Here is a 57,671-nt window from a genome sequence, read left to right as displayed (position 1 = left end):
CGCGGCGGCCGTGGAAGCCTGCTTCTACCGCATTAGCGGCTACGACGTGGCCGAGGAAAGGGTGCCCGGCTCTGGTGTGACGAGAACGACGCTACGCTACTCCAGGTTCTGGAGTTCCTGGGGCCTTGGCGGCGGCAACGCCATGGACGACCCGCGCCAGCTTGGCTACGACAACCCACCGGAGAACACCGTTATCACCTGGAACGGCTACTTCCGCGACTATTCCGGGGGCGACGTCTCTCACACCAAGAAAGACATCGTGCTGTTCCTGAGCGGCGCGGCGCGCACTTATGACTCGAAGGACGCGTTCGAGCGATCCTGGAGAGTCCTGCCCTGACGCCTTTCCGCCCTACCGACACCAGAGAAGTTGAAATGAACCAGATCAAGCGCGGCCGATCCTTTAGAGCCCGAGGCACTTCACTCCTTGAAGTGCTGGTGGTGATGGTCGTGCTGCTGATCGGCATCCTTGGCGTGATCCAGATCTTCCCGGGCGGCTTTGGGGTCCTTCGCACGACGAAAGCGAACACCCAGCAGTACCGGCTCGGCGAGGAAGAGTGGGCGCGCATCGCGAGCCGCGCCGAGCAGATCCCTGAGGAGATCCGAACCACCGTCTACTCGTTCATTGGCGGCACCCTGGTCAGCATCGTTTCGGACCCGCGAGTGACCATGACGGCCCTGCTTCCCGTCGACGGCGACGGCATGGACAACCAGGGCAACGTGCTGGTTGCGGGCGCCACCGCCGCACTCGGTTATTGGCCCTACGTGAGCGGCGCGAACATGACCCGACGCATCATCGGCGAGGGCGGTCGGGTGCCGGCGCCGAGCCAGACCGGCGGAGCCTTTGGGGGCCTGCTGGTTCTCCAGTTTTCTCCGATCGTCTACGATCCGGGCTATCCGCTTTTGCTCCAGGTCTATGGAAACGACCTCGTCAAGCGCTGGGGCGAGCCTTTCTTCGGGCGCTCGCGAAGCTATGTCTATTACGTGAGCGATCCGGATGAGTCGAACGCCGCGCTTCACATCCCCCGCGACCGGTTCAAGACGTTTTCCTATCGCCTTGAATTCGCGGCTTGGTTCAACAACGGCGGCCCGGAATACCGCGACGTCGAGACGACAATTTCCGTTTCTCCGAACGCGTCTGGCGGCTACTATGACGTTGACTTTTCCGCGCTCCCGGCGGTGAGCGGCTTCGGCACGCTGCTGTCGGTGGACTGGGACTCCGTTCGGCTTGCGCGGTCGTTCGACCAGCTTGCCGACCCCACGCTCTTCACCGGCGATCCTTACGAGTACGTGCTCCTCGACGGGCGGCTCGGAGTCCTGCTGTTCAACCCCAGGGGCTACGACTACAAGGAGCTTCGCGGCAACAACCGCCGCGTGCCGCTCATGGCCCGCGTGAACTACGACGTGCTCGACTGGAGGATTATCCGGGACGAGTTCCGCGTACCGGACGAGGAGAACCCCTCCGTCAAGCTGAAGCTCGACGGCATCAAGGTCAAGGGTGACGACGGGCCCGACCAGCTTCCTAACCGAGGCATGGACGTCGCGGTTCCTACCGGCAACGGGACGCCTCTGGGCGACCCTGGTTCGACCCAGGAACTCGATGTGATCGTGGTGGACCTTCAGACCGGTTCCGTGTTGCTTCACGATCCCACCAACCCCGCGGACCCAAACCCGGACCCGAACGTGCACAACGACTACCTGCGGGTCGATCCGGCCAGGTCATCGTATGTGGTCGACAAGTCGGCAGGGTTCGTCCGGTTCCTCGACTACGATAGAGTGGCGCCTGGGCTCCAGCTTCGGATGATCTACCCGGGGACCAACACCCAGGTGACCGTGAACGCCGAAGGGCGGCTGCTCCGGGCGCTTTACCAGGCTCGCGGCGAGTTCGCCGTCCAGGCGATGAAGGCCGCGTCGCGCTATCGCCAGTCCTACGGCACTCCGCAGATCGCCGAGTTCTATGTCGGCCAGACCGGCAACACGCCCGTCGGCCAGCCCACTCGAATCTACTTCCCAACAACAGACGGCGGCAAGAACGTGACCGTCGGCGAAATCTGGTACACGGACGGAGCTTCCGTCAAGGTGCTCCGTTCTCAGAACTTCCAGATTCAGACGGCGCCCGCAGACCCGATCGGTCCTTATGTCGACATTCGGTCGATCGATCCCGCGGCAACGGCGTTCGACTACAGCAACGGCTATGCCGTGCGGTTCGTGCGTGGCGCTTCCCTGCGCGTCCGAGTTCTTTGGAACCCGGAGAGCTTCAATGTCAAGTCCACCAGCGAGCAGAACTGGCTGAGGTTCAACCAGTGGTCGCGAGGTTGGCGTCAAGTCTATGTCGAGAGCTTCCTACAGAAGGGGGAGAACCCGTAACGTGGCACTCAAACGGCTTCCCTTGAAACAAGCGTTTACCCTCGTGGAGATGCTGGTGGTCATTGCGATCACCGCGATCATCCTCACGCTGGTCATTGTTCCCATCGTTCAGGGCTTCAACATGACGCGGCAGGCCCAGGCCCTCGCGGACGCCCAGGACAAGGCGCGAACGGTCGTCGAGCGTGTTGGCCGGGAGATATCGAACGCTGCGTCGATATTGGACAATGCGGACCGCGCCGGCGAGGTGGCGGTTCTGGTTCCGGGCCGGAACGGCGCGGTTGTTGCCCCGGTGCTCCTCGAGTACTGCAAACTTGACCTGGCCAAGCCCGCAACAGGCGAGCCGCTTCGCGGCCCCAGTGGCGCCTACATCGACCCAGACACCGGCAAAGAGGACCCCACGCTAAAGGCGCCGAAAGGCCAGGTTGTGCTGCCCGTGACCCCTGGGGACACGGTTGTCCGGTTCTCCATCGGCCTGAGGGACCCTTTGCACCCGCGTGGCTACGTAAACCCCTACGATGGGCTCCTCATGGCCAAAGAGGGCGAGCGCGACAACCTGTACGTGCTTTACCGGTTCGAGGTTCAGCCTTACCTTTGGGACAACACGAACCAGCGGTTCGTGGTCAACACCGCCTTCTTTGAAGTCGACCCCTCCACCATCGTTCCTGGCGATCCGCTGAGCGGCAAGCCGGTCATGGACGATCCCTATTTCCTTCTGCCGGGGTTTGACCGGTTCGGAGGCACTCTGGGCGGCGCGGCGCTTGCCGCCAAGCAGGGCCGTGTGCGCAACTGGATGAAGGCGGGGCGCGTGATGACCGAGGTCAGCCGCTTCGACATGATCCAGCCGGTCTACGATAAGCAGAGCCGAAAGGTGGTCTACGACGGCGATACGCCTCGGATTCTCCCGCTGATACAGTTCCGCCCGACCGGGATCGGCAACGAGCCGCTCGAGGCGATGGCGGCCGTTCGGCTGAGCGGTGAAGGCGACAGCGCTACAGCCTTTGCTCCCGACGTCTTCCGGTCGAGCAAGGGCGGATGGAGCGCGACCGTGATCCGTTTCTGGCCCGTCGGCTGGGACCGCACAAACGCCTCGGCCAACGAATACCTGGTGGCAAGGCGCTATCCGGGCGGCTCTGGGGAATGGAGGCACGGGATCTTCACTTTCGACCCCGATCTGGACGCAAGTGAGCTGTACGACGGCCTGCTCCTTTTCGACGGCACGGCCTACGAATGGGCCGTACGAAACCGCCTGCCCTACGCGTTCAGCCGCGCCCTGAATCCGGCGGCGATGGCGAACAGCACCTATCGAAACCGCTTAGCGGCGTTCTCGATGAACGAGAAGCTGGGCCGCGTGACGGCGAGCTTCCCGATCGAGGAACTTGGCGACGTTAACCAGTTGCCGGAACCTCCGGGAGGCAACAAGCCCGACGTCTTGACCGGCCCGACCCTCTCGCCCGTGCAAGACCCCAACCCGCCCGGAACACTGACGGACGCCATCTACTCGCCCAGCGAGCCGAAGTATGAGATCAACTCCTCGTTTAACAAGGTGTGGTCGGTGCGGCCCGAGCTCAGGGGGAACATCCATAGGTTCATCGACCTAAGGGTCGTGGCGCAGCCTGACGATACGCCCAGCCCCCTCGATCCCAACCCGCTTCGCGGCTTTGCCCGAGCTCGGATCGTGCCGGGAAGCGAAAGCGTGATCGGTCCGGATCAGAACGCCGGACCGAACTACGGGCAGCTGATCCGGTACTCCCGCACCACACGAAACCCTGGGCCCAACCAGTACAAGCTGAACTATGTGGACCTTCCCGAACCCACCGATTACCGGCTCCTCGGGTTCTCGAACTCGGAAGTGACGGCTTTTGAGGGACTCGGCGGGTCGTATAGTGCCGCCAACTTCCTCTCAGCCTTCATCCAGCCGAGGTTCAAGGCGGGCTATCTGCAGTTGTATTCCGACCCGAACCTGCCCCTGCCCAATGGGAACATTCGGGTGTCCTACCGCTTCCAATTCACCAGGGATGGCGACAGTTTGTCGGCGGATTACGATTCGCGCCAGGCGATGTCGATCAAGCTGACGATTCGGAACTACCCGCAGTCGTCGCTTCCGAACCCGCAAGGCATCACCGTTGCCGCCAGCGCCGCGGTAAGGAACGTCCTGAGGTAGCGCCATGGGTGGAGAAAGGGTTGAGAACCGAATGAAAAACGCGATGAGCTATCAAAGAGTGTCGAGCAAGCGATCGCGCGGCCAAACGCTGATTGCCGCGATGATCGTGCTCGGCGTGATGATGATCATCGGCTTTGTGTTTCTCGGAATCATCAACCGGAACATCTTCCAGACCAGCGAGTCGCGCAAGCGCTCACAGTCCTATGCTCTGGCCGAGGCCGGCATCCGCTACGTGCACAAGCAGCTTCTTGACAGCGACGAAGGGGCGGACTTCAGGCCTGTGCCGACGCTCCCGATTTCAAGCCGTGACCCCGACCTCGACTATCTGAGGCCGGACCCGGATTCCGACCCGAGCAACGGGGACCAGGGCGGCCCCGATGGGCTGGGCGGCTACACGCGCGTCAACTACGGCAATGGCCGCTTCGTGGTTCGAGTTAGGTACGGCCCTAGCGACGCCGTGCTCTTCTCGACGGCTCAGAACGGTCCGCTTCGCCAGCCCGGGCGCGCGCGGAACTACATCATTATCGAGTCTGTCGGGCGGATCGGGCGCGTGAACGCGAACGACCCAACCACAACCCTCGGCCGCGACAACACCGAGACCACGAAACTCGTGGCGTTTGCCTCGATTGGCCTGATTGAGTCCACGATGTACATCACGGGCTCGGACCGCACGAGCAACGTGGCGGAGATCGGGTCGCCCAGGCCGTTTGGGGTCTCTTATCTAGGAGCTCCGGTCGACGTTCCGGTGATCTTCGGCGGAACCATGGACCTGCCGAATTACGGTGGTGTGGGTTCTGGCACAGCGGGCCTCGGCGGCAGTCTGTATTCGAACATGGACCTCGTGATCCATGGCCCGATCATCACGGAATTGAATCAGCCCCTCGGCGATAACTGGCTCGTGGCGGGCTTGACGGTCGGCGCCAATGACGAGGCGCACGTCCAGATCAACCGCAGCTTCTTCAGCGGCACTTGGCAGACCGACTCCGCGACGCTCACGAACGCGGGCGCGCCCTCGCTGGACAGCCGCAGCAACGCCTTTTCTACCCTGATGGGCCTCTTCCGCGACGGCTACGACGGTAACGATCCCAGCGGCTATTGGCGCAACGTCGGCCCGAAGGCCGGGCCCTCCATCGTTCGCCAGGACCCTGAAACAAACCTGACCCGCTACTTCCAGCTCACCCGCAACAGCGGGCGCGTGACGGCGTTCGGCCAGGAAGGCAGCCGAGGGCACGGCAGCGGTATCTACGTCAACAACACGCAGGACCTTCAGATGCGGACCGACGAGGACGGCCGGGCCGATGCCGGAAGCTCTGAGTCGCTTCTCTACGACTGGTTCCACCCGAACAACGGCCAGGCGAATTCCGGCTGGATCGGCCCCTACTACATCCCTCGCGGCGCCTATGTGCTGATGGATGCCGACGGATTCAACATCATCCGCGACGGGCGGGCCACGGGTCCCGAGCGGACCTGGCGAACCCCCGACGGCGCGGACACCGGAACCTCGTCCATTCGCTTTAGGGTCGGAACGGTCAACGGCGTTCCCTACATCATCAACAGCTTTACGCCTGGCGCGAACATCGGTTCAGCCACTCCCAACTTCGCCGCGGGACGGCCGTTCAACGGGGTGCTGTACTTCGAGGGCAACGTCCGCATTCGCGGGATCATCCCGACCGACGTTCAGATGACCGTTGTGTCGAACGCGACCATCTACGTCGAAGGCAGCATCACCAAGGGCGTTCTGCGCAACCTGGTCACCGATCCGAGCGGCCCTCCGGCGGCCACAAGGCTCAACCGGCCCAGCCGCTCGATGCTGATGCTGATGGCCAAGGATTACGTGGCCATCAACCCCACGATGTTCTTTGGGCCGATCTTCGGCCAGTCGCTGGAGGAGGTCTCCGAAGAGGCCAATCCGGTGGCTTGGAACCCCCTTCGCATTCGCCACGGCGGCTCGTTCGACTGGCGCTTCGAACTGCTCTGGAACACGGCGAGCGGAAGCGGGCCGTCGCTGCCCAACAGCTGGGAGAGCATGGCCGAAGGCTATCGCGACGCCAACGCGACGAACAGCTTCCGGAAGTCGATGGTCGTTTTGAGCCATGCGACCGATGACGGCGCCGCTCCCTGGTCCTTCATGTCGATGCAGGTCAATTACGGCCTGGCGAACCCGGACTACTTCTTCGAGATGGTCGCCCCGAACGCGGCGGCGCCCTACTTCCAGCCGCAGCCCTATGGCGCGATCTACGGCCTGGGCAGCGAAACCTGGCAGCGGTATCCCAAGTTCGAAACGACCGGGTTCACGCTCTTTGACCCGGCCACGCTCAGCACCCAGGCCAACGGGACGGTGCTCCGCGCGAACGCCGCCGGCAGCTACGGAGATTACATGGGTTTGGTCGGCGACATGAGCGATATCCTCATGCGCCACAACCAGCTCGGGGCCGGAGCGACGAACGACTATCTCTTGGCGCGCGCGGTGGTTCTGCCGTTCGATGTGCGGATCGAAGCCTCGATGTTCGCTGAACAGGGTTCGTTCGTGGTGATTCCAGGCAACTGGTTCAACCCGAACCCAAACGACACGCGCGAGGCCTTCGAACTTCGGGTTACGGCGTTCCAGGGCCTTGGGATGACCCACGCGCAAGCGGTTGCCCGGGCCATCCAGGAGCGGCGCGAGAACTATGGGTCGGGACCGGAAATGCCGTTCCACCAGGAGCCGCTCGACGTGAAGATCGGCATCTTCGGTTCCATCAGCCAGAACATCCCGCTTCCAATGAGCTATCAGGGCGAGTGGCTGCGCAAGTGGGGCTGGATACCCAAGCAGACGGGCTATATGTACGATATCGCGAGCGATAAGCCGATCTACATCCCGACCCTGCACAACCACCCGCTGTTCGACGTGAGTTCGGGCGCGAACTACGTGCCGAATCTGATCGTCTCGTACGATCCGGCGTTGGGTACCGCGTCCGCGTTCGGCTTCGGCGGCGATTACATTCGGCGGGACTCTTACGGGCGTCCGCTGGCGCCCATGCCGGCCCTGCCGGTGAGCCCGGTCCTTTCGTATTTCGGGGAGGTTCTTCGATGATTCGGCGATGCGCTGCGATGCTTGTGGGATTGGCCGGTCTGCTGGCTCCCGCCGCCATGGGCCAGGTCAACTATGCCCAAAAGGCCATCGACATCCGAGCCGGAGTTCTCTTGCTCGACAGCCAGCAGGTTGCCGGTACCCAGGCGAACTACGACCCCTACGTTTGGCACAACCTGGACCGAAACAAGGCCGTGAAGCCCTCCGGTTGGAACTTCACGAACCCCCTTGCGCCAGGCTCGGTGACCGCAACGATCGCCTCGCGATGGTCTCTTCTCGACACGTTTTATGGCGGCAGCGCTTTTGGGCCCGCGATTGGTGAGCGAATCACCAAGAGCAACGGCGCCTATTGGGAGCTTCGGCTTGCCACAGCCACCAACGAGCAGCTTTCCCAGTTCGACGTCTTGCTGGTCAGCGTCCAGGGCTTCGTGAACATCAACCCCGACGAGCGGGGCCGACTTCGAAAGTTTGTGGAGTCCGGAGGTGTGCTCTGGATCGACATCGCCTATTCCGGCGCGCCCCAGCTTGATTTGGTCAACGGCTTCCCGCTGCCTTTCACGGTGGCGAGCACCTCGATCGGCGCCGGATTGGACGCCGACTGGCTCCATCCGTTGATGACCTACCCGTCGACCATTACGTCCAACAACCTTTTGGCCATGCAGAGCCAGTCGACCATCGGCGTACGCGCTGTGGACCTGGCCGCCGTTGCCCATGCGGACATTCAGGAGATCCAGCAGCCGACCGACACGGCGGCGGGCGAGTATGGCCGCTTCTATCCGGTCGCCGCGGACCAGCTTGGCCCCTTCGTTTCGGTGGGCAGGATTGGCGACGGCTTTATGGTGGTCACGACGCGTGGCTTGGCCGACACGCTGAACCGGACCCGCAGACTGGTGAACGGGCAGGACGTGGGCAACGACTATGAGCCCAACCGGATTTCCACTGCTGAACCCTATGTCCCCGATGCGCGCGCCGATGCGGCCGCCAAGCTCATCGTGAACATGGTGAGCCTGACCTCGGGCCACCCGCAGTTCGGCGGCGGCACGCGCAAGACCAATGGCAGCGCGATCGACGTCGGCGCGCCGCTCCTCAGCCGGTTTTCAGCGGTCTACCCCTCGCAGTTTGATCCGGGCGACGCCTACGTTCCGCCCGCCATCTTCAAGGGCCTGGTGGCGATCACCGTGGGGAACCACATCGAGGTCTATGATGTGAACCCCGAGCGGGACCTCGACTACGATGGCAACCCCGACGACGGCATTTTGGACTACGCCTTCGGCAAGAGCTACGACCTGGTATGGCGTAGCGCGTCGCTCACCACGCCGATTTCGCCTCCGACTTGCGCGGAGGTGCCCAACAGTTCGGTGCCGAACCAGATCGCGGTCGTGGACGGCAGCGGAAACCTCGTCGTGTTCAACGTCTATGCGACCCCTTCGGCGGCGGTCAGCCCCGTATGGACGACACCGGTTCCAACGGGTTACTCCTCGCCCAGCGGGCCCGGCCGAGGACCCTACGCGCCGACCTATTCCGAGGGACTCTATTTCGTCGCCGATGACGCCACGGCGGGCTTCGCTTCGGCGGTTGGCCGCGTATGGGTCGCCGATGCTTCCGACGGAAGCATTCTCGAAACGTCCGGCACGCCTTGGGCGGTAGGCGGCAACGGTGTCAACCAGATTCGCCAGCCCTCTTCGAGCCCGACGGTGGGCGACGTTCCGATCCAAGATGGCTCGGGGGGCACCGATCGCGTCGTGTATATCCCCACCCGAGCCTCGACGAGCGGCGGGCCGCAGTCCACGCCGGGCATCACGAGCATTTGGTTCGGCGCACGGGGCGAAAAGCCCACCACCTGGAGCCAGGCCGGCGACCAGCTCACCGTGATCACCCGCGCGAGCCTCCAAGGCCTGCGCATCCACAAGACCACGGCCGGCCCCGATCCGCTGGGCATCAAGCTTTCGGTCATCGACGCGAATGGCGCGGCGTGGAACGTGGCGCAGCTCGACACCTATTTCAAAAGCGGCGTCAGCGAATCCAATGGTGTCCTGACCTTCACCATGGAGTCGGGGCAGACGCTCCCGCCTTCGGTCTCGCTTCGGCTGGACTACACCATTGATTGGGGCACGGGCCAGAACAACATCCAGAACCAGATCGTGCGTGGGAACCTCTATTTGCCCGGCGACGGTACGTCGGAACGGATGGTTCTTCAGCACCTGGCGATGTCGCCGACGGGAACCTTGTACCTGACAACCGCCCCGCCGAACGACGGCTTCGATCCGCTCCTCGGGCCGGACGGCGGGACGTATTTCGCGTTCAGGGAAACGGGCCGCGGCAACTTCGTGATGCTGGACCGGTACGACCTCTACCCTGCCCACACGATCTCGCCGAACCAGTCCACCCCCGTCAACATCGCCGAGACCCTATTGGACACGGACGAGGTGCAGACCTTTGCACCGCCATTCCTGGGTGGGGCGTTCACGCGGCTCCGGTTCAGAAGCGCGCCCGTCGTGGTGGGCAACAACGTCTATGTGACCGCTTGGGGCCTGAAGGCGAACCTCGTCGACTGCATGGTCGTGATGTGCTTCCAAGCCGATCCCCCGGCGCCCGAACTCATCGTTCCTGAGATCGCGGGTTCCTTCACCGTGGTCCAGCAGGACATGGCGCGCAGCCCGGACCGCTACAAGCCGAAGGTCTTCAGCGTGTTGCAGCCGGGGCAGTACAGCTACGAGGCGAACCAGGCAAACGGCAAGGGCCGCATCCGCATCGCGAACCTCTCGCCCAATCAGCGTGGGCTCATTCAGAACTCGATGAGCCGCAGTCTGCCGGTGCTCATCCGGCGCGGGGGGCAGCCGGACCTCTATGTGGAGCCCGACCGCACCGCTTCCAAGTGGAACACCCTGCAGTGGTATAGCGTGTTCTACGGCTACAACGGGCGCGCCCCGCTGACGGTCACTGGCAACACCCTGTTCTTCAGCGGCACCAGCCTCTTGCCCGACATCCTTGCCGGAAAGCCGTTTGCCTCCTGGCAGCCGAGCGGCCTGCTGGTGGGCATGGATGCGGTGATCAGCCCCAGCGACTCGTTCCTTCATTCAAACCCCATCCGGCCGTGGCTCAAGCAGCTTTGGTTGGTGGACGTGGACAACCCGGGGCCGGGATCGATCGCCCCGAATCCGGACATCCGCTGGCCCCAGTCGCGCGGAGTGACCAAGTTTGAGGAGTGGTATCAGAGGCTGCTTCAGACCAAGCTGCCCGGCTCGACCACGAACTATGGGGTCGTCGCCGGAGACGGGGTGCTGGCTTCGTGGAGCAAGACCGGCCTTTTCGGCTTCGCGCGGTCCGATTTCATGGTCGCCGACGAGAATCGCTTGGCTCGGTTCGACGCTTCGGGCAACCCGATCTGGAGCTCCGACAGCTCGTCGAGCACAGGAACGATCGGCGACAGCGGCTCCGCCGGGAGCCACAAGCCGTTGGTTCGGCCCACACGCGCGTACTCTCTGAACTCGCGCGAGATGCTGGTGGTGGATACCGGCGGCGACAAGGTGGTCCAGATGGACCTGAACGGCCGCGAGCTCCGCTCGATCTATGGGTTCCAGCTTGATCCCGACGTGCCCGCCGCTTCCCACACGGGATTCCGGCCCGAGGGGTATGTCGCCAACGAGAGCTTGCTGCTCCATTTGCCGCGGGACGTCGTCGCGTACACCACTTACGTCGCGAATCCGACGCAGTTCAGCAACCCGCAGCCGCTGGAATATTGGGTTCACTTCCTGATCGCCGACGGCGGCAACCGCAGGCTGATCGAGATCGTGGACCGGTATGCGGCCGATCCGATCACCAAGCGCGTTGGCAACATCGTCACCGATGGCGCGGGCAATCCGGCGGTGGGCGTGCTCAACTGGCACTCGCCGGCGAACTTCAGCAGCAAAAACTTTGAATACACGGGCGTCTCGACGCTGTACTACTCCGCCGGCCCCGGCACGCCCAGCAGGCACTACGCGGCGTCCATCGGCGGGTCTCTGCCCTCGAGGACGGCGCTGGGTCTGGACAGCCCCTCCACGATCTCGACCTCGAACTCGCGCGAAGGCGGCGGCATCGTGGTCTTTAACGATAGCGCCGGCATCGAGGCGGTTGTGGACCAGGTCTACGTGCCGGACGTGCCGGCAAACGTTTACTGGAACTCCGGTGCGGGCTCCTGGTCCGGCGCAGCCGTGCCCGGACACTACAAGAAGCTGAACAGCGTCAGGTCGGTGTCCATGCGCCTGATCACGGACGGCGGCGTGCGGGTCGCGATCATGTTCACCGATAACGACGGCGTCTATGAAGTGGTCGAAGGGCCCCTGGGGTGGACCGTCCGGTGGATGCTGCCCAAGGGCGCTTACGTGGTCATGCGGCGAGGTATCGGAACCGGTCTGCCGCTTGCCTCGAACGCGCCAGGGTTCATGCCGACCTATGCCCGTCGCCTGGATTCCGGCACCGTGCTGGTCGTGAATGGCTACAGCTCGAAGACTTTGACGGGCGCCGACTTCTTTGGCGAGGTGCTCGAAGTGGACGGAAGCGTGGACACGACGAACGACAACACGATTTCCGGATTCAGCTTCTCGAAGATTAACCTTGGCTTCAACTGGTTCAGCGTTCTCTTCCAGTTGCCGCCAGTGACGGGCGCGAGAGGAATCGTCGTGCCGGTCTTTGCCGACAGGCGTTGATGGAGAAAGTGGTGAATTACATGCGGAACGGCAACAAGATTTGGATCAGCCTGGCGTTGGCCATCAGCGCGGCTCTCGCTTCTGCGCCGTGCATGGGCCAGGACTTTCCCACGTTGAAAGGCGACAACGCGCGAACCGGCAAGAACGCCACGGCGAACGCCAGCGGGCCCGGCTTGGCGAATCTCAGGTGGTGGCGCCCGAACTTGGCGGACAATATCGGCGGGACCAGGGTCCTCGACAATCCGGACGCCGGCGTCACGTTTTCGGGAGCCTGGAGCCAGCCGCTCACCGTCGCGGATGAGGCTTTCAACGCCTACATTTCAGACCCCAACGCCGACCCATCGGTCGTTTTTCCTTACCGCTACGCAAAGACGGTCTTGAGCTCGGATCAGGACGACCCCACCCAGGGATCGACGTCCTATGTCGAGTGGTCGATTTCGCCGCCGGGCGCCGTTCAGCGCAACGTGGCCCTTTATGCGTGGCTCCCGATCGGCCCCACGCTGGAGCTTGGGAATCCACTCTATCCTCAGCGCTTCTTCGTGTATGAGATTCTGTACGGCACGGGCGGAAGCAAACGGTGGATCGACGTCGTCGACACCTTCCAAGCCGGCACGAGTTGGGTGCGTTTGGGCGGCGGCGGCAGGCCCACGCGGCAGCTTTTCGATTACGATGGCTCGACCCCCATCAGGATCCGGCTCCACAACACCGTTCCGATGGACAGCAGCGGCCGCTATACGGATAGCCCCGGCACGCTCGTTTACGGCGACGCGGTGATGGCGGTTCCGGAATACGGAACCTACGTCGCCTCGCCGATCGTGAACCTGATCTCCTCGCTGCCCACGATCATCAACACGGTGGACGCCATTACGAGGCACGAATTGGCCTACGTGGACGGCAAGCCGAAGGTCGTCGAGGTTGGAGAGGTCCATTCGAGGTTCCACGATTCGAACAACGGCTTGCTTGACGTTGCAAACAACGACCGATGGGTGTTCCGGCCGAACCAGGTCTCGCCCGAACTCACGGTGAACGTCGACAACCTGTCGGCGGTCCCTGGGCCAGGATGGACGCCTCAAACCACTCCGAGTGGGTTCATCGGAACCAACTACCTTTCCCAGCCCACCACCAACAGCACGGTGCTCATGTCGAACGTCTCGTTTGAGCCGACGCTGGAAGACGGTAGCTACGAAGTCTGGGTCCACCTTCAGGGAAGCTCCGGCCCCACGGTCTTTGCACAGCAGCAGCGGGTGGACGTCGAGGAGGGGGCTTCGGTTACCAACCTGACCCTGGATGCCAATGCGGGAGGCGGTTGGGTGCGCCTTGGGTCGCGCCGGTTCGATCACACCAAGGCCGATCCGCTTCGCGTCAAGATGACGAATTTCAGCGCGCTTCCTGCCGATGCGGGCCTGCTGGCGTATGCCGATGCGGTCCGGTTCGTCGGCGCAGGAAGCACCGCGATCCACTCGACTCCTGTCCAGGCCAAGGCGTTTGTCAAGCTCACACCCGCAGGCGCGCCGGTGGAAAGAGAAGTGACCATCGTCTGCGCCGAGGACGGCAGGATCTACTGCCTGGACTCGCTGGGCAATGCTGACGGCACGACCAAGGTTTATTGGACCTATCCCAGCACTCCCCGGCCGAACGAATCCGGCTGGACGGACCCGAACCATGTCAGCGGGGTCGATGGCGTCGGTCCGATCGCGGAAATGCCAATCGGCTTCGACATGACCTCCGCGATGATCCAGCGGATCAGCGGCGTGGACTACCTCTATGTGGGCTCCACGAACGGCCGCGTTTACTGCATCGAGATGGCTGGGCGCGGGGATATGGACGACGCCAAGAGCTATCCCGGCACCGCCGTTCGCAGGTGGACCTACCCGAACGACTATCCCTCTTCCCGGCGAACCAGCACCCTGGGACCGATCAAGGGCTCTCTGGCGTTTGCCACCATCGCCTCCGGCCCCACGGTGTTCGTTCCGACCTCGGAGGGTCGGCTCTATGCGTTGAACGCGCTCGGCACACCGGCGACGAAGACCACGAGCGTCCGTTGGAACTACCCCAGCTTGACCACCCAGCCGCTCGGCGCCATCCAGTCCACTCCGGCCGTTGAGTTTGGGAGGGTGTACTTTGGCAGCAACGTCGGCTCGGACAATCTTGGCCACTTCGTGTGCCTGAATCAGGATACGGGCGCACTGGTCTGGCAGTACTCCGGCGGCGCGGCACAATGGAACCGCGCGAATGCCGAGAACTTCGCCAGCGGTCCGGTGACCATCGCTTCGACCCTGATGACGGGCATGCCGAACACCGTCGTGGCGGCGAACGATAACGGCTACATCACGGCCTTTGATGCGGCGTCCGGCTTGATTCTCTGGGCAACCAACGAGCTTGGCTCTGCGGTCGCCGGCAACTTGACCTATTCGCCATTGACGGTCTACAACAATTCAGGCGCCCTCTACTCCTCCCCGCAGCCGTGCGTGATCGTGCCCACCAACGACGGGCGCATCTCGGCCCTGTTTGCCGAATGGTCGAAGACGAACAGCCTGGGCGGCACCCGCCGCCGCGCCTGGGGCTTCGATACGCGGGCAACAGACCTCAAGACTTCGGTGGCCGTTGGCCGAAATTGGATGTACATCACCGACCCCAACGGCTACATGTACGGCCTCAACAACAGCACCTCCGGGCACATTTCGCCTGGAGACCCGCCAGGAACGTTCGAGATTGTCGAGAACGACCCGCTGGGCATCCCGTTCCGCGAAGCCAAGCTGGTGTTCATCAAGCCGGACACCTATCAGAAGCTCCGCTTGCCGACGGGCGCTTCGGGGCACATGACCCACGCCCAAGCGAACAACACTTCGGCCCAGGTGACGACGGTCAACCCCGCCTATGAATGGGGCGAGACCATCTACCTGATGGTGTACAACTTCCCATACAACCCGTCGGGCTTGCCCGAGCCGCCCTACACGGCCCCTCAGGCGGAGTTTCGATTCAACGTCGAAGGCGCGTCCGTGCGCAACATCACGTCGACCGCGAAGCGGTTTTCGGGAACGTCTCCCGTCTCCGGGATCACCGGCGCTACCCTGGACGGCTACGCGATCATCTCGTTCACGGTTCAGGGCTCCGGCAGCACGGCGATTGCGCCGGGCAACGCCAACACGAACGCGATCCTTTCGGCTCAGTTCGGCGCGGGCGATCCGCTGCAGAACGTGGTGCTGAACCCGGCCCTCGTCAACAAGGTCTTCCAGGTAGCCAACCCGATCGCCGTTGCCACGCAGTTCGATGCTAGTGGTAACCCGCTGCCGAACCATTCTCTGGGCTACACGATCCAGCCGAACCACTCGGAAGCGGTGATGAACGGCTCGCGCGACATCCTTTCGAGCACCAAGCGCGAGGACCGCATCACGGCCTCCGCCGGCGTCGTGCACCATAATCAGAAGGCCACGCGCCAAATGGCGGTTTTCGACCGCAGCATGATGCGCCAGATTCGCGGGCCCGAGCGGGGCGTGGACAACGTGCGCATAGGCAGGGCTGACCTGACCTGGCGCGGTGGCGCAGGGTCCATCTGGAAGCCGCTCGATCCGCTGGCTTATCCCAACTTCGAGGACCGCCCGACACGGTTCCCCAACACCAGCTTGGATTTCCCCGATCTCAAGCAGGAGCGGGTGGACTTCATCAAGGACCGGTTTGGCAACGCGGAGGACCCCGCGAACTACGGGGTGGCGCTCATCCCGCCCACCTCGGTCGGCGCTTTCTCGGTGACCAACCGGACGCTGGTCCGAACACCGCTGGACATCGACATCAACGTTCCCAGGTACCAGCCGGCCAACCTCTCGACGATTCTGGACTCCGATCCGGCCAATCTCGCCGGCGTTCCGGGAGGCTATGCCGGAACGATCACGGTCTATGTCGACTCGAACGGCGACGGCCGATTCGGCAATGTGGGCAACCGACGCGAGGCGTTCCGCACGTTTGTGGCCGCCGCGAGCGTGGCCGTGGATGAGAAGTTCTACGTGGGGACCCCAACCTTGGACCTCGGCTCGCTGGGCTCGGGTACCGGCTTTAGGGCGGATTCGACCAACCCCTGGCCATGGCTGTCCACCAATACGGGCTATGGACCCAACGTTGCCCCGTACACCGACATTTTCCAGACGTTCCGCGTGTTCAACGACGGAAACGTGAACCTCCTGAACCTCAGGCTCGCCAAGGGCTTCTTCGACCCCACGTCTGGCACCGTCCGGCCCTGGGGCCTCTTTGCCCCCGCAGGGCACGAGCGAAGCTGGCTGGACACGCAGCTCAACCTCTGGTCGGACATCGACAAGCGGTTCGCTCCGGTGCATTCGGGCAGCAACAGCGTGATCCTGCAGAAGCCTAGGGTCGGCGACTCTTCGGCGAACGAGCTCCTCGTGAACCCCAGGCGCAGGGTCAACGAGAACCTGAACCAGTTCGCGGAGTCGTACCTGATGCCGACAAGCGGCCCGGCAGGCGTTCTGCCGAACCCGCCGCGCGTCTCGGTCTCCGTACCGATCGGTATGCCCGTCGGGTCCTACCTCTCACAGATGCGCGTGATCGAGGACGTGGACGACAACGAGACGCTCGCATATTCGTTGCTCGCGAACGGTACGTGGAACCCCACCGAGGCGCAGTCCGATCCTGGATTCACCCTCAGGTTCAGCGCGCGCGAGTCCCGAATCACGAACGCCTACACGAAGTACACGGCGCCCATGATGCAGAATCTCTCGAACGGCACCGAGAAGTTCCTGCACCAGAACATGCAGCCTGCCGCCATGCGAGACCGCTTCGGCAACCTCCTGGTAGCGTACATGTCGAACTCGTCGGCGTTCAACGCGCCGGAGCCCCTCACCGAGAGCCTGAACGACGGGTGGCGGCTCTACATCGGCTCCATGACGGGAACGCGGCCTGAAACCGGCCTCGGGTCAAGCTTCTTGCCGGACCTGAATGCCTGGCTTCCCGGCGCCGGCGGCACCTTCTTCCGGCAGGAAGTGGGACCGTTCCCGACCGTTCCCTCGACAGCGCTCTTCGGTCTCTCCGGCGGCGAGACGATTATTGCCGGCACCGACAAATTCGGTGCTCCCGCCTTGCCGCTGCTCGGGGCGTTCAACCCCTATACCGGTGCTGAGTTTGGCACCCAGCACATCGCGTTCCTCGGCGAGGCCCAGATACAAAGCGGCAGCGGCCGACGCAGCATGTCGCTTCCGTTTGTGGCGTCGTTCACGACGGCGGCCGATGGGGCCATCAGCATGGGCAACATCAGCCCGCTGCCCAGCGTGGAGGGCGGCGTCAAGGGTCGTCCCGCGATCGTCAAGACGAGCGATGCCGACGGCACGCTGTTCTTCGCGGCGGGCGGCGGCGGACAGACCCAGATCTATGCCCAGGCATTCCACGACAACGGCACGACCGCCTACAACACGGGCCAGCTACTGAAGCTGGCGGTCGGCACGGGCTTCGAGTATGTTTCCGGGCCCAGCGCCTACGCCAGGACCTATGCGGGCGCCTCGGTTCCCGGGCTTCCGAACGGGGCGCCGATGTTCGAACTCGGTTTCACCGGCAAGCTTCGCGGCAGGCCGAATCCAGAGGTTTTTCATGGCAGGGTGCGCGCGGGTGGAACCTACGGCGGACCGCAGGGCCAGGGCGGCCAGGCGCAGTTCATCTATCTGCCTGAAATGGTGGACGACCGGATGGTCGCCGATGGCGAGGCTGGGAACTACCGTTCGACCGGCCTGCAATGGAACCTGAACGCCACGATCCAGCTCGACATGATCCTGAACGGCGTGAGGACCAACCTCGAAGTGGCCAACACTCGGGTCATCGACCGCACGACCGGGCTTGTCACGTTCGACACCAAGCTTGGCGGAAAGGCCTACCTGGACCCGAACATGGGCACGGTGCGGCTGGCGGGAACGCTGCCGCCGCGAAACGCGAGCCTGCTCCTGCGCTACACGCCGCGCCTCCTATTGGCGAGCGGCAGTGCGGGCGCCGGATACTCGACTCCAACGGTGATCTTCGACAACCGCATGATCGGCGAGTTCAGCTATTGGGCGCGTTCGAACAACCAGCCTCTGGTGCCGAACGGCGGCCCGATTCCGAACGACCCCGTCCGAAGCGCGCGCATGGTCTTCACGTATGGCCGAGCGGCGGCAGGAGCGGGCCAGACCAGCCGCCCCTATATGCGCACGTTCCGGCTCGGAGTCCAACTCCCGGTGCCGGTGCACACTCAGGCGAACGGCGCGATTACGTCGTTCAACGTGACGGGCGCCACCTCGTACTACCAAATCGATCCGGGCCGGGGCCGGGCCTATTTCCAGGACCTGGATGAGAACCGAACGGTCACGATCACCTACACGGGTGTGGATGAGGCGACGGGAGCTGCCATCCCAGGAATCGTGCTGACCAATGTCCAGGTCGCGCTGGTTCCCGAAAGGGATGAGGCGCCGGTTCCAATGGACCAGGCGTTCACCGAGTCGCAGCTCTTCGCGTTCCCCGATCCGTTCGACTTCGGGAACGCCGCGCAGCGACGGCCAGGGCTTATCTGGCTGTTCTGGATGAGCACGCGAACGGGAACACCGGACATCTTCTTCCAGACAATTGCGCCGAGGTTCACGCCAACGCCGGTCGGAAAGCAGTAATCGAGTTCGGAAAAGACGTAAACTGGGGCAGAAGCAGACGATCTGCCCCGTTTTTCGTTTGAATACGAACAGAAGCAGGGGGATGGAACGTCTTTGAAGGCGAGGCGGAGGGTCTTTGCGCGTTGACTTGGTTCACGCGAGGGAAGTAAGATAGCTTTGCTTAGCCTTGGGAGCCGGGATCAAGACACATGGCTAAAAAGCTCAATAGTGTAGTGGGAATTGACATCGGAAGTCGGTCGATCAAGGTCGCCGAATTGAAGAGTCAGGGAAAAGAGGTCGTGGTCACGGCGCTTGGAATGGCGGATACGCCTGAGGGTGCTGTCGACCATACCGGCATTTACAATGGAGATGCCGTTGCCGGCGCGCTCAAACAGGCGCTTCAGCAGGCCGGATCCAGCGTGGCCCAGGCCGTGGTCAGCATCGCAGGCCAGGCTTCGGTGCTCGTGCGCACGCTCGAAGTGCCCCGCATGAGCCCTGCAGAGCTCAAGGAGCACATGCAGTGGGAAATCAACCGCAACATCCCGTTCTCCGAGAGCACGGTGGTCAGCGATTTTAGGCCCCTAACCGACGAGGACCCCAATTCCGCGAATATGGACGTGGTGATGGCGATCAGCCCACAGTCCGCGATCGACGGGCTCATGGCCTGCGTCAAGAAGGCCGGGCGCCAGCTTGCGGCGATCGACGTGGAGCCCCTTGGCCTCGCGCGCTCGATCGACGCCAGCTATGGCGAGGATTGGAAGGGCCAGACGGTCTGCCTCGTGGATATCGGCCACAAGACGACCTCGATCAACATTTACAAGGACGGCAAGCTTCTGATGCCGCGCCAGGTGCCGATCGGCGGCGAGATGTTCACCAAGGCCGTTGCGGACAAGATGAGCATTCCCACGAGCGACGCCGAGCAATCGAAAGCCGGCGCGGACGTGGGCAGCCTTCAGCCCGCCGGAGCCGCCGGAACCCAGCAGTTTCAGCCCTACAACCCGTTCTCCGATGAGGCGGATGCGCCGCCCGCAGACGCTGCGGCGCCCGATGCCACGGCGATCGCGCCGGCGTCCGCCGGCGGAGCTGCTGCGGCGATGGAAGAGGTGCTCAACGAGTTCGTTTCTGAAGTCCGGCGTTCAATCGACTACTATAAGAGCCGGGGGGCCAGCGTCGACCGGATCGCGATCTGCGGCGGCGGCGCTCAGCAGAAGGGTCTCGACGCCTTTCTTGCGAAAGCGACCGACCTTCCCTGTGACCTCTTCGATCCGTTGAAGCGTATTCAAGTTAACGCCAAGAAGAGTCCGGCGGATCTCATCGAGAACCACCGGCAGGAATTTGCCGTGGCGGTTGGCAACGGCTTGTACGTGTTTTACGATTAGGAACTGAGAATGAAGTTAAACCTTCTCCCAACTTACGTCTCGAAGGAGAAATCGGCAAAGGCGGCGTGGTTCGTCTCGGCGATCATCGCTCTGGCGGCTGTCGGCGCGACCTACTTCATGATTCAGCAGTCCAAGCAGGCTCATGCGGACGCCAGGGCCAAGGTCGAAGAGCTTCAGCCGAGGGCCGCGAACGCGGCTGCGGTCGCGAAGCAGGCTGACCTGATCATGGCGAGTGCGCGCGGCATCATCGTGAACGCCGATCTCGCTCACGCAATGATGGACCACAACAACACGTATGCCGACCTCTATGCCGAGGTTGAGCGCTACGTGCCGGGCTTTTTCCGGCTGAACAGCATCTCCGCGACGCCGGTTGATGCCGATAACTGCGTCGTGACTATGGCGGGCGTCATCCGAACTTACGAGGATTACGCCGATCTGATGCTGGCGCTGCTCCGAATTCCAGGCGCCATGACCGTTTCGCGCAACGGCTACCAGGTTTCGGATATGTACGTCCCGCCGCTTTCGGAAGCGGACCAGAGGGGGACCCCGATCAAGGTGGGCGATACGAACGTTCCCGAAGACCCGGCCGATCAGATTGAGTATTTCGCCGCACGCGCCGCGCCTCAGGGTTATCTCGGCGTCGGCGGTTTTGGCTCCGGAACGCCCGGGCTGCGCCAGTCCATGCCGGGTTGGCAAGACATCACGGTGAGCGTGGTTCTATCGAACCGCCATATCCAGACGCCCGATCCTCGAGCCACGCTGGCAGCGTCCGCAAGCGGAGGCGGCGGTTCCGGCGGTGGCGGCGGCACGGCTCCCGGAGGAATCCCCGCGCCTGGCGCACCTCCCGCTGCAGGTGGCAGGCCCACGGGTGGCCCGCCTAACCCTGGCGGCCGCAATGCCGCCAAGGGCGGAGAGGGCGAGGAGTAATCAGGAGGCCTATCGAACATGAGCAAACTTAGCCCCATAGCCATCATCTCGATCGGTCTTGCCATCGCCATTGCGGCGCTGGCCTCCGGGTTCTTCCTGCAGATTGCGCCGAACCAGGCGGAGACCGAAGCTCTCAACGCCAACGCCGAAAAGCTCGAAAGGGCCGCCAATCAACTTGGCGCTGCGCAAAAAAGGGTGAAGAAAGCCCTTGAAATGAGGCAGCAGAAGATCGACGATTGGAAGCAGATCACGGACCGCAAGACCCCGCCTGCCAGCGTCATCGATCTGTCCAAGGACGGCTGGCACCTCGCCATCGACGTCCGGGCGTTCCGCAACAAGCTCCAGTCGGCCGTGAACGCGCAGATGAAGGCGGGAGGCGTCGAGGTCATCAATGGCCCGGCTGTCGAAATGCCGCCGGACTCCCCGAACGGCATCTTGGCGGGCTACTTCAACTTCCCGCCCCTGGCCTATCCGGTCGTGATGTTCGATTTTGGCGCGGTGCAGGTGCGCGGAACCTACAAGCAGATCATGAACCACGTCCGTGCGTGGTCGATGATGCCGAACTATCTGGCCGTAACCGACGGTCTTCAGCTAACGGGAACGACGCCCGTGTTTACGGCGACTTACAACGTTTCGATCGTGGGCTTTATCCGCGGGTCGAAGTTCTTCCCGAACGTCCCGGAGGGTGGAGCGTAAGCCGAACAGGCTCAGGCAAGGCGAATTGGACATGAAAAAGTCTCTTTCCATTCAACTCAAGCTCGGCCCGTGGGGTCTTTCGCTCATGGCTATGATCGCTGTTATGGCGGCTTCGGGTTGCGCCCGCGAGCCCATGCCGACGGCGCCCACGGCTGAAGCCAAGCCTGCACCGCCGATGGAAGTCGGCGACGTTCCAGGTGTGCCCGTACAGCGCAAGGATGACCCCGACGCCATGAAGAACCTCGTGGCATTGCGATCGTTTTCGCATCGGTCCGACCCGTACGCGCTGTTCCCGGTGGAAATGGCATTCGAAAACAGCCAGTCCGCCGAGAACCTGTTTGCTCAGCAAGGACGCGGGTTCGGAATGATGTACGAGCCGAAGGAAGAGGTCATCGAGGAAATGACCATCGAGCCTCAGCCGTACCGTCGCCTCGCTGGAATTCTGGTCGGCGAGACGGTGGCCGCCATTCTCATCATGGAGGACGGCAAGAGCTACATCGTCCGGCCTGGGATGAAGATCCCGAACAGCGACTGGACTGTTGTTTCCATTTCGACAAACCCGGAGCAGGCCATTTTGCGGCGCCCCGGGAATCGCTTGCCGAAGGAAATCAACGTTCGGCTCGAGTCTCCCCCATCCGGCCTCGCTCCTGGCGCGAACGCCCCGGCTAACAATCCTGGCGGACGCGGGAATCAGCCCGGCGGGCGGCAGGGATTGGGCGGCGGGGGCCCGGGCGCGAGGGGTGGGCCAGGCGGCCGAGGCGGCCCCGGTGGCCCCGAAGGATAGATTTTGAGCCACGAACACCGAAAGATAAGTTAGAATTATAGAAACCCGCGATCGATTCGCCCTTCCTAGGAAATCGGAGGACCAACCAATGAACAGATTCGTCAAAACCGTTCTGACCGCCAGCGCCGTGCTGAGCGTCTGGGCCATGGCGGCCCCGACGTTCGCCCAGGGCGACGTGCAGAACAAGGAAATCGAGTCGCTCGAACTGGAGCAGGCTGATGTGCGCGAAGCGCTCAAAATCCTGTTCAAGCAAGTCGGCGACGTTTCGTACAGCATCGACCCGGCCGTGCAAGGCTATGTCACCTGCAGCCTGAAGAAGGTTCCCTTCGAGACCGCTCTTCAAAACGTCTTGAAGCAAGTGGATGCCACGTACCGGCGAGAGGGGCCGATCTACACGATCATCAAGCGCGAGCAGCCACCTCCTCCCACGCCCGACACGCAGACTGGCCAGCCCAGCAGCACCACGTCCAGCAAGCCGATTCGGCGCATTCCGATTCGGTCAGCGGACCCGCTGTTTATCCAGATCATGCTTAGCGGTACCAACAGCACCAGCATCTGGCCGGAGATGAGCACCATCTTCAACGGTAGCCAGGGCGGCGGCATGGGCGGCATGGGCGGCGGCATGGGCGGCTTTGGCGGCGGCCAGGGCGGCTTTGGCAGCGGCGGCCTCGGCGGTGGCTTCGGCGGCGGCCAGGGCGGCTTCGGCGGCGGTGGCGGCTTTGGTGGCAGCGGCGGCTTTGGCCGTAGCGGCGGCGGCTTCGGCGGCGGCGGCTTCGGCGGCGGCGGCCTCGGCGGCGGCGGCTTCGGCGGCGGCGGCTTTGGCGGCGGTGGCGGCGGCCGATAATCGCCTCGCGAAAGCGAACTTTGTCAGCGTCTTTTCCGGTCAACGGAAGGTAAGGAGATAGGATATGCGTACTGTCTGGAATAAGTGGGGAGCCTTGGCCGTGGCGACGATTTTCGCCACGGCTACGGCCTTTGCGCAGCTGCCTGAGGAACAGCGACTCGATCTGCGGCTCGATAACGCCGACCTGGCGACGGCCGTGCAGATGCTCGGCCAAAAAACCGGCCTGCAATTCGTGATCGAGCCCTCGGAAGAGCCGTTCAAGCCCATTTCCCTCAATCTTAAGGGCCAGACGCTGGAAAGCGTCTTGAAAGCCCTTTGCACGTCGGCTGGAGCCACGTTCCGGCGCGAAGAAGGCGGGTACTACGTTATCGGCCGTGCCAAAGCAGCCCCGCCGATTGAGGCGGGAACAGCGACGGCGCCGCCAAAGAGCGCCGGCCCCAAGAGCATCCAGAAATTCAAGCTTCTGCATGCCGATCCGCAGGAAGTGCTGATCAAGATGTACGGTGGCCAAGTGCCCGACGCTCGGGACAAGCTTGCCGGCCTCATGAGCTTCATGAGGTTCTCCGGTACGCCCATGAGCAGCTTCTTGTCCAACGTCAACTTTGCCAACCCGGCGACGCAGTCTGGCAACTTCCAGCCGGTGAACAGCAAGATGCTGGAGCCCACCGCCGAGAGAGGCTCGAACATCCTTCTCCCCGGTGAGAGCGGCGCGCAGCGCGGCGGCGGCGGCCTCGGCGGCGGCCTTGGTGGCGGCGGCCTTGGTGGTGGCGGCCTCGGTGGCGGTGGTCTCGGTGGCGGCGGTCTGGGCCAGGGCGGCTTGGGCGGCGGCGGCCTCGGTGGTGGCGGCCTTGGTGGCGGCGGCCTGAACCTGCAAGGCGGAACCGGGTTTGTTCCCACGGGTATCGATCAGATCACCTACGATCCGATCGACAACAGCCTCATCGTTCAGGGAACCGATGAAGCGATTGCAGAACTGCAGCGCCTGATCACCATGTTCGACGAAGCGCCGAAGCAGGTCACGATCAAGGTGGAGTTCATCACCACCAGCTCGTCTGTGGCCAACTCGCTTGGATTCGACTGGTCCTATGAGCGCGGCTCGCTGTTTGCCGGCGCACGGCCCGGAGCGTTTGCCCGAGCCGGCGACCCGATCTACGTCAACTACTCGACCGGAAACATCGTCACGCGTATGCGGACGCTGCTCCAGTACGGGCAAGGCAAGGTGGTTCAAGCGCCGATCGTTCGAACGCTGAACAACCAGCCGGCGACGATCATTCAGGGCATTTCGACCACGTTCTTCGTCAACACCGTCGTTGGAAACGGAAACGGGCAGACAATCATTGCGCCGCAGCCGTTCCCAGTCACGATTCAGACGGGTCTTTCGGTGGCCCCCAGAATCAACAATGATGGAACGGTTACCGTGTTCCTCCAAGTGCCCGTACAGGACTTCGGCCAGTTGCGACGAAGCTCAGATGGAACGGAAATCCCGGACCAGCTCTTCCAGCAGATCTCGGTCGTTGCCCGCGTCAAAGACGGCGAGACCATCGCTCTTGGCGGAATGGTCCGCAAGCAGGACACCGGCTCGACGGCGAAGTTCCCTGTATTGGGCGACCTCCCCGTGGTTGGGTCCCTGTTCAGGTCTCGAACGCGAGATCGGAACAACTCCGAGCTCCTGATCTTTGTGACCCCGACGGTCATCAAAGACGACGGAAACGGCGGTCTCGGGCCGCTGTAAATCAGAAAATCGACAGTGCGCAGAGCGGCGGCCCGGGAATCCGGGCCGCCGCTCCCTATTTGCTCTTGCCATAATCGTCAGAAGCCAGCCCTCATGCAGCCTTCTTCCAACGAGCCGATCTCCTCCTGCCACTCCAAAGCCCGAGCGTGGGTTCTGGTGGGGATGATGGGCGCAGGAAAATCCACGGTCGGCAGACAACTGGCAGAGCTCTCGGGCCGCAAATTCGTGGATCTGGACTCCCTCCTCCAACTGCGGTTCGGCAGGCCCGTCCACCAGATTTTCAGCGTGTATGGCGAGGAGGCGTTTCGGGGGCATGAGACGAGCCTGCTGCGCTCCCTGGAGCCCGAACCGATCGTGCTGGCCACCGGCGGCGGTGTGGTTCTGCGGGAAGAAAACTGGATCGAGATGCGACGTCTTGGGCTCGTCCTTTATCTCAGAACCGACGTGGACACGCTTAAGGAGCGCTTGACCCAGAGCAAGAGGCGCAGGCCGCTTCTTGAGGTCGCGGATTGGGAGGCGAGGCTAGCGGCGTTGGTGACCCAACGATCGGAGTTCTATGAGCGGGCTGACGGGGTCCTCGAAATCGGTGAAAGAACGCTCGAAGAGACCGCGCAGGAGGCCTTCGCGCTCCTAACGGCGATGGAGGGCCAAACCTGATGCAGGACCTTCAGATCAAGCACTTCCGGGGCCGGTACTCGGTCCATTTCTGCTCTGCTAAACAGGCTCTTGCTGGCCTCTCAGAATCTGCTTTCGTTATCACCGACGAGAACGTGCGAAATGCCTGGAGCAGCCTGCTTGAAGGCTTCTCAAAGGTGCTCGTGCTGCCCCCAGGGGAGCCCACCAAGAGCGCTGAGTCCCTTCAGACCCTCTGGGACTGGCTCGCCCGGTCGGGCGCCGACCGAGCGTCTGAGGTGGCCGCTCTTGGAGGCGGCGTTATCGGCGATCTGGCAGGGTTTGCCGCCGCCACCTACATGCGCGGCGTGCCGTTCATCCAGGTCCCCACGACGCTTTTGGCGCAGGTCGACTCGTCTGTGGGCGGAAAGGTCGGCATCGACTTGCCTTCTGGCAAGAATCTTGCCGGCGCGTTCTGGCCGCCGAAAGGGGTGTTCATCGCGCAGGAGTTCCTGACGACGCTTCCTGAGAGGCAGTTTGTGAACGGGCTCGCCGAGGTTTGGAAGACCGCGTTCATCATGGATGCCGGCCTGCTGGAGGTCCTCGATCGAGGCGTGCCGTCGCCAGACTCGCCCAACCTCGCGGAGATCGTGAGGCGGTGCGTGGACGACAAGCGCAGAGTCGTCGAGGTCGACGAGGAGGACCGATCCGGCCGGCGAGCTATCCTCAACTTCGGGCACACCGTCGGGCACGCTCTGGAGCACGCCACGGGCTACTCAGACCTCTTGCACGGCGAGGCGGTGGCCATCGGCATGGTGGCCGAGGCCGCAATCGGCGAGGCGCTGGGAGTGGCCGAAAACGGCGCGCGCGAGGCGATTGAGGAACGGCTCGCGCGATGCGGCCTGCCAACCCGTCATCCAATCCTCCGTGACCCTGAACCATTGATCGAGGCCATGCTTCGCGACAAGAAGACGGAGCAGGGGAGTCTCGCCATGGCGCTTGTCACACGGTTGGGAGAGTGTAAACTCGTCAATCAGATTCCAAAGGACGTGGTTTCGTCGGTGCTGTCCTCGTGCTAGATCGTGTCAGGTTGGGTGTTTCCGTGCTTTGCGTGGCTCTCTTGGGCGGGCTTTACGCCGCCAGCCAGGTCGCGGTTTTCAAGGGGCGTGAAGAGGCCGTCGCTTATTCGCGCTGGATCGATCAGCCCTGGATGATGGCGCTCGCGGCGCTGCTGTTGGTTTCGGCGCTGATCCTGGCGTTCGTGGGACGCAGGGCCGAGGGAGATAGCCGGTGATCGGGCAGTCTCTCAGGGCGCGCTACGAGCTGGTGGAACTCCTTTCCGAGGGCGCCATCTTCAGGAGCTTTCGAGCGCTCGACCATGTGCTGAACCGAGACGTCTGCATCCGCACGTTCCAGTCTCCGTTCGATAAGGAGGCGCCGTTCGTCGAGGCGGTCAAGGCCGTCGTCATCAAACAGAACGAGGCCAAACATCCTGGGATCGAGCGGCTGATCGAAGTGGATGACGACGAGAACGGCCCGTTCCTCATCTCTGAAGCCTCACCCGGCGCGCTTCTCACGGAGCGAATCCGCAAGTTCGCACCGTTTTCAGTTCCGGTAGCGGTCTCGACGGCCGTGTCTATCGCCGACGCTTTGGCGACCCTTCACAGGGCGGGGCGGGTCCACGGCGACCTGGGGTCGCACCACGTGATGGTCACCCCGGAGGGCGGCTGCAGGCTGATCATGGGAGGCGTTTGGGAGGCCTACTCCTCCAGCCAAACCGCGGGCGTGGTTGTGCTCCCGAACATGGCGCCCTACCTTGCGCCCGAGATCAGCCAGGGCGGGCAGCCGTCGGCAGCGTCGGACGTCTACGCGCTGGGAGTCATCCTCTTTCAGCTTTTGTCCGGCAGGCTTCCCTTCATCGCCGACCAGCCGATGGCGACCATCCTCAAGCACTCCCAGGAGGAACCGCCTGGCGTCCGGTCGCTGAATCCCAGCGTGCCCAAGGCACTCGAAGAGTGCATCAAGAAGGCGCTCTCCAAGGACCCTGAGCAGCGCTACCCGGACGCCGAAAGCTTCTTGAGCGATCTGCGGATGGTGGAGGACGCGCTGCGCTTCGGCAAGAGCGTTCCTTGGCCCACGGGTGAGAAGCCCGAGCCGCGCGAGCCCGTCGTGCCGCAGCTCACCGGAATCAAGGAAGAGTCGGCAAAGGGCAAGTTCTTCCAAAGGAGGGACCGGGACGAAGAGGAGTTTGACGAGGACGACGTGCCCGGCGACGTGCCGATGTGGCTGCGAACGGCGACCATCTTCTTCGTCGCGCTCGTCGTGTTCATGATCGGCGGCTGGATGATCTTTAACCTGAACCGCCCGCGAAACGTCACGGTCCCCAACGTGCGCGGGTTGACCCTGGCGCAAGCCGAGGCCAACCTGAAGAAGCTCAACCTGAAAGGGCGGATCATGCGCCGCGAGATCAACGACCAAGCTGCCGGAACCGTGGTGGACACCGATCCTTCGCCGGGCTTTGCGGTCTACGAGGGGCAGTCCGTTGGGCTCGTGATCAGCCAGGGGAGTCGGTTCGTCGAGACCCCGGACGTGCGCGGGCTGACCCCGGACAAAGCCAGGGAGATGCTCGATTCGGTGGGGCTGAGCCTGGGAGATCCGGTCGAAAAGACGCGCGACCGGTCCGCTGAGCCTGGCACCGTGGTTTCCCAGGTTCCCGAACCCAGGGTGCGGCTGGAGAGGGGCTCCATCGTGCGCGTGAAGGTTGCCGGAGAAGAGGACGAGAGGCCGACCTCGGACGCGGAAAACCGCAGGCGGTACCTCTACACCATCAAGATCGAGCTCACCGACATCGAAGACCCGGTCGAACTCCGGGTGGATATGACCGACAGCCGCCGCACGAGGACGATCCACCGTGAGACCCACGATCCTGGTGACGAGATCACGATCGAAGAGGAGGGCTACGGCCCGCGAGCGGACTTTCGGATCTTCTATGACGGGGAGCTTAAGAAGCAAGTGACGAAGACGGCCGAATCAGGCGCATACTGGGAGGACACGGGAGGCCGAAACCCATGAAGCCTGAGATGGCCCCTTCCATCCTGTCGTGCGATCCTGGGCGCTTGCGCGAGGCCGTGGCGGAGTTGATCGAGGGCGGGGCTGACCGGATTCACTTCGACGTCATGGACGGGCAGTTCGTGCCCCCGATCACGTTCGGCGCAGACCTCGTGAAGTCGCTTCGCGATCTTGGGCAGACGGTGTTTGAGGCTCATCTGATGACACACACCCCAGAGGCTCACTTTGAGGCGTTTATCGAAGCGGGCTGCGGCTCGATCATCTTCCATCAGGAGGCGTCCAGCCATTCCCACCGCCTGCTCCAGGGGCTCAAGCAGCGCGGGGTTCGGGCCGGAATCGCCATCAATCCGGGGACGCCCGTGGAGGCGGTCGAGCCGGTCCTCGGCCTGGCAGACCTCGTGCTGGTCATGACGGTGAACCCGGGTTGGGGCGGCCAGAAGTTCATCGGCTCCGCACTGGAGAAGGTGTCTCAGATCCGCGCTTTGTGCCCCGAGATCGACATCGAAGTGGACGGCGGAATAGGCGCTGAGACGATTCGGCGGGCGTGGGAGGCGGGCGCCAACGTGTTTGTCGCAGGCAACTTCCTGGTGCGTTCAACCTCGCTCGCGGCCGGACTCGAGGAGTTGCGCAGCCGATGCGCCTGAAGATCGTCACCTCCGCGTTTCTCCTTTTTGGGCTCTCGCTGCTGGCAGCTTGGCCTTGGACCGTGGGCGTTCGCCCGCCGAAAGGAGCGCCTCGCGCCGAACTGGTGGCCTATCTCACGCGGTTCGTCTGGTATCTGGGTGGGACCGTCATGACGTTTGTGGTCACTGCGTTCCTCGCCATCCTCGTCATGCGCCGCGCGCGCGAGGCCTACCGCGCGGAGGCGCGTCAGAACCTGGAAGAGCTCCTGGAGGGGACCCGGAAAGACCATGCCCGCAAGCATTCGCCCTGAAGAAGCCATGCGCCGGGCGATTCGGCTATCGCGGCGTGGATTTCCGGCGCCCAACCCCCATGTGGGGTGTGTGCTGGTGCGCGGCGGGGCCATCGTGGGCGAGGGTTGGCACGACTATGCGGGAGGACACCACGCGGAGGTCGTGGCGCTTCAACAAGCCGGTGAAAGGGCCATTGGGGCGACGGCTTACGTCACCTTGGAGCCCTGCCACCACACCGGAAGAACGGGGCCCTGTACCGAGGCGCTCCGGGAGGCCGGCGTCGTGGCGGTGCGGTTTGCCTGCCCCGACCCCAACCCCCGGGCCGCCGGAGGCTCGTCGTGGCTCAGGTCGCAAGGAATCGAGGTCGAAGGAGGGATTTGTGAGCAGGAGGCAGCCCGCGAGAACACCGGTTGGCTGAGGGCGATGAGGCTGGGGAGGCCTTTTGTCACGCTCAAGGCGGCCTGCTCGCTGGATGGGAGGATCGCGACGGCTAGCGGGGAGAGCCAGTGGATTACGGGCCCTGCGGCGCGGCGAATGGGGCACCGGTTGCGGGCCGAGATGGGGGCTGTGCTGGTGGGCCGGAGGACCGCGGAGCTCGACCAGCCAAGGCTCACGGCGCGCATCAAGGGTGTTCACAACCAGCCTTTGCGGGTGCTTCTGGACCCAAAGGGGAAGGTCCCCGAGGATGCGCCGCTGTTTCGGGAGCCAGGCGAAGCCATTCGGTTCGTTGCCACGGGCAGCGCCAGGACCCCTTTTGACGTCGAGGCGCCTTTGCTGGACGGGAGCCTCGACCTACAGGCGCTCTTGGCGCACCTTTGGAACCGGGGTATCACGGGCCTGCTCGTGGAGGGGGGCGCAGTCACCGCCGGGTCATTCCTTAAGGCTGGGCTGGCCGACCGGATCGACCTCTTTGTGGCGCCGATCGTGCTTGGAGATGGCCCAAGCTGGGTCGAAGGACCCTCTGTGGACCGGCTTTCGGAGGCCCCTAGGTTTGACAGAACCTTCGCCCGCGATGTCGGCGGGGACCTTTGGGTCCGGTATGAGCGCGACGGCTGAGGACGCCTCTTCGTCTTGGTCCACCTTTCCCTCGTTCGGGACCTATGGCCCATGGGCCGCCGGCGCTTCCGCGACGGTCCTGAAGACTTCAAATGCGAGAGATTTGTCAACTGAGCGAACCTGTTCCCCGCAATTGTCGTCAGACATGTAAGCAACGATCACGGAAAGGGATCCTTGATCGAAGCCCAGGGAAGAGAAGCTCTACAACGGTCGAAGAAACCCGGCACGGACGACCCGAAATGGACGTTATACAAAAGTAGAGAGATTTCGGAGACTTCCTCCTCCCTCCCCCAAGCCCCGCGTCTAGCCCTCAGACCGGGGCTCTTTTTTTGTTGTATCTACAACTTTCGGAACCACTCGTGAAAACGAGTGTCGTCGGTGAGCTCGGGGTGAAACGACGTGCCGACCAGCTTGCCCTGGCGCACTCCTACGATCCTTCCTTCAAACTCGGCGAGCACTTCCACGCCCGGCCCAAGGCGCACGACTTCGGGCGCGCGGATGAACACGGCGGTCAAAGTGCCCTCGAAGCCTACAATCGGGACCTCCGCCTCGAAGCTGTGAACCTGCGCACCAAAAGCATTCCTGCGAACCGTCACATCGAGAACCCCCAGCCGACATTGATCGTAGTCCTCGATCTCGTTGGCCATCAGGATCATGCCCATGCAGGTGCCCCAGATCGGCATGCCCCCTTTCGCCGCCGACCGGAGGGCCTCGCCGAGCCCAAAGCGCTCCATGAGCTTTCCGACGGTGGTGCTCTCGCCACCCGGAATCACCACGCGGCCCACGCCCTCAAGGTCCTCGGGGGTCTTGACGAGCTTCAGGGAGTCCCCAGACACGCCGCAACGGAGAAAGGCCCGCCAATGCATGTCGAAGTCGCCCTGGATTGCGACGATCCCAACGGCTCCCGACATGGGTTCCAGTGTACTCGCCCCGGTAAACTGAGCCTCGTGATCGAGGTCATCGGTGCGCCGTTCGATGCCGGCGGCAAGCGACAAGGGAGTCGGATGGGGCCCGCAGCCGCGCGCCTCGGGGGCATCATCGAGGCGTTGGCCCATTCCGAGCGTTCTGCGCACGACGTCGGCGACCTGCCCCAGGCGAACCACTCAGAGGACAAGAAGGGCATCAAGAGCTTTCAGGCGGTGCGCCACGCTTGCGTGGAGTGCCGTGCGGCTGTGTTGGCCTCGTTTGAGCGCGGCGCGACGCCCCTGGTGGTGGGCGGCGACCACTCGATCGCGATGGGCACTCTGGGGGCAGCGCTGGAGTACGCACAAGACGAACTGGCGGTGCTGTGGGTGGACGCCCACGCGGATTTGAACACGGCCGCGACGACCCCCTCCGGCAACGTCCACGGCATGCCTCTCGGCCTGATGATGGGCTTTCCCAGCGGTTGCGAAGGCGTGAAGGACAAGCAGTGGGGCGAGCTTCAGAGCGCCATGACGGGGGGCAGAAAGCTTTCGGCGAACCAGGTGGCCTGGGTGGGCTTGCGCGATGTGGACGACCCTGAGGCCGAGCATTTTCATTCCCTGAGCGGGCAGTTCGCGTCCACGATGTACGACATCGACCGCCGCGGCCTCGTGCATGAACTCGAGCGGTTCGATCGCTGGATGCGGGAGGGCGGCAAGAAACGCCTTTGGATCAGCTTCGATGTGGACTCGCTCGACCCGTTCCTCGCTCCAGGAACCGGGACCGCGGTGCGCGGTGGCTTGACCTATCGCGAGATGCACCTGATGGGCGAGTTCCTGCACGAGGTGATGGCCTCGCCCGATTGCCCCTACGAGCTTTTGGGGCTGGATGTCGTGGAGATCAACCCGATCTTCGACGCCAACAACGAGACCGCCCGAACGGCGGTCGAGTGGATCGCCTCGCTGTTCGGCAAGACGATCTTGGGCAAACGGTAGACTGAACCGCCATGATCCTCGACACCGTGCGCGAAGCCCTGCGTCAGGAGGGCGTCGCCGTGCTCAAGGCTGCGGACGCGCTCGGCGAGCCCTACGAGACCGCGGTTCGCTGGATTCTGGGGTGTTCAGGGCGAGTGATCACATGCGGCGTTGGCAAGTCGGGCCACATCGCCCGCAAGACCGCCGGAACGCTGAGCAGTACAGGAACACCCAGCCTGTTCCTGCATGCCGCCGAGGCAGTTCACGGCGACCTCGGCATGGTCACGAGCCGGGACATCGTGATCCTCTACAGCCATAGCGGCGAGACCGATGAACTGATCAAGCTGTTTCCCTCGCTTCAGACGATCGGGGCCAAGACGATCCTGATTACGGGTCGGGCGAACAGCAGCGGGGCGAGACTGGCGGACCTTACGCTTGACACCTTCGTCACCGACGAGGCTTGCCCCAACAACCTCGCACCCACGACCAGCACCACGGTGATGCTCGCGCTGAGCGACGCCCTGGCGATCGCCGTGATGAAGGAGCGGCGGTTTGGCTCTGAGGACTTCGCTCGGTTCCACCCCAGCGGAACGCTCGGTAAGCGCCTCCTGCTGCGCGTGATGGACGTGATGAGGAAGGATGCCGACATTGCGCTTTGTGGGCCTCAAACGCCCATTCTGGACGCTTTGCGGGCTATCACCAAGGCGGGCGCCGGGGCCGCCTGCGTGGTGGACTCAGAAGGGCGTCTGGCGGGCCTGTTCAGCGACGGAGACTTGCGACGGCACATCTTGAGCGGTTCAGACCCGAAAACCGCGATAGCGGCGGAGCTGATGACGCCGAATCCGGCTACGGTGAGCCCGGATTTGCTGGCCGTCGAGGCGCTGGAGGTCTTTCAGAACCTTCCGAAGAAGATCGGCGAGATGCCGGTGCTCGACCGCGACGGCAAGGTGCTGGGGCTGATTGTTCTCAAAGACCTGACAAGGAGTGGGATTGTGTGAAGTGCCTGAGGGACGAAACACAAACGCCTCGATCGCATGGATCGAGGCGTTTGTGTTGGGTGAAGAGGTTCGTTACTCCGACGCAGGGGTTTCTGCAGCTTCGGGGGCGGGCGCAGCGGCTTGTGCAGTCGCCACCTCGGCCTGGGCTTCCTCGCGCGGGGCGCCATAGTTGCGATCCCTTCGCGGGCCGCGCGGCGTGTATTCCCGGCGGTCGGCCGACATCTCGGTAACCACGAACGGCAGGAGCGCCAATTCTCGCGCGCGGCGGATCGCGCGGGCGATCATGCGCTGCTGGTTGGCGTTGTTGCCGGTCTGTCGCGACGAAAGGATCTTGCCACGATCGTTGATGAACCGGCGAAGGACCGAAAAATCCTTGTAATCGACGTATTCGATCTTGTTCAGGGTCAGATAGCTGACCTTTCGGCGCTTGCGGCCGCGCTGCTTGCCCTCTCCGAGGCCAAGCTCCTTGTCGCGCGCTGCATTGATGGGATTCAGTTCGTCGCTCATGGTTCCGGGGAGTCCGAATTTCGGACGGAACGCTATTATGACACGAATGCGCTGGACAAAGGGGCGCAGGGACAAAGGGACTTTCTGGCGAAAGGCCGTAGTCGCCGGTTCCGTGCCGGCGCGCTCTATGCGTGACGCTCCATGGCATATTCACGGCCGCCGTCTCCCCTGGGGCTTTCTCGCCAAGATGCGAGGTAAGGCCGTAGTCGCCGGTTCCGTGCCGGCGTAGGAGTGACCTTAGGCAAAGAGCTGCGGAGGCACGAGGAGTGCCCCCTCACCCAGTTCGCGTTGCTCACTGACCTCTCCCCTGTGGGGCGAGGTGGTTCCAGACCCCGGACTTCAGTTCTCCGGCCCCCTCACCCAGTTCGCGTTGCTCACTGACCTCTCCCCTGTGGGGCGAGGTGGTTCCAGACCGTCGCCTCACACCCTGAACCCTGCACCCCGCGCCCTGAACCCTAAACCCCGCGCCCTCCTACTTCCCCCAAAACTCCTCGATCTTGGCGGATTTGCGGATGCGCTCCAGCGCGGGCTGCCTCGAGGCGTTCACGTGCTCTTCCCTAAGCTGCTTCAGGACCTCGCCCTTGGCGTCCTTCCCCCACCGGTCCACGCGAAAGATCTGGATGCCGTTGCTAGTCTGGGCGGGCTTAGTGGCTCCACCTTCCTTAAGCGACATAAGGTCCTTTCGGATGGATTCGGGGAAGACGGCGAGCCTGCGCCAACCCAGGTGCCCATGCGTCTTCAATACCTCAGGGTCGGTCTGGAACCGCTTGAGCACCGTATCCCAGCTCACTCCGGCCGCCAGGTCCTGGCTGGCTTTCTTCGCCCCCTCGATCGCCTCTTGAAGGTCAGAAAGCTGCTCGCTTTTGGCGGGGATCATGATCGTCGAGACGTCCACAAACTCGGCCGCGTTGAACTCGCGCAGCACGATCTTGTCGAGCAGGATCTGGCTCTTCACCCGCAGCCACAATCGGGAACGGGGAAACCCCGATTCACGCAGTACCTGGTTCAAAGTCTGGCCCTGGCGAAGGTTCTTGCTGTAGTTGGCGAGCTGTTTCTGGAGCTCCGCCTCGACCTCGGCGGCCGTTGCCGAAACCCCCAGCTTCTTGGCCTCGCCATTAAGCATCTTGTAGGCGATTAGGTCCTGCACAACCTCCCAAGCCCTCCAGTCGCCGGCGAGCCGCTCAGCCTCCGCAAAGGTGATGGGCGCGCCGTTCACCTTGGCCAGCACCTTGTTCGGGGCGGGCTTTGCGGGCAGATAGCTCTTGGGGACGTCTTGGGCCGCGCCCTGAAGGCAGGTGGCCGCGACAAGGGCAAAAAGGAAGTTCGCCATCAGAGAAGGTCCTGTGTCACCGTTCGATACATTTCGACGATGCTCTGCGCGCTCTGTTCGATCGTGAATCGCTCGAGGGCCCTGAGTCTGCCCGCTCTGCCGACGGTCTCAAGTGTCATTTCCATCGACAGCAGCTCGGTGATACGTGCTCCCAAGGCCTCGTCGCTATCGAAGACGAACCCCGAGACATCCTCGATGATGAGCTCCGGTAGCCCATCGACCCCGCGAACGAGCACGGGCACGCCCTCCGCCATCGCCTCCAGAACGCCCATGCTCGTGCCCGCGCGGGCTTTCGGCGCGACGAAGAGGTCGAGGGCGGAAAGAAAGGTCGTTGCGTCCGGCACGTGGCCCAGTAGATGCACCCGTTCGGGGTCGGCAAGGCCCTCGATGCGGTGCCTGAGCTCCCCTTCCTCGGGGCCCTGCCCGGCGATCGCCAGCCTTGCCTCCGGATGGGCCGCTTGAACATGCACCATCGAATCGATCAGCTCGCGGAGGCCGCAGCCCACCTCCCAACGGCCCATTCCCCCAACCAGAAGGGCCGATTCGGGGATGCCGAGCTGCGCCCGCGCCTCTTGCTTGGTGAGCGCGGTCTCGCGGTCTGTGACGACGCCTGGATACACGATCGAAAGGTCCATCGCAAAGGAGTTGTCCAGGGAGCGCCAGATGGCGTTGGAAGCGCAGGTCCCGCACTGCGACCTGTTGAGCCGGTCGATCAGTTGGGGGTGGGTGGTTTTCGGGATGTCGAAGGCGGTGTAGACCCAGGCCTCGTCGAAGCCGAACGCCTCGCCGCATGCCCAAGCGGGGCGATAGCCAAATGCGTGAACCAGGTCGGCCTCGCCCACGGCCTCTTTCAGCCAGGCGCTGACGCCTTTGTCCACTCGGAGGCCCGTCTCGGCCGGAATGCGGATGCTCGCCTCGATAATCGTGGCCTGAATGTCGTGCTTGGCGAGTTCGGCCGCGAGGAGCGAGACGTAGGTGGCGATGCCTCCGAACGGCTGTCGGTGAAGCAGTGCGACCTTCATCTTGGAACGATTTGTGCTCCGATCAGGCTCTGAAGCACGCTGTCCACGGTCAAGCCCTCAATTTCCGCTTCGGGCCGCAAGAGCACGCGGTGCCTCAAGACGGCGAGCGCGAGCTCCTTGACGTCGTCCGGGATGACGAACTCTCGGTCGCGCATGGCGGCCAGGGCCTTCGAGGTGTTGAGCAAGGCGATGCCGGCCCGCGGCGAGGCGCCATAGAGGATGTTGGCGGAGTTCCGGGTCGCACTCACGATCTGATAGATGTAGTCGAACACCTTGTCCTCGACGGCGACTTTTCGGACTTGTTCCTGTAGAGCCGAGAGCTGCTCGAGGTTCAGCACGGGCTGGACGCCGGCTTGCTCCAGGTGCTGAGGCTGGAAGCCGGCGTGGTGCCGGCGAAGAACGCCCACTTCTGTCTCAGCTTCCGGATAGGAAAGCACGATCTTGAGCAGAAACCGGTCTTGCTGGGCTTCGGGGAGGGGGTAGGTTCCCTCGAATTCGATGGGGTTTTGGGTTGCGAAGACGACGAAAGGCTGCGGGAGCGGGAACGCTTCGCCGTCGATGGTAACGCGCCGCTCCTCCATCGCTTCCAGGAGCGCCGCCTGGGTTTTGGGAGGCGTACGGTTGATCTCGTCGGCCAGGAGGACCGCAGCAAAGATGGGTCCCTTGCGAAGGCGGAACTCCCCGGCTTTGGGGTCAAAGACGTTGGTGCCGATGAGGTCGCTGGGCATGAGGTCGGGCGTGAACTGGATGCGGCCGTAGGGCAGGTCCACGGCCCGAGCCAGGGTGCGGACGAGCAGGGTTTTTGCGATGCCTGGCACGCCTTCCAGGAGTACGTGTCCACCGGCTAGCAGGGCGACGATGGCGCGGTCGACGGCGGCATCTTGCCCCACGATGGCCTTGGCGATTTCAGACTTGAGGGTTGCAGTAACGGAAGCTACGGTCATGGTGTCCCCACCGGGCTAAGGCAGGTTACCAGATGGGGCTCGGGCCGCAAGGAATGAGCGGACTCCCCTTCCTCAACCTGCCGCATCCTCCTTCATCCTCGTTCATCCCCCCAACCGGCCCTGGGACCCGGCCGGCCTTCCGGGTACAACCTGATCCGGCCCATGCTCGAAGTGTTCGACCTTGTCAAGCAGTACCGCAGGACGCGCGCGGTGGATGGGCTCTCTTTTGAAATCCGCCCGGGCGAGATCGTGGGCCTGCTCGGGCCGAATGGAGCGGGCAAGACCACGGCCCTACGGTGCGTTGCCGGCATCCTCAGGCCCACGGCCGGCGCGATTCGGATCAACGGATTCGACCTTGAAATGGACCAGGCAAGGGCCAAACAGGGGCTCGCTTTCGTTCCCGAGATGCCCTCGCTCTACGACCTGCTCACCGTGGACGAGCACCTGCGCTTCATCGCCATGTGCTTCAACCAGATGGACCACTACCGCGACCGCGCCGACCGGCTGCTGGAGCGCTATGACCTCTCAGAAAAGAAGAACGAACTGGTCGCGACCCTCTCGAAGGGCATGCGGCAGAAGCTTGCAATCGCATGCGCGTTCATCCGGGACGCCAACGTGCTCCTGTTCGATGAGCCCGTGATCGGCATCGATCCGGCGGGAGTGGCTGAATTCAAGCTGGAGATCCAGCGCGCCAAGGCCGCGGGATGCTGCATTCTGGTTTCCACACACCTGCTGGATACCGCCGAGCGGCTGTGCGACCGCGTGATGATTGTCGCGCGCGGCCGCATGCTGGCGCAGGGCACCCTCCAGGAGCTCCGCGCCACGGGTACAGACGCTGGCGCGACCCTCGAAGAGGTGTTCCTGCGATTGACCGAAGAACGCGATGAAACCGCTCCTGTTTTTGACCTATAGGTCGTTCCTTAACGGGATCAAGCGCGCGCTCGGGTCGCCGACGCGCCTCATCGGGCTGCTGTTCTTCATCGGCTACTACTTCATGATGTTCATGCGCCCGGCGCTGACCGGCTCGGGCAAGCTGGAGCGGGCGATGCGGTATCCGATGGCGGCCGGGCCGCTCGAATTCCCACCCCTCCAGGTTCTGGATGCGCTCGCCTTCACGGTGTTTGCAGGCCTCTCGCTCTTCATGACGATGGGTGTTTTCTCGCAGCAGGGCGGCTTCAAGCCCGCGGACGTCGACGTTCTGTTCCCCACGCCGCTTTCACCAAGAGTCGTGCTGGCCTTTCGCATGATTCGGGACTATCTGCTCACCCTGATCGTGCCCTTCTTTTTTCTGCTGTTCGGTTTTGTGCCTGCCAAGGCCGGTTGGGAGGCGTTCTTCCGCAACGTGCCCAACAAGGAGTACGCCCCGCTGGTGCTCCGGACCTCGTTTGGCGGTTGGATCCTGATGGCGATGAGCTGGGTCGCGATCAACTACGCGGTGAGCCTGACGCTGAACAAAGGGACGGAAGCCGGCGATCGGCTCAAACGGCTCGTGTCTTGGGCAGTGGGGGCTATCGTGGTCGGTACAGCGGCCTACATCGCGTGGCGGCTCTCCCAGGCACACAATGCGCGCGGCGTGCTCGCCATCGCGTCGGAGCCTCTGCTGCGAGTGGTGTTCCTGCCCGCCACGCTGGCGTCGCGCATGGCGATGGCGCCGCTCGAAGGGAGTCTTGCCGAGGGCCTCATCGGGGTCGCCGGCTTGCTCGGGCTGCTCGGAGGCGCGCTTTTCCTGGCGTTTCGACAAGCGCCCTGGCTCTATGAGGAATCGGCCCTCAAAGCGACGAGCGGCATTGGGCTGAAGAAAGCCCAGCGCGAAGGCGACATCATGGGCGCTTCGGCCGAGATGGCCAAGCAGGGCAAGCGCAAAACGCGGCGGTTCCGCTGGCTCGCCGATTGGCAGACCCGCGGCCCCTGGGCGCTGCTGTGGAAGGACCTCCTGCTCCAGTTTCGCGGGATGATGAGCATGCTTGCTCTGCTCTTTGGCGTGGGCCTGTTCATGACCCTGGGCCCGCTGCTCTTCCCCGACAAGGACGAATCGCTCTCTCCCGGCGCGATGTTCCTCGTCATGCAGGGCTTCGCGCTCTTGATGGCGACGATGTCTCTTGCCAACGCCGGCTACCTGGAACTGCTGCGCCGAGTGGACCTGCAAAAGCCCTTGCCATTCCGGCCCACCGTCACGGTTCTGTTTGAAGTCGCCTCCAAGTCCTCCCTTGGCATCGCTGTGTGCCTTGTGGCCTCGGCGCTGACCGTAGCGCTGCGTCCCGGCATGTGGCCCGAAGCGCTGGCCGCCGTCATCTTGGTGCCGCCCATGGCCATTTTGATGAGCGCCATCGTGTTTTTTGTGATCATCCTGTTTCCCGACATGGATGACCAGACCCAGCGGCAGTTCCGCGGCCTCATGCAGATGTTGGCGCTGGCGGTGCTGGCGTTTCCGCCGGTCCTCACCTTCATGGGCTTGTTGGTGCTGCGCGTACCGCCTTACGTTGGCGCTCTCGTGGCGGCCGCCATCGCCTCCGGCATCGGATGGGTGGTGGTGATGCTCGCCGGAAGGCAATACGCCAACTTCAACCCCAGCGAATGAGCGCTTCGCCGGTACAATTCCCAAACGTCGCCGTCTTCCGAACTTTCGCCGCCCGATGGTTGTTAGGATTGGGCGGAGCCAATTCCCATGAAAGTCCGCGCACCCGTCAAGATTCTCGTTGGGTTCCTCATCGTGGTCGGGGCCGTCTACTACGGAAAGGACCTCTACGCGAACATCTCCCTGAGGAAGGAATACCCGCCGATCGCTCCCGGCACCGTGAACCTGCTTGGCGTGGACACGCGCGCCGGCTATCACATCGTGGTCGCCAACCGAGTGGCGCAACTGGTCATGGGCTCCTCCGGCCAATTTGCGGCTCCAGAGCAACGCGAGGAGAACTCTGAGGACGGGACAAAGAAGCGCGTGCCGATCCGGGAACTGCTGGGCTCGCTTTCAGGTGACCTGAAGGCGCTTTCCGCGTTCGTGATGAAACTCAACGACATCAAGGAGGAGGACTTCTCCCCCGTGGCTGTGGTCTGGACAATGGAGGACCTCGAAAGGGCGATGGCGGGCGACAAGGCCCTGCAGACCAAGCTGGAAACGGATTTGAACGTGAAGCTCGATGGCACCCCTCTCAGCGTGGTCAACCCGAATGCGCTCGAAGCCGGGATCCTTATCGACATGCCCGTCGAAATCGCCCTGAACGAGAAGGGCAAGGCCGCCGGAAAGAAGCTTGTCGCCCGGCTTCGCGAGCCCTATCAGCCGAGGTTCACCCAGTTGGTGCACAAGCACTACGAGGAGAAAACCCAGACCCGCGAGATGGTCCTGGGCTACTACCGTGAGGAGGCCCAGAGAATTCTGAACGGCGAGGAGAGGCCCGAGGACATCGCGTCGTCGCTTAAGGGGCGATACGCGGCCGGCAGGCGCTCGGGGTACGCCGAGGCTCCCGAGCGGATATTGAACAGCGTCGAAGTGATCGTGAATGACAGCTTGATGGGCGAGTCGCAGGTCACCAAGGCGGTGAACGACTCCGGAAAGCCGCTCTTCAACCTCAATATCGACCTGAAGGGCGACGGAAGGAACAGGCTCTGGAAGTACAGCCGGGGCAAGGTTGGCACGCAGCTGCTGCTGGTTTGGAACGGCGTCGCCGTCGCCGCGCCCGCCATCGAGCATGAGCTTTCTGGAGGTCAGGTTACAATAACGCAAATGGAGGACGAAGAGATCGTAAACCAGGTCGCCAAGGCGATCAAGTCTTCGTCGAACGGAGAAGGAAACCGATGAACAAGGTTGTCGTGATTGGAACGGTGGCTGTATTGGCGCTTGCAGCGGCCGGATGCCGTCCCAAAGAGGGGACTGGATCTTCGAGCCAAGCTTCAGCGCCGCCCAAGCCGGTGACTCCCGCCAGCGTCAAGCCCGGGGAAGAAGCCACGCTCTTCCCGCTGAAGGTGGGTACCCAATGGACCTACAAGGTTGAGACAAGGCGTGTGGCCGACGGGCGCGAAACAACCGGCTCCGGCGAGGTGACGCTGCGCGTGGCATCGGCCACGCCGATTCCAGGCGGTGTGAAGGCCACGCTCGACACGATCGATCGCGAAGGCAAGGTTGCCCAGTCCCAGGAGTGGCAGGTTACGGCCAAGGGCATCTACCAGATCACTGCCGGCCAGAATTCGGTTCCGTTTTCGCCTCCTCAGCCGGCGATACTCTTCCCCATAGACTCCAACAGGACGTTTTCCTGGAAGGGTACGGGCGTTAGCCCGGTGGGACGGGGCGGCGCACAGGAGTTCCAGAACACCGTCACCGAGGCCCAGGAGATCGACACCGATATGGGGCCGTTTTCAGCCATACCGGTCGAGTCGGGAGGCAAGTTCAAGACCTCGGATGATAGCGGCAAACCCTTAGAGGGCCGCACCGTTTCGACGACCTACTGGGTTCCGAAGGTGGGGATTGCCCGGTTCCGACAAGAGATCATCGCCGGCCAGATTCGGCTCCTGCAGGTTCTCGTACTCAAGAGTTTCGTGGAGAAATAGGGATGTTAAGATCGTTGCGACCGCTCTCTGCCCTCCTCCTCGCGCTGCTGTTCGCGGCTGCAGGATGTAACGGCGACAAGAAGGACCCACCCGCGGGCGAACCGAAATCCGCCGAAGCCCAGAAGCCGGACGCTAATGCGCCAAAGGCTCAGGACCCATCGGGATCAAGCACCCTGACGCTGCCCGATGCGCTGAAGAACGACGCCTATGAATACTATGGATTGGAAAACTCCGGCGCGGTTAAGTTCAAAGTTGAAAACCCGGTAGACCCGACTCAAACCGAGGGCTCTCAGACCTTGCGACTGATCAGTGTTGGTGAGAAGGATGCCACCTATTCCGTCGAGTTCGGCGGAGCGCTCCTGATCAAGGGCGACCAGGAAATGGTCCTGAAGAAAGACGGCATCTGGGCCACCAAAATGGCCGGAAAGACCTTGGAAAAGCCCGTTCTCGAATTGCCATCTCCCGTCGAGCCGGGCAAGAGGTGGTCCTCTTCCGTCACGCTGGACGGGGCCGACGGCAAGCCCGTCAAGATAGACGCGACCTTCAAGGTGGTTGGCATCGAGAAGGTCAAGGTGGGCGGAAAGGACTATGAGGCCTTGAGGGTGGACGGCGTGATGTCCGCCAAAAGTGAGAGCCAGTCAGCGAAGTCGACAGTCAGCGGGTGGTACGTCAAGGGAACTGGACAGGTCAAGTTCACCGTCAAGGGTGTAGGGGGCGATCCAAAGAAGACGATGAACGTCGAGATCGCCCAATAGCCTTGTGGAGTGCCCAAGATGACTGCATTGCTCGCCGCCGTTGCCGTGTGGACCATGCCCGTTGTGCGGGTGGAGGATTACTTCCCTCTGCAGCCGGGCACAAAGTGGTACTACAAGGAGCAAGGGGCTCCTTCCGAAGTGATCGACGAGGTTCTTGAGCCGGTCGAAGTGGGAGGGAAGAAGGTCACGCCCGTCCGCACGACGGTCGGGGGCAACACGCTCGAAACGCGCTATTTCCGTATCGAGGGCGACACGGTCTATCTGATAGGAAACAAGCCTCTATCCCCGCTCCCCGTGCCGCATCCCGTGCTGAAGATCGCCGATACGCCGAGCGCTTGGACCTTCAGCGGCGTCACCGATGGCGGCAAGGAGGGCCTGGGCATCAGCTACGAAGCCAAAACCACGCCGAAAGGGGTCAAGAAGCTCTTCGATAGCGACCGAAAGTGTTACGAAATGGTGCTCAATGCGGACCTGGACCAAGGCGAAGGCATCCGACTGCGCATCAAGCAGGTGACGACCTATGCCGAGGGCATCGGCTGGGTCGAGATGAAGCAAACGGTCAGCTACAACGGCCAAAACAAGGAAACCGTGACGAGGCTCCTGCGCTTTGAAAGAGCATCTCGATAGTCGTCCCATCGCTTTCGCGGGCCTTGCCGCCTTGGCGGGCCTTTGCCTGTGCGCTTGTGGCCGGATCCACATCGAGCCCGAGCCCAGGGCCAAGTTTGTCTCGCCCAAGGACCTGGGCGTGGACACGCCTCCTCCTTCGGCAGCCCTGCTTCAGCTTGCCGGCGGTGAGCCCCTCGAAGTGACTGTCAGGGCCAACCGCGACGGTGCGAAGCTGCAATTGGAGTTGATTGCCCACCGGGAGGTCATCGAGACCGAGACCTATTCCACGACACCTACCTCGTTCAACCTTGTCGAAGCGGCCGGAGAGACCTATGAGCCGATCTTGCCGCTGCTGAAGTTCCCCATGAATCTGGGGGACCAATGGAGTTGGACGGGCCAAATTGTGCTGAGTTCGGCGAGCATCCCCGCTGAGGCCGTGATCACGGCGGCGAACGCGCCCCTGGGCCTAGAGGGCTATCCCCTGGAGGCAGTTCAGGTCAGCGTCACCCTCGAGATCGGCGATCCGCGGGCTCGCGCGGCCAAAAGGACGCTCAACTTCTGGGTTGCGCCAGGTTACGGGGTGCTGAAGCGCGAGTTCGGGCTCTCTTCCTCCCGGTCCCCGGCGCCCAAGCCCGTCGAGGGCGCACCGGTGAAAGCGGGGAAATGAGCGCAGCGACCTCCAGCGGCCCCCTGATGGAGGCTCGGACCCAACAGGCACAGCATATCGACTGGTGGCTCGTTCTGGCTTCCTTGGTATTGCTGCTGGTGGGCCTGATGTCGCTCTACAGCATCGATGCGGGCGCCAGCGGCGGGCGCTATTTCCTTAACCAAGTCATCCGTTTGGCCATTGGAATCGTGCCGTTTCTTGCTCTCTACCTGGTCAGCCCCAAGGCGCTCCAGCGCTACGCCTCGGTGCTGTACGTTGTGAACCTAACGTTTCTGGGCCTGGTTCTGATCGTCGGTTCGACCAAGGGCGGTGCACAGCGCTGGCTCAATCTCGGGCCGCTGGAGTTCCAACCCAGCGAGATGTCGAAGCTGCTCACTGTGATCACCCTGGCGACCTTCTTCGCCAGTCGAGAACCGGCGCAGCTCAGGAGCCTCTCGACGTTCGTGTTGTCGCTGGTGCACGTGCTGGTGCCCATCGCGTTCATCTTCAAGCAGCCGCACTTGGGTGCGAGCCTGGCCATGCTGGTGGCCTGGGCCGGGGTTTCGCTGTGCGCAGGGGTGAAGGTGCGCTACCTGCTGGGCACGGTGCTCGGCGCGGCGGCGATCATTGGGCTCGCGTTCGTGGTGCCGGGGGTGCTCAAGGACTACCAGAAGGAGCGCATCATTGCGCTTCTCGGTGGGGGCGACCCCAAAGGCAGCCGCTTCCACGCGCTGAGGGCGCAGAGCGCCTTTGCAGCCGGGAATCTGACGGGCGTGGGCTACATGAAGGGTGAGCAGAAGAACGCCGGGTTCGTCCCGGAGCAGCAGACCGACTTCATCTTTACGGTCATCGGCGAGGAGGGCGGCCTGGTGGGCTGCACGCTGGTGCTGGCGGCGTTCGGGTTCTTTTTCTACCGGATCTGGCTCATCTTGTATCGCTCGCAGGACCGTTTCCACCAGATGCTCGCGGCGGGTGTGTTTTCCTATCTGGCGTTCCACACGGTCGCGAATATCGGCATGAACCTGGAGCTGCTCCCCGTGGTGGGCCTTTGGCTGCCGTTCATGAGCTTCGGCGGCACGGCGATCTGGCTGTGCCTGGCAAGCGTGGGCCTGCTGTTGAACATCAGGAGCCGGGAGAAGCCGGTGCTATTTTGACCGGCACGAAGCAGCAGAATAGAGATTCTATTCCTGCTATCGAGCCATCGAACAGATGATTCGCCACTTTTGCCCCTGTGTTGATCGCGCATGAAGTCGGCAGATATATGGACTGCTAACTGCACAACTATGCGACTGGAGTCAAGTTTTCTGTCTGAAGAAGAGGGCAAGCCAAGCCAGGAACAGGGCGGCGAAGACAGCTACCCAAATCTCAGGCTGCTGCAAGATGTCGCCTCCTGCACGTGACTTGAGCGCACTTTTCTCGCTCAAAGGAAGAGGAGTCGATTCCGCGAACGGCGTTTTGCCGGCAACCTTGTTGGACGTCGCACCGCTACCGGTCAAATTGGAATGGGTTTCGAGAACCTCCCCATTGTCTGCCGCTATATAGGCGTCCTGCTTTGTGCCCCTGACGACGAAGCAAAGGGGCACAACCTGCCTCCTGCAAAGGTCTCGGCCACGCGTGGACAGGTCAGCGCGTTCGCTCAGTTGACGATAGATTGGCCCCCACACATCAGGAGCTTCACCTAATTCAATCTTGGCGCTCGCCGCCTCTAGCGCAGTGGTCGAATCGATCGTACTGGTGGTCGGGCCAAATGTGTAACCTAATGCCCGGTCCAGTTCGATAATGTCGCCGGAGAGAGAATCCAGACCAATGACACAGAAATTTGCTCCGCCTTCAAGCCTATACCCGTTGGGACGTTCGTAGAAGCGAACATATATGATCGCATGGCCCAATTCGCCATTCTCATCAGGTGTGGGGAAGGGATGCTCCTTGATCACGTCAGGTCCATGAGCCCACCCTATTGCTTCGAGCTTAGCTGACGCTTTCGCAATAAGGTCAGATTCATCGTGGTAGAAGGCCTTGCCCCTGGTGGGCGCACGAAAGGAGTCGGAGCCATGAGCCGCTCCATATCGTTTACCGTTGCCGTAACTCACAATATCGCCAGTTGATCCGTCTACACCAAGTATCTGGAACTTTCCGACAATCATCCAGCGCTCACGCATGGGCGAGGGCTGGGAGCGGCCTACTTTTTGGGCTCGGAAGCTAGCCGCTTCCGTGGCCGTTGTCAGCGGATCGATCTTCTGAGCAAACGCTATCGCTTTCGCAAGAGCGGCATGCTCAGTTAATTGACCTAGCGAGAGGGCCGAAAGCAAGAGCCCCAAGCAGACAAGCGCGATTCTCATTGGACTCACCTAAAGGGGTGGCCAGGAGAGCCTGAACCAGCCTGGCGTAATCTCGTGCGTCTTGGAGTAGACGCCTGATAATCTTGCGTACGAATCGCCGTAGATTGCCAGATCGTCTGTCGCTAATGGATGGTAGTCTGGACCTGCGTGGAATGTCCCTTCGGATACCAGTGCTTGCCGCGCCATGTAGACCGTGCTGCTGTCAAGCACCAGCTTTGTGAACAAGACCAAAGCCTTCGCCCCGTACTCACTTAAGTAGACGTCAGTGTTGTATGCCATCACAGCTTGGTCTTCCAGCCATTTCCCGTAGGCGTTCAGATAGGGAATGCAGAACCTGATGAAGTTGTTCGTGTATCCTGAATGGCAAGCTTCGAGGTACACGAAGCCAATTGCAGGGTTGCCCGTTGAGTTGAATGGCGGGAAACCCGACCCCATCTGGGCCTGCCTGTATAGGTCAACGGGCGAGTGAAGTGGTGTTTATCGCCAAAGGGATAGACGTTGGTTACATCCGGATCATTTGGGGGATCCGGCACCGTAGCGCCAGCTTGGAACTGATCGACGTTCCCGTGTCCGTCCTCATAGACCGCGCTCTTGCCAGCCAGCGCTCCACAGAATGCAGCAGGGCTCCAAGTTCCGCCCATTAGGTCTTTTCCCCAACTGCTGGTGAGCATTCCGTATCCCACATAATAGGGAGTGCCTGGGATTTCCGGATCCGGGTGCTCCACGAACAGAAAGCTGTTCTTGATCCACGCTTGCATGGTTGCAGATCCATGGCCTCCTGCCGTTGTCCAAGCTTCAACCTTCACGGTTCCGACTAGGCCATCCGGGAACCCGGTCGAGTCGAACATCAACGGTGTCCATATCCCCATTCCATCCGGAGGGCCCGGCTGCAAGTCTAGCGCCGTCTTCGTAACAGTGCCTGCAGACACCGTTATCGTCACCCGGCTCAGGTCACCAGAGAGCGGCGTCGCCGAGCAGATGGCGCGGCAGTTCGTGCCACTGAAGTACATCGGGGCCGAATATCCCTGGATTCCGGGCGTAACGCTACAGGCAACGCCAGTGCCCCCTCCTCCTCCTCCACCTCCAGGTCCTTGGGCTAGCGCGCAAGGTGCCAAGAGCGAGTAGCGCCACCACACCGAAGAACACTCCGTGATTCCTCATCACCGCAATTGTAGGGGACTGTGTCGAGATTCAATCTACAAAAAAAAACAAAGATTGACAAATCAGCCCTATTGATCCTACACCTTGCTACCGCTTTTGAACATCTTCATCGCGTCGAAGAACGCCGCGTCTGAAAGTAGAACTTGGCGGTAGACGGCGTCGATCACATCAAAGATTTCCAGAAGTCCCTGCAGGCGCTCGCGGAAGATCGTCGCGTCCTCGGACTCGAAGGAGTCCGGCAGCTTGGCCAGCACCTCGCGGATTGCGGCGGCGGTGGGGTCGAGTTCGCGCCGCTTTCGCTCGCGCACCACACGCACGAACATCTGCGCCGGGTCGCTATCGCTCACATAGGTATCGCGCCGCTCGCCAGGCTTGCGAAAGCGCCGCACAATGCCCCAATCAATGAGGTCGCGCAGGTTCATGCTGGCGTTGCCCCGGCTGATCTGCAGGCGCTCGATGATCTCGTCGGCCGAGAGCGCGTCGCCGGTGATGAAGAGCAGGGCGTGGATCTGCGCCATCGTGCGGTTGATGCCCCACATCGAGCTCATGCGGCCCCATTCGAGGATGAACTGCTCCTGGGCCGCCGAAAGCGCGTCAGTTGCCATGATTTCTGAATTTTTGCACAAATGGGGACGCAATGGGGCATTAGGGCACTTGGGCATTGGGGCGAAGGAGCGAAGGGCGAAGGGCGATGGGCGAGGTGGAAGGGTTCCCCCTCCCCTTGTCCCGATGATCGGGATAGGGGGAGGGGGTAAGGGGGTGGAGGTTCCGGGCCCCGAACCCCAGACCCCAAACCCCAAACCCCAAACCCCAGACCTCTCCCCTCTTCCCCCTGCTAATGAACCCCGCCCATCTCGCCGAAAATGTCGGGTAGGCGCTCCTGCGCCTCCGGAGTCCTATTGAGCCTGCAAGCCTACGTTCGTGGCCGTGCGCGGATGCAACGCCTTTCCGACGCCAAGCTCTTCAACGCCTGGCTGCAGGGCGTGTTGGGTCTGGAGCTCTATCTGGAGTCCGATGAGCCGACCGACGTGGTTCCAGGGCAGGAACTCTACGTCCAGGTGGCGGGGCCGTCTTTGTCGGCGCACTTCAATTCCTGTGTGACCCTGGTCTCGGGCAGCCAGATTCGGATGAGGGTCGTCCCGCCGATCCGGTATCTGGCGGCGACCGAGGACGCGCGCGTCCGGGCCGATGGCATCGTGGCCACGGTTGAGCGGGAGTCTGAAAGTTTCGATGTCGCGGTTGTGGACGCATCGCGTCACGGCATCGGTATCGCTTCGCCGGTTGCCTTCGAGCGTGGCGAGTCCATCACACTGACGATCGTGTTCAAGGGACTGTCAGTAACGGCGACAGCAGAGGTGCGGTATTGCCGAGCCGACAAGAAGCAGGAAGGCAAGTTTCGGATAGGGTTGCTCATCTCTGATCTGAAGAGGCTGGAGCAAGCGAAATGGAGTCGGCTGCTGAGCGAGTTCGCGGCGTAGGAGACTCTCGGTCTCTTGGCTTTGCGGCGACCTCAAGCGAATGGTGGCTAAACACAGGCGAGACGCCTGTGCTACAGAGGCTGTCCTAACCGCCGGCGCTGATGCGCGCGGCCTCAGCCTTGTTCTTCTCGATATAGTCTCGCCAGTTGGGCGGCACGTCGGTATCTACAAAAATCGCCGTAACCGGGCACTCGGGCTCACAAAGGCCGCAGTCAATGCACTCGTCCGGGTGGATGTACACCATGTCGTCGGCTTCGTAAATGCAGTCGACCGGGCACACGGCCATACAGGACTTGTCTTTTACGCCGATGCAGGGTTCCGTCACAACATAAGGCAAGGCCGATCACCTCAGAATCCGTCTATTCTACTCAGCGGATTCGGGCACTTGCAGACCCGTCAACAGAACCTGAAGAGCGTCGAGAAGGCGACGACTCAACCCACGCTCTTGAGAAACCTTGAGGGCCACCACGTCTCAAGGGTCCCGAACGAAGCACCCGGCAGCCCCGCCCGCTGGGCGAGCGCCCCAAGCACGAACAACCCCGCCAATCGGCCTGGGACGTCCTGCGCAATCCGCCCCTGCTCCATGCCGGCGAGCATGGCCGCGCAAACGGGCTCGTGAACGTTTTCGAGGTAGGCGGCCATGGCCGCTTCGCGCCGCTCTCCGGATGAGAGCTTGGGGATGTCGCGCACAACTTGGAACAGGTCGCAGCCTTGAGCGCCGGCGATCACCTGGCAGGCCGCCTGAAGGCGCATGTCAACGTCGGCGTACTTCTCTCCGCACTCTGTGAGCGAACGCCCCAACTCGCTGAGCGCCCCCTGAAGCCAGGCGAGGTACAAGCCTTCTTTGTCGCCAAAGTGGTAATACAGAGTAGGCGCCTTAACGCCGGCAAGCTGCAGAATCGTCGCCACCCCGGTCTCTTCATAGCCTGACCGCGAGAAGAGGTCAGCGGCCGCTCCTAGGAGTTTGTCCCTGCCGCTCGCTTCGTGTTGAGCCTCGCCCACCACCTGAACATACCGGATTTTCAGCATGTCCACGGGAGAATTTGGCACGGGCTCGCGCTTATGCCAGAATTAACCGTATAACTAAGTAAGGATTACTGCGCGTCGCGCTGGCAGTCCGGAGAGGAAATCAAGTTGGCGATCACACTATCCGAAAGAGCTTCGAAGGAATTGAAGGACCTCATGGCGAGCCAGGAGAAGTCCGAGGCTGCCCTGCGCGTTTGGGTAGCCGGTGGCGGCTGCTCCGGCCTGCAATACGGTTTGGCGCTGGATGACGGCCAGCCCGAGGAAGGCGACAAGGTCTTCGAACAGGACGGCATCAAGATCTTCGTCGACGATCTCAGCCTTCAGTACATGGAAGGCAGCTCGGTCGATTTTGTGGATGACAACCTGGGTGGCGGCTTCAAGATCGAGAACCCGAACGCCACCAGCTCCTGCGGCTGCGGCAACTCGTTCCAGACCGAAGACTCTGCCCCCGCGCAGGGCGGCGGGTGCGGTTGCGGCAGCTGTGGCTGCGGCTCGAACTGAGGCCCGTCCCGCGCATCTTTTAGCACGCTGTTTCGTCACGGATCGTGACGAAACAGCGTGCTAATTCGCGCTACCCCTTCTTCGTCAGCAGCAGGTAATCCAGCCCGAACATGTTGCGCGGCGCCGCGCCCTCACGGTGGCCCTTGCACTCCACCTCGACGATCACCTCACCCGCCGGCAGTGTCACCGTCCCCAGGGCTTTCTTCTCCCACTTCAGGCCCGTCGAGAAGAAGTCGACCGGGCCGCCCAGCGCCTGCCCACCGATTTTGATCGTGTGGATGCCGTAATCCGTCGCCAAACAGAAGTTGCCTGCGACCTCATAGGTTCCCGCCTCCTTCACGTTCAGGGCGAGCCGTAGAGTCTGGCCAGGCTGCATGTCGCGCCACCAGAGTTGCTTGCCGGAAGAGAGGTCACCGAACTCCTGAATTTCGCGCTCGCCACCCGACATCCCGAGAACCTTGAGCGTTTCGCCCTCGATCGCGCCCTTCACCGGCTTGGGTTTTTCGATCTCCACCGGTGCGACCAGTCTGCCATTGACTTCCCGGATCGCTGGGCCCCCGGGCAGGGCGTACCACACCGCCACTCGGTCGAAGCTCACGCTCACCTCGGCCCAGTGCCAAAGCTCCATGTCGAACTTGAACGACTTGGTGTAGGGGATGTCGTCGAGGATGTGCCAGCGCATGACGCAGTCGTGGCCCTGGGTTCCCGGCCCATCGCAGCGGGGCTGAGCGTGGTAGGGCCGCTGGAACAGGGTCGGGCTGCTCCAAGCGTAACCGTAGTAGTCCTCGGTGCCGGTGCCAAAGGTGCTGGGGAACTTCTCGCCGTCCACATAGATCTTCTCGTCGCCCTCGCCCCACCAGGCCGGGACAGGGTTCGCGATGTGGAGCATCGAGCCAATCCACCGCCCCTCGCCCGTGGTGTCGAGGTAGCTCATGTCCTTCATGGGGCGTGAAAAGAGCCTGTCGGCGGTCCATTGCGCGCGGAACCGGTAGGTGCCGTCGCTCACCGGAAAAGAAATCTTGTCGGCTTCAATTTCGACGGCAAGCGGCACGGGGCTGCCGTTCGTCACGCCGATGCGGACCGACTTGCCGTAGGGCATCACGAACCGGCAGACCATCCAACCGTCAGCGCGCATTTCGAGCGGGAAGGACTTGTACGGCGTTAGCCCGGGTGTCGAACCGAAGAAGTCGCAAAGAGGCACGTCCACGCCTTTCACGCCATCGAATTCGGCGGTCAGCCTCGCCCGGCGAAGGGCGTTGTGCTCGTGGTTTGGGTTCTCCCAGGGCAGCTCCTCGAGGTTCGCCGGGGCGCCCACCACCTTCGCGCGAATCCGAAGCTCCTGGATGGCCCCAGAGCCAGTCGCCGAGACGCTTGCCGTTTGGAAGGGCTGGAGTGTCTGGGTGGCCTTCAGCGTGCCGGAGGGCCGCCGGACAGTGGGCCGCTTGGCGGGGTCCAGCATCGCCGCAGCTTGCGCCTTCATGTCGTCGCCCGCCGCTTTCACCTGGGCTTCCGTCCAGGTCTCGACCTTTACGCCCTCTCCGTAGGTTCGATAGCCGATCTGGTAGTACACGCCCCGATAGCGGTCCCCGGCCGATTCGTCGAGCGTGATCTTGAGGCTCTTGGCATAGGGGAATGGGAAGTAGAGGTTGCAGCCGTTGCTGGCGTTGTAGGAAAAGGGATCGGGAAAGAGGGGGTGTTTGCCTTGCAGGAGCTGCGACATGTCGGCCGAAAAGCGGGGCTCGGCCTCGCCGTCGAAGTAGTAACGCACAACTCCGCTGGGATTGGCGGACCAGAATCGCGTCACGACCCCCGGTCCTCTTAGGTCCGCCATCACGTGCTCGGACCTGCCGTTGCGCACCTCGGTGCGGATGTACTTGCCGTTGTCGCCATTGGCAAACCAGTTTTCCGTTGGGCTCTTGGCGGCGCGGTCATAGCTGCTGGCTTGAGCCTCGCTGTAAGCGGGTTTGGACCTTTGCGCGAGCCTGGAAAGGTCGGTCATATCGCGTAGGAGGCTTTTCACAGAGATGGTCTGCCCCATCGAGGTGGCGCCCAGGACCACCGAACCCAAAACCAGCGCAAGCGCCAAGAACTTCTTCACCTTCACCCTCCATTGGGAAGGACCCTCGCGCCCTCGCCTCGAACGGTTGATTCCGAATGGCTCAACCGCGATCGGGCCAAAGCGCCTGGCTCCTCTGGATTCAACGATACCAAAGCCTCGTCGGATTGGTGTTGCTGCTGGGGGTTGCCTACTGGCAGCAACCGCTGTTTTTTGCGCCCGGCAACCTGGCAAACGTCCTGAACCAGTTGGCGATCCCAGGGACTTTGGCGCTTGGAATGACTTTCGTCATCCTCACCGGCGGCATCGATTTGAGCGTGGGGTCGCTTTTCGCGCTGTTGAACTGCGTGACGGCAAGCTGGTGCGCTTCGGGGACGCCGCTGTGGATGACCGTTGCCTACGTTGTGTTCCTGGGGACGGCCATAGGGGCGCTCACGGGCGGCATCGTCTCTTGGTCCGGGCTTCAGCCGTTTGTCGTCACGCTCGGGGCGATGGTCTCCCTTCGCGGTGTGGCGTTCGTGTACTCGAACAGGACGTTCATATACATCAGGGAACCGGAGCACAAGAAGCTCCTCGAACCGCTTCAGGGAGACGTGGCCGGCCTGCCCGTGTCGGCAATTGTGCTGCTGCTGTGCACGGGTCTTGCCTGGGTGGTTTTGGCGCGCACGAGATTCGGCAGGCAGGTCTATGCGGTTGGCGGCAATGCGCTGGCGTCGCGCCTTTCGGGGGTGCCGGTGAACCAGACGCGAATTGGCGCATACGCCATCAACGGGATGTGCGTGGCTTTGTCGGCCGTGCTGTTCTCGTCGAAGATCCAGATGGGCCAGTTCAGCGCCGGCATCGGCTATGAGCTCGATGCGATCGCCGGCGCCGTGGTGGGCGGGTGCTCGCTGATCGGTGGCTATGGAAGCGTGCTGGGAACCTTTGGCGGGGCGCTTTTCATCGTTTCGGTGGGGGTCCTGATGACGCTGATGAGCATTGATAAGCTTGTTGGCGATGGATTCAAGGGGATCATCATCCTGATCGCGGTTTACATGCAAAACTTAGGACGGAGGAAAAGCGATGCGGTTTAGCAAGTCGATGGGATTGGTTGCGTGCCTGGCGGGCATGCTGATAGCGGGTTGCAGCGGTGGCGGCAGCACGGACGAGGGTACGGCGGCCAAGGGCGGTGCGGCTGCGGGCGGCGCGAAGCCGCTGGTGGTGTTTGCCCAGGCGAACAGCCAAGACCCGTGGCGGCAGGTCTTTGATGCGAACATCAAAGCTGAGGCGGACAAGCACGCCTCGGAATTCTCTTATGAGCAGCAGGACGCCCAGGACGACCCCAACAAGCAGATCGACGAGATCGAGACGTTCTTGGTCAAGAACCCCAAGGTCCTTCTCGTGAGCGCAGCCGACACCTCGGTCACGCAGGTGTGCGAGAAGGCGTTCGACAAGGGGATATCGGTCATCGTGCTCGACCGAGACATCGAGAGTGAGAAGTTCACCTGCTACGTCGGTGGCGACAATACCGAAATCGGCCGCCAGGTGGGCGAGTACATGGGCAAGACCATGGGAGGCAAGGGGACGATTCTGATGGTCCAGGGCAAAGCCGGTGCCAAGCCCACCGAGCATCGACGCGATGGATTTCTCGAGGTCATGAAGGCCAAATTCCCCGGGATCAACATCATCGTTGGAGACAACGCCGACTATCAGCGCCAGAAAGCGCGAGCCTATATGGAGACCTTCCTTCAGTCCGGCAAGACCTTTGATGCCGTTTATGCCCACAACGACGAGATGGCGATCGGCGCCTACCTAGCCCTGGAAGCCAAAGGGATCAAGGGCAAGATGATCGTCGGCGTGGACGGCTGCCAGGCCGAGGTGCTCGACTACATCCGCGAGGGCAAGATGGCGGCGACCTTCAAGTATCCGACTCCAGGCGAAAAGGGCATCGAGATCGCAGCAGAGATTCTGAAGGGCAACGCGCCGAAGGACAAGAAGATTATCCTTCCCACGACGCTGGTGACCAAGGAAACGGCCGATAAGTATCTTGCGGACAATCCGAACCTGTTCAGGGTGGAGGCGAAGTAACTCGGGGAGAAGCGAAGGGCGAAGGGCGAAGGGCGAGGAGCGAAGAGTGAGGTTAGGCTTGAGCAGTGATTCTGATTCCTGCGGCTTCGAGAACCTTGAGGTCTGGAAATGTGCAATGAGGGTTGCCAGTCAGGCGTACGTTCTTGCCTCAGGCCTTCCGCCGGCCGAGAGATATGGGATGGCCTCCCAGATTCAAAGGGCTGCTGTCTCGGTGCCATCGAACATTGCCGAAGGTTGGGGCAGAGGTCGCGGTGCAGCGAATCTGCAGTTCGCCAGAGTAGCGCGCGGCTCGCTTTATGAGCTCAGGACCCTGCTCCTGATTGCCCGAGACGTGGAGCTTAGGGAGGTCGACGCTCTCGCTCCGCTGCTTGCAGAAGTTGAGAAATGCAGACGGTTGCTTCAGGCTTACATTAGCGGGATGGAGCTCAACATCGTTCGAGAGCCTGGTGCAGGCTACAGCAACGCTGGAGGCTTCAATTGACTGGCATCAAAGCGGTCAAGCGAACAGGCTTATCCAGTTCGTGCCCTTCTCCTATGAGACCACTGCCCAGCCCACGGGTACTTCGCTCTTCGCCCTTCGCCCCTCGCCCGAAAGCCGGAGGCGTTGCCCATTGACCGCCATGCCCACCCCCCTCCTCACCCTCTCCTCCCTCCGCAAGGCCTTTACGGGCGTTCAGGCTCTGGACGATGTCAGCCTGGACGTTCGCGTGGGAGAGGTCCACGCCTTGGTTGGCGAGAATGGCGCTGGAAAGTCCACCTTGATCAAGGTGCTTTCCGGCGCTCACCACCCCGATTCGGGCGAGATCCGCTGGAAAGGTGAAGTGGTCGCCATCGGTTCGCCGCTGCGGTCTCAGGCGCTTGGGATCGCGACCATTTACCAAGAGTTCAGCCTCGTGCCCGAGCTCAGCGTGATGGAGAACATCTTCCTCGGCCGCGAACCCTCAAAGATGGGGTTCGTGGACTTCCGTGCGATGCGGACTCGCGCCCGAGAAGTCCTCAAGGAGCTTGATCTGAACCTCGACCCGGACGAGCGGATCGTTTCGCTCAGCGTGGCCCAAATGCAAATGGTCGAGATCGCCAAAGCGGTTTCTCAGAACGCTCAGCTCCTGATCATGGATGAGCCGAGTGCCACCTTGACCGAACATGAGCTTGCCGGGCTCTACGCGCTCGTCAAGCGACTCCGTGACAGCGGCCGGTCGGTACTCTACGTCAGCCACCGGCTCGAGGAGGTTTTCGAGCTATCCGATCGGATCACCGTGCTGCGCGACGGGAAGTGGGTGGCCACGCTTGATACGCCGGCCACGAACGCTCAAGAAATCATCAAGCTGATGGTGGGCCGCGAGATCACCGAGCAATATCCAGCCCGGATGGAGGGGCAGCTTGGGGAGCCCGCGTTGGAGTTCGTGGACGTGTGCAGTCCCAAGCTTCGGCACGTGAGCTTTCAAGCGCGGCGCGGCGAGATATTGGGACTTGCGGGCCTCGTGGGCTCAGGCCGCAGCGCGATTGCCAGGGCGGCATTGGGCGCTGAGCGCATCACCTCCGGAGAGATCCGCATTCAGGGGCGCAACCAAGGCGCTTTGAACCCACGCAAGAGCATTCGGAGTGGACTGGGCTTGCTTGCCGAGGACCGTAAGCGCCAGGGGTTGGTGCTTCAGCTCACAGTGCGCGAAAACGCCTCGCTGGCAAGTCTGGAGCTGCTCAGCCGCATGGGCTTCGTGAAGCGCGGGGAAGAAACCGCAAAAGCCAAGGAGCTCACCAAGAAGCTCGACGTCAGGATGGCAGGCCTGGAGCAGGACGTAGCCCACCTGTCTGGCGGCAACCAGCAGAAAGTGCTCGTGGCGAGGTGGCTGTGGCGAGAGTGCAGCGTTCTGGTCTTCGATGAGCCTACGCGCGGGATCGACGTGGGCGCCAAAGCGGAGATTTACCGATTGTTAAGGGAGCTGGCGCAGCAGGGGGTGGCGGTCTTGATGATCAGCAGCGACTTGCCAGAGGTGCTCGGCATGTCGGACCGCATCCTGGTCATGCGCGATGGCGCGATCGTCACAGAGATGGACGCTTCGGAGGCGGACCAGGAAAGGGTGATGCAAGCGGCCATGGGCCACGCCCAAACAGCCGTCGCCTAGAAGGCTTCTTTTGCCTCGCGCACGCCATGCCAATCGATGTCGGCCTCTTCGTTGCGCATGAACACGGAGTGGACGTATTCGGCGATCGCAGCACGCTCGACGTGGTTCGAAGGAAGAAATTTGAACCCGCTCGAATAGAGCCCTTTGTCCTCAGCTTGCCTGGAATAGCGCACTTCGCCGGTGGTGCACAGAGGATCGGCTTCTTCTCGCGCGATCTGAATGGAGCAGACCTCGCCCACGGGAAGCTGGTCCTTGGACTTGAGCTGCAATCCACCGAGTCCGATGTCCACGATCACCGTGCGGAACGGTTCCTTGTGGTTCTTGCTGGACAGCATCGCGTAGTCCAGAATGTCGAAGCGCTCGAATCGTCGCCCGTCGCTACCCGTGTTGAAGCTCATCGATTGATCCTCAGGATGATGTGTGCCTGAAGGTTCCAGGCGCACCTCTCCCTTCTCTTTATCGGCTGATTGGTGCAAAAGCTCACTCTGAGTGACAGGAACCAGGAGTGGGGAGGCCAACGGACGGCGGGAGTTTGGGTGGGTCTTGCCTTTGTGGCGATTGCAGGCGGGTGGCGGGGAGACACAGGCGAGACGCCTGTGGCACGGCCGGCCCGGTCGCGCCACAACCGGCCGTGCCACAAAACCTGGTGGGCCCAACGAGATTCGAACTTGTGACCTTCCCGATTATCGGGACGCCCTAACCCTGGTCCAGGAGCGCTTCAATCGCTCCACGGCTCTTCCAGGACTTGATCTCTCGTTCCCTATTGGCGGCTTCAGATCGGCT

Annotated in this window: 47 protein-coding genes (1 of these 47 running past the window's edge); 35 read left to right on the top strand and 12 right to left on the bottom strand. The window is 62.6% G+C overall.

Going from position 1 to position 57,671, the window contains the following annotated elements; genetic code table 11:
* From HZC36_15760 to ribD, 19 genes are all read left to right on the top strand, one after another.
* Positions 1–337: the 3' portion of a prepilin-type N-terminal cleavage/methylation domain-containing protein gene (locus tag HZC36_15760; GenBank protein ID MBI5708439.1), read on the top strand. It extends 527 nt beyond the left edge of the window; only the last 337 of its 864 coding nucleotides appear in the window; the start codon falls outside the window, past its left edge; its stop codon occupies positions 335–337.
* A 35-nt stretch (positions 338–372) separates the two neighbouring features.
* Positions 373–2,364, top strand: a complete 1,992-nt coding sequence (locus HZC36_15755; protein ID MBI5708438.1) for a hypothetical protein — start codon at positions 373–375, stop codon at positions 2,362–2,364.
* A 22-nt stretch (positions 2,365–2,386) separates the two neighbouring features.
* Positions 2,387–4,525, top strand: a complete 2,139-nt coding sequence (locus HZC36_15750) for a prepilin-type N-terminal cleavage/methylation domain-containing protein (GenBank protein ID MBI5708437.1) — start codon at positions 2,387–2,389, stop codon at positions 4,523–4,525.
* 43 nt (positions 4,526–4,568) lie between these two features.
* Positions 4,569–7,598, top strand: coding sequence for a hypothetical protein (locus HZC36_15745; GenBank protein MBI5708436.1), 3,030 nt, complete (start codon positions 4,569–4,571; stop codon positions 7,596–7,598).
* Positions 7,595–12,283 (top strand): hypothetical protein, encoded by a 4,689-nt coding sequence (locus tag HZC36_15740; GenBank protein MBI5708435.1) that lies wholly within the window; start codon positions 7,595–7,597, stop codon positions 12,281–12,283. The genes HZC36_15745 and HZC36_15740 overlap by 4 nt, the downstream gene beginning before the upstream one ends.
* Before the next feature lie 11 nt (positions 12,284–12,294).
* A complete protein-coding gene (locus HZC36_15735) occupies positions 12,295–18,918 on the top strand; it encodes a PQQ-binding-like beta-propeller repeat protein (protein ID MBI5708434.1) in 6,624 nt (2,207 codons plus the stop codon).
* Between the two features lie 188 nt (positions 18,919–19,106).
* Complete coding sequence (pilM, locus tag HZC36_15730) at positions 19,107–20,276, top strand: type IV pilus assembly protein PilM (GenBank protein MBI5708433.1); 1,170 nt, start codon at positions 19,107–19,109, stop codon at positions 20,274–20,276.
* Positions 20,277–20,285: 9 nt separating this feature from the next.
* Positions 20,286–21,203: a hypothetical protein gene (locus HZC36_15725; protein ID MBI5708432.1), complete on the top strand. Its 918-nt coding sequence runs from the start codon at positions 20,286–20,288 to the stop codon at positions 21,201–21,203.
* A gap of 18 nt (positions 21,204–21,221) precedes the next feature.
* Positions 21,222–21,899, top strand: a complete 678-nt coding sequence (locus tag HZC36_15720) for a hypothetical protein (protein MBI5708431.1) — start codon at positions 21,222–21,224, stop codon at positions 21,897–21,899.
* Positions 21,900–21,930: 31 nt separating this feature from the next.
* The gene (locus HZC36_15715) at positions 21,931–22,683 is read left to right on the top strand and encodes a hypothetical protein (GenBank protein MBI5708430.1); all 753 of its coding nucleotides are present in this window, start codon (positions 21,931–21,933) and stop codon (positions 22,681–22,683) included.
* An 88-nt stretch (positions 22,684–22,771) separates the two neighbouring features.
* On the top strand, positions 22,772–23,527 hold the full coding sequence (locus HZC36_15710) for a hypothetical protein (protein MBI5708429.1): 756 nt from the start codon (positions 22,772–22,774) through the stop codon (positions 23,525–23,527).
* A gap of 64 nt (positions 23,528–23,591) precedes the next feature.
* Positions 23,592–25,259 carry a hypothetical protein gene (locus HZC36_15705; protein MBI5708428.1) on the top strand — a complete coding sequence of 556 codons (1,668 nt, stop codon included), beginning with the start codon at positions 23,592–23,594 and terminating at the stop codon, positions 25,257–25,259.
* Between the two features lie 93 nt (positions 25,260–25,352).
* Positions 25,353–25,916, top strand: coding sequence for a shikimate kinase (locus HZC36_15700; GenBank protein MBI5708427.1), 564 nt, complete (start codon positions 25,353–25,355; stop codon positions 25,914–25,916).
* Positions 25,916–26,950: a 3-dehydroquinate synthase gene (gene aroB / locus HZC36_15695; GenBank protein MBI5708426.1), complete on the top strand. Its 1,035-nt coding sequence runs from the start codon at positions 25,916–25,918 to the stop codon at positions 26,948–26,950. The genes HZC36_15700 and aroB overlap by 1 nt, the downstream gene beginning before the upstream one ends.
* Positions 26,944–27,165: a hypothetical protein gene (locus HZC36_15690; protein ID MBI5708425.1), complete on the top strand. Its 222-nt coding sequence runs from the start codon at positions 26,944–26,946 to the stop codon at positions 27,163–27,165. The genes aroB and HZC36_15690 overlap by 7 nt, the downstream gene beginning before the upstream one ends.
* A complete protein-coding gene (locus tag HZC36_15685) occupies positions 27,162–28,943 on the top strand; it encodes a PASTA domain-containing protein (protein MBI5708424.1) in 1,782 nt (593 codons plus the stop codon). Before HZC36_15690 ends, HZC36_15685 begins: the two co-directional genes overlap by 4 nt.
* On the top strand, positions 28,940–29,584 hold the full coding sequence (gene rpe / locus HZC36_15680; GenBank protein ID MBI5708423.1) for a ribulose-phosphate 3-epimerase: 645 nt from the start codon (positions 28,940–28,942) through the stop codon (positions 29,582–29,584). Before HZC36_15685 ends, rpe begins: the two co-directional genes overlap by 4 nt.
* On the top strand, positions 29,575–29,874 hold the full coding sequence (locus tag HZC36_15675) for a hypothetical protein (GenBank protein ID MBI5708422.1): 300 nt from the start codon (positions 29,575–29,577) through the stop codon (positions 29,872–29,874). The genes rpe and HZC36_15675 overlap by 10 nt, the downstream gene beginning before the upstream one ends.
* On the top strand, positions 29,852–30,910 hold the full coding sequence (gene ribD / locus HZC36_15670; GenBank protein MBI5708421.1) for a bifunctional diaminohydroxyphosphoribosylaminopyrimidine deaminase/5-amino-6-(5-phosphoribosylamino)uracil reductase RibD: 1,059 nt from the start codon (positions 29,852–29,854) through the stop codon (positions 30,908–30,910). The genes HZC36_15675 and ribD overlap by 23 nt, the downstream gene beginning before the upstream one ends.
* Before the next feature lie 338 nt (positions 30,911–31,248).
* Here ribD and pdxT read toward each other — a convergent pair whose 3' ends face one another.
* Positions 31,249–31,821 carry a pyridoxal 5'-phosphate synthase glutaminase subunit PdxT gene (pdxT, locus tag HZC36_15665; protein ID MBI5708420.1) on the bottom strand — a complete coding sequence of 191 codons (573 nt, stop codon included), beginning with the start codon at positions 31,819–31,821 and terminating at the stop codon, positions 31,249–31,251.
* 36 nt (positions 31,822–31,857) lie between these two features.
* Between pdxT and rocF the strand changes: the two genes are divergently transcribed.
* Both rocF and HZC36_15655 read left to right on the top strand, forming a co-directional pair.
* Positions 31,858–32,808 carry an arginase gene (gene rocF / locus HZC36_15660; GenBank protein MBI5708419.1) on the top strand — a complete coding sequence of 317 codons (951 nt, stop codon included), beginning with the start codon at positions 31,858–31,860 and terminating at the stop codon, positions 32,806–32,808.
* Between the two features lie 11 nt (positions 32,809–32,819).
* Positions 32,820–33,785 carry a KpsF/GutQ family sugar-phosphate isomerase gene (locus HZC36_15655; protein ID MBI5708418.1) on the top strand — a complete coding sequence of 322 codons (966 nt, stop codon included), beginning with the start codon at positions 32,820–32,822 and terminating at the stop codon, positions 33,783–33,785.
* Between the two features lie 72 nt (positions 33,786–33,857).
* On the opposite strand, the gene HZC36_15650 is transcribed toward HZC36_15655, so the two are convergent.
* The 4 genes from HZC36_15650 to HZC36_15635 all read right to left on the bottom strand — a co-directional run bounded on the left by HZC36_15650 (position 33,858) and on the right by HZC36_15635 (position 37,588).
* Positions 33,858–34,292, bottom strand: coding sequence for a 30S ribosomal protein S18 (locus HZC36_15650; protein MBI5708417.1), 435 nt, complete (start codon positions 34,290–34,292; stop codon positions 33,858–33,860).
* Between the two features lie 472 nt (positions 34,293–34,764).
* Positions 34,765–35,622: a peptidylprolyl isomerase gene (locus HZC36_15645; GenBank protein ID MBI5708416.1), complete on the bottom strand. Its 858-nt coding sequence runs from the start codon at positions 35,620–35,622 to the stop codon at positions 34,765–34,767.
* Entirely contained in the window at positions 35,622–36,644 is a 1,023-nt protein-coding gene (locus tag HZC36_15640) for a glycosyltransferase family 4 protein (GenBank protein MBI5708415.1), read from the bottom strand. Before HZC36_15640 ends, HZC36_15645 begins: the two co-directional genes overlap by 1 nt.
* On the bottom strand, positions 36,641–37,588 hold the full coding sequence (locus HZC36_15635; GenBank protein ID MBI5708414.1) for a MoxR family ATPase: 948 nt from the start codon (positions 37,586–37,588) through the stop codon (positions 36,641–36,643). Before HZC36_15635 ends, HZC36_15640 begins: the two co-directional genes overlap by 4 nt.
* A 162-nt stretch (positions 37,589–37,750) precedes the next feature.
* Between HZC36_15635 and HZC36_15630 the strand changes: the two genes are divergently transcribed.
* From HZC36_15630 to HZC36_15595, 8 genes are all read left to right on the top strand, one after another.
* On the top strand, positions 37,751–38,500 hold the full coding sequence (locus tag HZC36_15630) for an ABC transporter ATP-binding protein (GenBank protein ID MBI5708413.1): 750 nt from the start codon (positions 37,751–37,753) through the stop codon (positions 38,498–38,500).
* The gene (locus tag HZC36_15625; protein ID MBI5708412.1) at positions 38,472–40,166 is read left to right on the top strand and encodes a hypothetical protein; all 1,695 of its coding nucleotides are present in this window, start codon (positions 38,472–38,474) and stop codon (positions 40,164–40,166) included. Before HZC36_15630 ends, HZC36_15625 begins: the two co-directional genes overlap by 29 nt.
* A gap of 87 nt (positions 40,167–40,253) precedes the next feature.
* On the top strand, positions 40,254–41,384 hold the full coding sequence (locus HZC36_15620) for a hypothetical protein (protein ID MBI5708411.1): 1,131 nt from the start codon (positions 40,254–40,256) through the stop codon (positions 41,382–41,384).
* The gene (locus tag HZC36_15615) at positions 41,381–42,130 is read left to right on the top strand and encodes a hypothetical protein (protein MBI5708410.1); all 750 of its coding nucleotides are present in this window, start codon (positions 41,381–41,383) and stop codon (positions 42,128–42,130) included. The genes HZC36_15620 and HZC36_15615 overlap by 4 nt, the downstream gene beginning before the upstream one ends.
* Before the next feature lie 2 nt (positions 42,131–42,132).
* Positions 42,133–42,885 (top strand): hypothetical protein, encoded by a 753-nt coding sequence (locus HZC36_15610; GenBank protein MBI5708409.1) that lies wholly within the window; start codon positions 42,133–42,135, stop codon positions 42,883–42,885.
* A gap of 18 nt (positions 42,886–42,903) precedes the next feature.
* Positions 42,904–43,512 (top strand): hypothetical protein, encoded by a 609-nt coding sequence (locus tag HZC36_15605; protein MBI5708408.1) that lies wholly within the window; start codon positions 42,904–42,906, stop codon positions 43,510–43,512.
* Entirely contained in the window at positions 43,493–44,158 is a 666-nt protein-coding gene (locus tag HZC36_15600) for a hypothetical protein (GenBank protein ID MBI5708407.1), read from the top strand. Before HZC36_15605 ends, HZC36_15600 begins: the two co-directional genes overlap by 20 nt.
* Entirely contained in the window at positions 44,155–45,291 is a 1,137-nt protein-coding gene (locus HZC36_15595; protein ID MBI5708406.1) for a rod shape-determining protein RodA, read from the top strand. The genes HZC36_15600 and HZC36_15595 overlap by 4 nt, the downstream gene beginning before the upstream one ends.
* A 141-nt stretch (positions 45,292–45,432) precedes the next feature.
* Here HZC36_15595 and HZC36_15590 read toward each other — a convergent pair whose 3' ends face one another.
* The 3 genes from HZC36_15590 to HZC36_15580 all read right to left on the bottom strand — a co-directional run bounded on the left by HZC36_15590 (position 45,433) and on the right by HZC36_15580 (position 48,242).
* Positions 45,433–46,476, bottom strand: coding sequence for a hypothetical protein (locus tag HZC36_15590; GenBank protein MBI5708405.1), 1,044 nt, complete (start codon positions 46,474–46,476; stop codon positions 45,433–45,435).
* A 9-nt stretch (positions 46,477–46,485) separates the two neighbouring features.
* Positions 46,486–46,857, bottom strand: coding sequence for a hypothetical protein (locus tag HZC36_15585; protein ID MBI5708404.1), 372 nt, complete (start codon positions 46,855–46,857; stop codon positions 46,486–46,488).
* 857 nt (positions 46,858–47,714) lie between these two features.
* A complete protein-coding gene (locus HZC36_15580) occupies positions 47,715–48,242 on the bottom strand; it encodes a MarR family transcriptional regulator (protein ID MBI5708403.1) in 528 nt (175 codons plus the stop codon).
* A 294-nt stretch (positions 48,243–48,536) separates the two neighbouring features.
* Between HZC36_15580 and HZC36_15575 the strand changes: the two genes are divergently transcribed.
* The gene (locus HZC36_15575) at positions 48,537–49,115 is read left to right on the top strand and encodes a PilZ domain-containing protein (protein MBI5708402.1); all 579 of its coding nucleotides are present in this window, start codon (positions 48,537–48,539) and stop codon (positions 49,113–49,115) included.
* Between the two features lie 85 nt (positions 49,116–49,200).
* On the opposite strand, the gene HZC36_15570 is transcribed toward HZC36_15575, so the two are convergent.
* Together HZC36_15570 and HZC36_15565 are read right to left on the bottom strand one after the other, a co-directional pair.
* Entirely contained in the window at positions 49,201–49,452 is a 252-nt protein-coding gene (locus tag HZC36_15570; protein ID MBI5708401.1) for a 4Fe-4S binding protein, read from the bottom strand.
* 95 nt (positions 49,453–49,547) lie between these two features.
* The gene (locus HZC36_15565) at positions 49,548–50,150 is read right to left on the bottom strand and encodes a TetR/AcrR family transcriptional regulator (GenBank protein ID MBI5708400.1); all 603 of its coding nucleotides are present in this window, start codon (positions 50,148–50,150) and stop codon (positions 49,548–49,550) included.
* A 93-nt stretch (positions 50,151–50,243) separates the two neighbouring features.
* Here HZC36_15565 and erpA point away from each other — a divergent pair, with 93 nt between their 5' ends.
* Entirely contained in the window at positions 50,244–50,642 is a 399-nt protein-coding gene (gene erpA, locus HZC36_15560; GenBank protein MBI5708399.1) for an iron-sulfur cluster insertion protein ErpA, read from the top strand.
* A 70-nt stretch (positions 50,643–50,712) separates the two neighbouring features.
* On the opposite strand, the gene HZC36_15555 is transcribed toward erpA, so the two are convergent.
* Entirely contained in the window at positions 50,713–52,740 is a 2,028-nt protein-coding gene (locus HZC36_15555; protein MBI5708398.1) for a DUF2961 domain-containing protein, read from the bottom strand.
* Between the two features lie 56 nt (positions 52,741–52,796).
* Between HZC36_15555 and HZC36_15550 the strand changes: the two genes are divergently transcribed.
* From HZC36_15550 to HZC36_15535, 4 genes are all read left to right on the top strand, one after another.
* Complete coding sequence (locus HZC36_15550) at positions 52,797–53,771, top strand: ABC transporter permease (protein ID MBI5708397.1); 975 nt, start codon at positions 52,797–52,799, stop codon at positions 53,769–53,771.
* The gene (locus HZC36_15545; protein MBI5708396.1) at positions 53,761–54,765 is read left to right on the top strand and encodes a substrate-binding domain-containing protein; all 1,005 of its coding nucleotides are present in this window, start codon (positions 53,761–53,763) and stop codon (positions 54,763–54,765) included. The genes HZC36_15550 and HZC36_15545 overlap by 11 nt, the downstream gene beginning before the upstream one ends.
* Before the next feature lie 46 nt (positions 54,766–54,811).
* Positions 54,812–55,246: a four helix bundle protein gene (locus HZC36_15540; GenBank protein ID MBI5708395.1), complete on the top strand. Its 435-nt coding sequence runs from the start codon at positions 54,812–54,814 to the stop codon at positions 55,244–55,246.
* Between the two features lie 139 nt (positions 55,247–55,385).
* Positions 55,386–56,888, top strand: coding sequence for a sugar ABC transporter ATP-binding protein (locus tag HZC36_15535; protein MBI5708394.1), 1,503 nt, complete (start codon positions 55,386–55,388; stop codon positions 56,886–56,888).
* Here the strand turns inward: HZC36_15535 and HZC36_15530 are convergent.
* Entirely contained in the window at positions 56,885–57,286 is a 402-nt protein-coding gene (locus tag HZC36_15530) for a PilZ domain-containing protein (GenBank protein ID MBI5708393.1), read from the bottom strand. The two genes, HZC36_15535 and HZC36_15530, sit on opposite strands and share 4 nt — an antisense overlap.
* Positions 57,287–57,671 lie beyond the last annotated feature (385 nt).

Source organism: Armatimonadota bacterium, from assembly GCA_016223145.1.
GTDB lineage: Bacteria > Armatimonadota > Fimbriimonadia > Fimbriimonadales > Fimbriimonadaceae > Nitrosymbiomonas.
The sequence above is the reverse complement of the archived record's forward strand: the minus strand, read 5'-3'. Positions and strand labels throughout refer to the sequence as shown.

Excerpts from the sequence above, each read along its gene's own strand:
- HZC36_15755 (MBI5708438.1), top strand. The coding sequence starts at position 373 with ATGAACCAGATCAAGCGCGGCCGATCCTTTAGAGCCCGAGGCACTTCA.
- HZC36_15745 (MBI5708436.1), top strand. The coding sequence starts at position 4,569 with ATGAGCTATCAAAGAGTGTCGAGCAAGCGATCGCGCGGCCAAACGCTG.
- HZC36_15740 (MBI5708435.1), top strand. The coding sequence starts at position 7,595 with ATGATTCGGCGATGCGCTGCGATGCTTGTGGGATTGGCCGGTCTGCTG.
- pilM (MBI5708433.1), top strand. The coding sequence starts at position 19,107 with ATGGCTAAAAAGCTCAATAGTGTAGTGGGAATTGACATCGGAAGTCGG.
- HZC36_15725 (MBI5708432.1), top strand. The coding sequence starts at position 20,286 with ATGAAGTTAAACCTTCTCCCAACTTACGTCTCGAAGGAGAAATCGGCA.
- HZC36_15720 (MBI5708431.1), top strand. The coding sequence starts at position 21,222 with ATGAGCAAACTTAGCCCCATAGCCATCATCTCGATCGGTCTTGCCATC.
- HZC36_15715 (MBI5708430.1), top strand. The coding sequence starts at position 21,931 with ATGAAAAAGTCTCTTTCCATTCAACTCAAGCTCGGCCCGTGGGGTCTT.
- HZC36_15710 (MBI5708429.1), top strand. The coding sequence starts at position 22,772 with ATGAACAGATTCGTCAAAACCGTTCTGACCGCCAGCGCCGTGCTGAGC.
- HZC36_15705 (MBI5708428.1), top strand. The coding sequence starts at position 23,592 with ATGCGTACTGTCTGGAATAAGTGGGGAGCCTTGGCCGTGGCGACGATT.
- HZC36_15700 (MBI5708427.1), top strand. The coding sequence starts at position 25,353 with ATGCAGCCTTCTTCCAACGAGCCGATCTCCTCCTGCCACTCCAAAGCC.
- aroB (MBI5708426.1), top strand. The coding sequence starts at position 25,916 with ATGCAGGACCTTCAGATCAAGCACTTCCGGGGCCGGTACTCGGTCCAT.
- rpe (MBI5708423.1), top strand. The coding sequence starts at position 28,940 with ATGAAGCCTGAGATGGCCCCTTCCATCCTGTCGTGCGATCCTGGGCGC.
- HZC36_15675 (MBI5708422.1), top strand. The coding sequence starts at position 29,575 with ATGCGCCTGAAGATCGTCACCTCCGCGTTTCTCCTTTTTGGGCTCTCG.
- ribD (MBI5708421.1), top strand. The coding sequence starts at position 29,852 with ATGCCCGCAAGCATTCGCCCTGAAGAAGCCATGCGCCGGGCGATTCGG.
- pdxT (MBI5708420.1), bottom strand. The coding sequence starts at position 31,821 with ATGTCGGGAGCCGTTGGGATCGTCGCAATCCAGGGCGACTTCGACATG.
- HZC36_15655 (MBI5708418.1), top strand. The coding sequence starts at position 32,820 with ATGATCCTCGACACCGTGCGCGAAGCCCTGCGTCAGGAGGGCGTCGCC.
- HZC36_15650 (MBI5708417.1), bottom strand. The coding sequence starts at position 34,292 with ATGAGCGACGAACTGAATCCCATCAATGCAGCGCGCGACAAGGAGCTT.
- HZC36_15645 (MBI5708416.1), bottom strand. The coding sequence starts at position 35,622 with ATGGCGAACTTCCTTTTTGCCCTTGTCGCGGCCACCTGCCTTCAGGGC.
- HZC36_15640 (MBI5708415.1), bottom strand. The coding sequence starts at position 36,644 with ATGAAGGTCGCACTGCTTCACCGACAGCCGTTCGGAGGCATCGCCACC.
- HZC36_15635 (MBI5708414.1), bottom strand. The coding sequence starts at position 37,588 with ATGACCGTAGCTTCCGTTACTGCAACCCTCAAGTCTGAAATCGCCAAG.
- HZC36_15630 (MBI5708413.1), top strand. The coding sequence starts at position 37,751 with ATGCTCGAAGTGTTCGACCTTGTCAAGCAGTACCGCAGGACGCGCGCG.
- HZC36_15625 (MBI5708412.1), top strand. The coding sequence starts at position 38,472 with ATGAAACCGCTCCTGTTTTTGACCTATAGGTCGTTCCTTAACGGGATC.
- HZC36_15620 (MBI5708411.1), top strand. The coding sequence starts at position 40,254 with ATGAAAGTCCGCGCACCCGTCAAGATTCTCGTTGGGTTCCTCATCGTG.
- HZC36_15615 (MBI5708410.1), top strand. The coding sequence starts at position 41,381 with ATGAACAAGGTTGTCGTGATTGGAACGGTGGCTGTATTGGCGCTTGCA.
- HZC36_15610 (MBI5708409.1), top strand. The coding sequence starts at position 42,133 with ATGTTAAGATCGTTGCGACCGCTCTCTGCCCTCCTCCTCGCGCTGCTG.
- HZC36_15605 (MBI5708408.1), top strand. The coding sequence starts at position 42,904 with ATGACTGCATTGCTCGCCGCCGTTGCCGTGTGGACCATGCCCGTTGTG.
- HZC36_15595 (MBI5708406.1), top strand. The coding sequence starts at position 44,155 with ATGAGCGCAGCGACCTCCAGCGGCCCCCTGATGGAGGCTCGGACCCAA.
- HZC36_15590 (MBI5708405.1), bottom strand. The coding sequence starts at position 46,476 with ATGAGAATCGCGCTTGTCTGCTTGGGGCTCTTGCTTTCGGCCCTCTCG.
- HZC36_15580 (MBI5708403.1), bottom strand. The coding sequence starts at position 48,242 with ATGGCAACTGACGCGCTTTCGGCGGCCCAGGAGCAGTTCATCCTCGAA.
- HZC36_15550 (MBI5708397.1), top strand. The coding sequence starts at position 52,797 with ATGGCTCAACCGCGATCGGGCCAAAGCGCCTGGCTCCTCTGGATTCAA.
- HZC36_15545 (MBI5708396.1), top strand. The coding sequence starts at position 53,761 with ATGCGGTTTAGCAAGTCGATGGGATTGGTTGCGTGCCTGGCGGGCATG.
- HZC36_15535 (MBI5708394.1), top strand. The coding sequence starts at position 55,386 with ATGCCCACCCCCCTCCTCACCCTCTCCTCCCTCCGCAAGGCCTTTACG.
- HZC36_15530 (MBI5708393.1), bottom strand. The coding sequence starts at position 57,286 with ATGAGCTTCAACACGGGTAGCGACGGGCGACGATTCGAGCGCTTCGAC.